Raw genomic sequence first — 56,117 nt, forward strand, 5'->3', positions numbered from 1 at the left:
GGCCGCCCACCTGGCGAACAACCCGCACGTCACCTTCTCCTACTGGAACCCCACCCAGAACACGGCCTCCGTCGACGCCACCGCCGCCTGGACCGGGCGTGGAGAGCACCCGAGCCGGAGGCGGTGGCCGATGACTCCGCGGGATGCCCGTCCGGGGTAGGTGCCACTCGGCGGGGCGCCGTCGTCGGGCCCGGGGAGTGTCCGTGCCGGAGGCGGTGGCCGGTGCCGCCCGCGGCGGGGCCGTCCTACGGCCGGCCGGTGCCGTCCGCGGCGGGGCCGTCCTACGGCCGGCCGGTGCCCCCGGGCGCCGGACACGGCCGACCGGGGACACGGTCAGGGCTACCAGGAGCGGCGGCCGAGGTGGGCGAGGAGGCGGGTCTGCTCGTCGGCGTCGGCCGGCGGGGTGAGCTCGGTGCCGCAGACGCCCTCGGAGCGCAGGGAGTCGCCGAAGAACTCGGTCGCCCGGCGGGCCCAGCGCACGTCGTCGGGGTCGATGGCCTCGTCCAGGCCGGTGGCGCGGGCCAGGTCCCAGCGGTGCACGATCAGGTCGAAGCCGATGAACCGGTCCACGGCCTGGGCGAACGTCGTGCGGCCGAAGAACCCGTCGAACTCGGCCCCCGCCCGCTCGGGGTCGGTCAGGTCGGCCAGGACGACGGCGCGGGCGGCGTCCCAGGCGGCGGCCGGGTCGTCGGCGGCCTTGGGGATGTCCCCCAACTCACGGCCGACCAGGCCCAGGAACATGCCCTGGGTGTCCACGACGTGCCCCACCACGTCCCGGGCCGTCCAGCCCTCGCAGGGGGAGGGCGACGCCCAGCGCTCCTCGGGGACCTGTGCCACCAGGTCGGCGAAGGCGTCGGACAGGCGGCTGTAGCGTGCGGCGATCTCGTTCACGGCGTGCTCCTTCTCGTGTTCGCCTCCGAGCATGGCGCACCGGCCCCACCCCGGTCTTGAAGGAACGCGACACCGCGCCCGGGGAGTGTCCGCGCCCCCGGGCACACTGGTGGCATGGACGTGCGACCCGTGGCAGAGGACGCGCGCGGCATCATCGACCCGGACCGCGGGCTCACCCGGTTCCGGCTGGACCGCGCCGCCCCCGCGCCCGGGCTGGCCCGCTTCGTGGACCGCCACTGGACCGCGTCGTGGGAGCTGCGGGAGCCGTACACCCAGCGGGTGCTGGCCCACCCGGTGGTGAACCTCGTGTTCACCGCGGGCACCGCGGTCGTGCACGGGCCCACCACACGGATCGGCCGGCGGTACCTCGACGGCCGCGGCTGGGCGCTGGGTGTGATGTTCCGCCCCGCGGGCTTCCGCCCCTTCACCGACCGGCCCCTGAGCGACCTGGTCGACCTCTCCCTTCCGGCGGGGGAGATCCTGCCCGGGGCCGCGGAGCTGGAGCGGGAGGCCCGCCGCCTCGATCCCGCCGACCCCGCCTCGGCGGTCCCGCTGACGGCCCTGGTGGAGGAGTTCCTGGCCGGCCTGGCACCCGCCGGGCGGCACCCGGCCGAGGACACCCGCGACATCGCCGAGCGGGTGGCCGCCGACCCGTCGGTCACCTCGGTCGCGGAGCTGGCCGAGCGCGAGGGCCTAGGCGTGCGGCGGCTGCAGCGCCGGTTCTCCGACCACCTGGGCCTGTCGCCCAAGACGGTGATCCGCCGGTACCGCTTCTACGAGGCGGCCGAGCGCGCCCGGCTGGGGGAGCGGCCCGACTGGGGGCGGCTGGCCGCGGACCTGGGGTTCAGCGACCAGTCCCACCTGACCCGGGAGTTCACCTCGGTCATCGGGGTCCCGCCGGGCCGCTACTCCGAGGCGACACGAGCCGCGCGATGATCCGGTGCACCTCCTCGACCCCGGGCGGCGGGTCCTCCAGGCAGCCGCGCAGGAACAGCCCGTCGACGGCGGCGGCCGCGGCCGCCCGGTCGACCGGGTCGTCCAGGTGGGGGGCGAGGAACGCGTCCACGGCCCGGCTCCAGCGCTCGGCCTCCGGACGCAGCACGGGGCGGCGCGCCGCCATCAGGAACAGCTCGCACTCGGCCCGCAGGTGCTCGCGGTCCGGTGCGGCGACGAGCTCGGCCAGCCCGCGCGGGGCCGTCCGCGGATCCCGCGCCAGCTCCTCCAGCGCGGCGACGTAGGAGTCGTTGACCCGGGTGAGGGCCGCCAGCAGCAGGTCGTCGACGGAGGCGTAGTGGTACATGACGGCGCTGGGCGGCACGCCCGCCTCCGCCGCCACCCGCCGCTGGCTGACCGCGGCCACGCCCTCGCGCCCGACGACCCTCAGCACGGCGTCGACGAGCAGCCGCCTGCGCCGCTCGCCCTTGAGCCGGCGCCCGTCGGTGGGCGGGGCCGAGCCCGCGCCCCCGCTCAATGGCGGCCGCCCATCTCCAGGGCCATCACCCCGCCGATGATGAGCGCGATGCCGCCGATCTGGACCCAGGTGAGCGACTCGGAGAAGAGCACGACCCCGATGACCGCCACCAGGGCGATCCCCACCGCGGCCCAGACCCCGTAGGCGACGCCCAGGTCCATGCCCCGGCTGAGCGCCCGGCTCAGCATGTAGAAGGCCCCGACGTAGCCGACCACGACCACGATCGAGGGAACAAGGCGGGTGAAGCCCTCGGAGAGCTTGAGGGACGTGGTCGCGATCACCTCCGAGACGATCGCTCCGGCCAACCACAGCCACGGCATCGGGCCTCCTGAAAACCTGAGCAAGTGCTCAGGATTCTAGGCGGCGGACCCCCGCGTGTACAGGGTGGTTTACGGGTGGCCCTAATCTCGTATCGGACGGCTTCGGTCCGGTACCCCCAGGGTGTATCGTCGTCGGTTCCGGCCCCTCATCCCCCTGTCGGATAACCGTCCCGTACCGATGTGTGGGATTTCAGAACCTTTTCCGCACATGCGCGTCTTAGGTGGCGTAGACACATGGCGTTCGAGGTGAAACATGGAGGTCCAGACGTGACGGGCAGGACCCACCCGTCGGCGTTCAGCCGATTCGGCATCGGTCTGGCGGTGCTCGCGCTCGCGGCGACCGCCTGTACTTCCGGTGGCGCCGAGACGCAGAGCAACAACACCGACCCGGCCGCCGACGCGGAGCCCGCGACCCTCGCCATCGCCCCCGAGGACGGTGCCGAGACGGTCGCGCCCAACACCCCCATCACGGTGACCGCCGAGAACGGCACGATCTCCGAGGTCAAGGTCGACCAGGTGGTGCCGGACGAGGCCGCCGCCGAGGGCGGGGAGGAGGAAGACCCCTCCCTGTACGAGATGACCGGCACCCTCAACGGTGACGGCACCGAGTGGATCAGCGACTGGAACCTGCGCCCGGGCGCCACGGTCACGGTCACGGCCACCGCCGAGAACGAGGCCGGCGAGAGCACCGAGCTGGTCCAGGAGTTCACCACCGAGGCGGCCGTCCCCGGTCAGCGCCTGGAGCTGGACCCCTACGGCACCTACCCGGCGAACGGCCAGACCGTGGGCGTCGGCATGCCGATCGTCCTGGCCTTCGACCTGCCGGTCACCAACAAGGCCCAGGTCGAGAACTCCATCAGGATCACCTCCGAGCAGGGTGTCGCCGGGTCGTGGCGCTGGCTCGACGACAAGCGGGTCGCCTTCCGCCCCGAGGAGCACTGGGACCCGTACCAGCAGGTCTCCGTCGAGGCGCACCTGGCCGGGGTCGAGGCCTCCGAGGGCGTCTACGGCGTCCGCAACACCAAGATCGACTTCGAGATCGGCCGCGAGCTGATCGTCACCATGAACGTGCCCGACCACGAGGCCGTCGTGACGGTCGACGGCGAGCACGAGCGCACCATCCCGGTGAGCAACGGCAAGGCCAGCCGCAACTTCGACACCACCAGCAGCGGCATCCACGTGCTCATGGAGCGCTACGAGCACCTGACCATGGACTCCAGCACCGTGGGCATCCCCGAGGGCAGCCCGGGCTCCTACAAGGTCGACGTCCAGTACGCGGTGCGGACCTCCACCAGCGGCGAGTTCTTCCACGAGGCGTCCTACAACGGCAACATCGGCAGCGCGAACACCTCCAACGGGTGCACGAACATGCGGATGGACGACGCCAGGTGGTTCTTCGACAACACCCTCATGGGCGACGTCGTGGAGACCACCGGGACCGAGCGCATCAAGGAGTGGAACAACGGCTGGGGCTTCTGGCAGCTGAGCTGGGAGGAGTGGCAGTCCGAGAGCGTCACCGGCGAGCCGTACGTCACCGACGGCTCCATCCCGCCGGGTTCCGTCCACGGCGAGCAGTAGGCCCCGCGGACTCCACCGCTTCGAACGCCCGGGGGCGCTGGGGACCGCACGGTCCCCGGCGCCCCCGTCGTTGTGCGGGAACGGCCCGTTCCGGACATCCGGAACGGGCCGTTCTCCGTCACCGCCCCGGGGTCACTCCCACCCCGGGCCGGATCACTCGCCCCGGGCCAGCCGGGCCACGAGGGCGTCGATGACCGTCTCCGTCACCAGGGCCATGTCGACCGCCTCGGGGTCCAGCAGCCACTGCACCTGGAGGCCGTCCATGACGGCGATGACGGCGGCCGCCGCGGCCCCGGCCGGCGAGTGCCCCCCGGGGCCCGGGGCGCCCGCGGGGCCGCGCTGCTCGGGGCCCAGCCGGTCCAGGATCGCGCCCTCGATGTCCCGGCGCAGCACCGTGTAGCGCTCCCGGAACCAGCCCTGGGCCGGATGGTCCTCGGTGGCGCTCTCGGCCGACAGCACCGCGTACAGCTGGGTGGTGCCGGGACGCTCGGAGTTGCGCTTGGCGGTGGTCACCAGGTGGTCCAGCATCGGGCTGCCCCCGGGTGCCGGTTCGGTGTCGTCGCGCAGCTCCAGCACCGCCGTGAGCAGGCCCGTCTTGGAACCGAAATGGTGCAGGACCCCGGCCGGGGTGATGTCCAGCATCGTCGCGATGTCGGCCAGCGAGGTGTTGTGGAACCCCTGGGTGGCGAACACGTCGGCGGCCGCGCGCAGGATCTGCTCGCGCCGGTTGACCCGCCGCCGCGGCGGCGGTGGCCCGCCGTCGGGTCTGCTCTCGTCGGGTTCGGGGGGTGTCTCGCTCATGGCTGTTCTCCACTTCTCGTACCCGTGCCGGGCGGCCGCGGCCGGGGGGCGGGGCGTGCCGTCAACGTTAGCGACAACCCCCGGGCCCCTTCCGCCCGCCGAATACCGGGCGGGCGGCCCTCCCGCACACCGGGCACGGGGCGCCGTCCGTAGGGGCGTAAGGCTCGGCCCCGCGTTGTCGCCCGTCCGCCGCGCGCGGCCCCGGGCCCGCGTCATCCCCGTGCCGTGCGGGGAACCGCGAGCGAGGCCGCCACCAGGGCCGCCGCCGGCTGCAGGAGCAGGACCAGCGGGATCTCGGCGGCCGTGGCCACCAGGAGCCCGAGGACCGCGTCGTCGGCGAGGACCGGCGCGAGCGTGGTCGGCAGGGCGTTCAGCGGAAGCGCCGCCAGGGAGAGCAGCAGCACCAGGAGGGAGCGGATCCGCCGCCCCTTCGCCATCCTCCAGGCGTCCCGGATCCCCACGCCCAGGGGGAGACCGTGCAGCACGGCGGTCGGCAGTGACAGGTACACGGCCGCCAGGACGGGCAGGCAGAGCAGGACCAGGACCGCGGAGACCGCGCTCCCCGGCAGCGAGAAGCCGGTCAGCAGGGCGGGCGCGGCGGCCGCGAGGAGCAGCACGGCCGGTACGGCGCCGCACAGCAGCACCCACATGAACAGGGCGGGGAGGCGGCGGAGCACACCGAGCAGGGCTCCGCCGAACCCGACCGGACGGTCCACCCGGTGGCCGAAGCCGAGCAGGGCGGACAGTGCCAGGAACACCGGGAACCCGGCCGTCTGGCACAGCGCCGCGACCAGGTTGAGGCCGTCCAGCGGACCCACCGCTCCGGGGTCCGGGGGGTGGAGCTCCTCGCCGATGAGCACGGCGCTCAGCAGGAGCCACCAGGGCAGGAAGAACAGGGCCGCGGCCGCCACCAGGGACCCGCCGCCCCTCTGGAGGCCCTCGCGGACCAGGGCGAACGTGCGCGGCGGCGCGGGGGAGCGGTCCTCCGGGGGCGCGGGAGACGGGAGAGGCTGGAGAGGTGGGGGAGACGGCAGGGACACGGGGTGCTCCGGGGGATGGGGAGGGCGAACAGGGTGATGACGCCGACGGTCGTTCCCCGGTTGTCCCGCGGGGAGGCCCGGGGGTGCTCGCACCGGCTCGTTCTCGCCGGTGGGAGGCGGGGCGCCGTCCGTGCGGTGCCGTTCGCGGTTGCGCGTCGTTCCCGGCGCGCCCCGACATGGGACACGGGGCGGTGCCGACCGCCGCTCCCGGTTCGCCCCCGGGGCGTTTCTGCCGTGGGAGCGGGTGGGGCGGCTGGGGCAGGCGTGGGGTGTGCGGCTCGGAGGAGTGCGGAAGGGATCGGCTTCGCTGCCGGGGCGTTCCCGCCGGGGGAACGGGGTCAGGCGCGGGGTGTGCAGCCCGGGGGAGTGCAGGAGGGGTCGGCCGCGCCGGTGGCCGGGGCGGGGGTGCTCCGGCCGGTGACGGCGTCGGCGGGGGGCAGGGGATCGGGGTCCGCGTCGCCGGGCCCGCTCTCGGGCGCGCCGCCCGAGCCGGTGTCCGGGCAGCCGGTCTCCGCGCAGGTGAGCAGGACCAGCCGCATCGACTCGGGCCCGGTGGCGGTCACGTCCAGTGCCCGCGGGGCGCCGTCCTCGCAGGACTCCGTCACCGGGCACACCCGCAGGTACAGGGTGGGCGCCCCCTCGGCCGGGCCGCTCCGCCAGAAGGCGTCCACCTGGTGGTCGCCGATCCGGGCGTCCGCCCGGGAGCCTTCGTCGGGGACCGCCAGGTCCACCGAGAAACGGCGCTCGACCCCGTCGGACGCCTCGATGTGCACGGTCTCCGGGCCGTCCGGGGCCTGCGCGCCCGGGCCCGCGGCGCCCCACGCGGCACCGGACACCACGACCGTTCCCAGCAGCAGCGCCACCGGGACGGGTGCGGCGATCGACGGCCGGTCAGCCGTGCGCCCGGGGTCCGGGATCGCGGAGCGCAGCCCGCCGAGCAGCGCGCGCAGTCCGCGCGGGGTCAGGGTGGCGGGCAGTACCCGGTGCAGCGGCCGGCCGGTCACCACGGAGACCGGGACCGCCAGCAGCAGGGCGGGCAGCAGCGGGAGCAGCACGGCGGCCGCCGCGACCAGGTGCCACGGCGCCGGGTCCAGGAACAGGAGGGCCGCGGCCGGTGCCGCGAGGAGCACCGCCCACAGCAGGACGGCCGGGGCGGCGCGCACCGCGCGGCGACGGACCCCGGCCGGGTCCGCGCGGCGGCCCAGCACTGCGGCCGCGCCCACCAGCAGCACGGCGGCGACCGAGACCGGGGCGCCCGCCACCAGGGCGACCAGCGCGAGGACGGGCAGGACCGGCGACACCGGGGTCCCCGTCGCCGCCTCCGCCGACAGGGCGGCGCAGGCCGCGGCGGCGGACAGTCCGGCGGGCAGCAGCGGCGGCACCGCGGCGCGCGCGAGGTCGCCGAGCACGGCCGACGGCCGCAGACGACCGTTCCCGGTGCGACCGTCCATGGCGTTCCCCTCACTCGTGACCCGAAGGCAGATTACACATGCTCTCCGTGATCACGACAGCGCCCGAGGTCACACGGTCCCGGCCGAACGGCGTACCACCTCCGGCGCCGGGACCTCCACCACGTCCCCCGGGCCGCACGGGGCCCGGCCCGGCCGGAGGACGGGCGTCCCGTCGGGGCTCGGCGGGGCCTGCCCGGCCAGCCGCAGCAGCGCCCGCTCGGTGTCCGATCCCGGCTCGGGGCAGTACAGCATCACCCGCTGGTCCCCGTCCGGCACGTGGAGCACCTGGCACTCGAACTCCAGCGGCCCCACCGCCGGATGGTCCATCCGCTTGGTGAACCCGCGCCGCTGGCGCACCACCTGTGACTCCCACATCTCCCGGAACCGGGGCGAGGCCCCCAGCAGCGAGGTGACCAGCCGGGTGATGCCGGGGTCCCCCGGGTACCGGGCGTAGGCGGTGCGCAGGTCCGCCACCGAGTAGCGGGCGAAGCAGTCGGTGTTCTCGTCCTCCCAGTGCGGGTCCGGCTCGGGCCGGGCGAACATCCACTCGATGATGTTGCGCCGCTCCCGCGGCAGCGCCCCCATGTCGCCGATGAAGTGGACGGCCATCGCGTTCCAGGCCAGCACCTCGTACCCCGCGTCCAGCACGTAGGCGGGCGTGGTCGGCAGCCCGTCGATGAGGTACCGCACGGCGGTGGACACCTCGCGGTTCGGGGTCCGGGCGGCGGGGGCCTCCGCGTCGGCCAGGCGGAACAGGTAGGCGCGCTCGTCGGTGTCCAGCATCAGGGCGCGGGACAGGGCCGACAGCACCTGCCGGGACGGGTGCGGGCCCCGGGCCTGCTCCAACCGCACGTAGTACTCCACCGAGATGCCGGCCAGCTGGGCGACCTCCTGCCGGCGCAGCCCCGACACCCGGCGCCGCCCGGTGTCGGGCAGCCCCGCGTCGGCGGGGGTCAGCCCGGCGCGGCGGGCGCGCAGGAAGGCCGCCAGTCCGGTGCGGTCCATGATGTCTCCTCCCCCTCGCGTCCAGCCTGCCCGATCCCGGACCGGATGACAGTGGTACCGCCGGTACCACGCTGCGCGGTGCCCTTATGCCCGGGCCGCGGCCGGGCGCACGATGGCGGCATGAGCGAGACGAACACGAGGATCGCCCTGGTCACCGGGGCGAACAGGGGTATCGGATTCCAGACCGCGCGACTACTGGGGCTGGAGGGCATGACCGTGCTGGTGGGATCCAGGGACGCCGGGCGCGGTGCCGAGGCGGTGCGCGCGCTGGAGAAGGAGGGGGTGACCGCGCACCCGCTGGAGATCGACGTCACCGACGCGGCCGGCGTCGCGGCGGCCGCGGAGCGGGTGGCGCACGAGCACGGGCGGCTCGACGTGCTCGTCAACAACGCGGGCGTGGCCCTGGGCTGGGGCGCGGCCGGGGCGACCGACCTCGCCGCCTTCCGCGAGGTGCTGGAGGTGAACCTGCTGGGCCCGGTGGCGGTGACCGACGCCTTCCTGGGCCTGCTGCGCCGCTCGCCCGCGCCCCGCGTGGTCAACGTGTCCAGCGAGATCGGCTCGATCGGCACGCTGACCGATCCGGAGAGCCCGTTCTTCGGGATCAGCGGCGGCCTCCCCTACCCGGCCTCCAAGGCGGCCCTGAACATGGCGACCGCCCTGTACGCCAAGGAGCTGGCCGGCGCCGGGGCGAAGGTCAACGCCGCCAACCCCGGGTACTGCGCCACCGACCTCAACGGGTACGCGGGGACCCGCACCGCCGAGCAGGGGGCACGGGTGGTCCTGCACCTGGCGACCCTGCCCGAGGACGGCCCCAACGGTGTGCTGTGGGGGCACCTGGCCGGCGCGTCCGATCCGGACGCCCACGGGGTCCTGCCCTGGTAGGGGTGTCCCGCGGGGCCCGGGCGGCCGGGCCCCGCCGGGTCACCAGGCCCGGACGCCGCCGATCGGAGCGGGCAGCCGCTCGTTGAGCCAGGTCCAGGTCCCGTCGTTCTCGGTGAAGCGGCGCTGCACCCGCGCCACGTCGGTCAGCGGGTTGGCGAACACCTCGCGCCAGTTCCCCGCGGTGCGCTCCTCCAGGTAGAGGCTGCGGGCGTCCGTGCGCAGGCGCACCGCCTGCACCGTGTGGGAGGAGCCGTCGCTCAGCTGAATACGGTAATAGGCCATCGGAATTCCCCGATTGTGGTTCGTCCTCGTCGAAAAGGAAGAACGGTGCTTCCCGGAAACGGCGCGACATCCGCCGTATCGGTGATCGGTCTCCCGGAGTCGGCGGGCGCCACGACGGGCGGGCGTCGGCATGTGCGTGCCGGGACCCGAAGCGCTCCGGGGAACGGGACCAGGGTGCCGGGGGCACCGTACTGTCCGCTTTTCGGACTCTACTCCTCCATGATCCGGCCCGTGGCCGGAAATCGGACAAGGAGGCGGTGAAATCCCCATGATCTTCGGGTGATCCCTTTCTCGATATCGGACTTAAGGGCGCATTGTCTCCAATCGGGTTGAACGACTCGGGGGTTCCGGGCGTCCAACGGGACGGACCCGACCCGACCCGAGCGGGCCACGCCGAACCGAGGACACCCATGCACCAGCCGGCACCCGACCTCACGCCCCTGCGGGCGTCCGACCCCCGCACGATCCCGCCGTTCACCGTGCACGGCAGACTCGGCGCCGGAGGCATGGGGGTGGTCTACGGGGCGACCGGCCCCGACGGCCGGTGGGCGGCGATCAAGGTCGTCCGCGACGAGTTCTCCGGGGAGCCCGAGTTCCGGGCCCGCTTCGCCGCCGAGGTCGAGCTGATGCTGCGGGTGCGGGCGCTGTGCGTCGCACCGGTCCTGGCCCACGACTCCCACGCCGAGCACCCCTGGTACGCGACCGCCTACCTGCCCGGGCCCACGCTGGCCCGGCGGGTGCGCGTCGGCGGCCCCCTGCCCGCCGGGCAGGCCCGGGTGGTGGCCGCGGGCATCGCCGAGGCGGTCGCCGCCATCCACGCGGCCGGGGTCGTCCACCGCGACCTCAAGCCCGCCAACGTCATCCTGGCGCCGGACGGCCCCAAGGTGCTGGACTTCGGGATCGCCCGCGCCGCGGACCTCACCTCGCACACCCGGACCGGCGGCCTCATCGGCTCGCCCGCGTGGATGAGCCCCGAGCGCTACCGCGGCGACAGCGGCCCCGAGGCCGACGTGTTCGCCTGGGGCGCGGTCGCCGCCTACACCGCCACCGGGCGCTCCCCGTTCGGGGAGGGCGGCGCGGAGACCCTGATGTACCGCATCCTCCACGAGGAGCCCGACCTGGCCGGACTGCCGGCGGAGCTGGCGGAGCCGGTGCGCCGGGCCCTGGCCAAGGACCCGGCGCTGCGGCCCCGGGCCTCGGAGCTGGTGCACGCCGTGGCGGGAGCCCCCCGGGAGCAGGACGACACAACGATCGTCACCGGGCTCATCCGCGCCCACTGGGACCAGGGGGACACCGCTCCCGGCGGACGGTCCACGGGGGCTTCGCCGGGAGCCCCGACCCCGCCGCCGGGGAACGGCCCGTCACCGGTCCCGGGCGGGCCGCCGCCCCACGGGCCCGTACCGCCGGGGGGCCTGCGGCCCGCGGGGGCGGCGCCCCCTCCCCGCCGCAGGCGGGTGTGGCCGCTGGCCCTGGGCGCCGGGGCCCTGGCGGTGACCCTCGTCGGCGGGGTCGGCGTGACCGCCCTGCTGCTCGACGGCCTGAGGGGAGTGGAGGGCGACGGCGGGACCGGGGACTTCGACGCGGCGGTGGCACCGAGCGCGGAGCCCTCCACGCTGAGCGGGGTGGTCACGGGCAGCGGCTCCACCTTCCTGGGGCCGACCCTGGAGGCATGGGCCGCGCAGTACGGGGAGCGGCAGCCCGGGGCGGAAATCTCCTACCAGCCGGTCGGATCCGGGGCCGGAGCGCAGGAGTTCGTCGACGGAGCCACCGACTTCGGTTCCTCCGAAGCCCCTCTCACCGCCGACCAGGCGGCCGCCGCCGAGGAGGCCCGAGGCTGTCCCGTGGTGCAGTTCCCCGTGCTGACCGGTTCCGTCGCCATCATCCACAACATCGAGGATGGCGAGGAGGTGACGTTGTCGGCGCAGGCGCTGGCCGACATCTTCAGCGGTCGGGTCACAGACTACGGGGACCTGGCCGACAGCGAGTTCACCGGGCCGGACGGCTACTCGGGGCCCATCACCGCCGTCCGCCACGACGACGGCGCCTCCACGGCGCAGGTGTTCGAGCGCTACCTGGAGACGGAGGCGGAGTGGACCCCCGGCGGCTGGGGCGAGTCCGTGCGGGTCGCGTCCGGGGACGAGGGCGTGGCCGAGATGGTGGCCCAGACGCCGGGGGCCATCGGTTTCGCGAACGTCGCCCGCGCCCAGGAGATGGGCCTGTACGTCGCGTCCCTCTACGGGCCCGAGCAGCAGGTCCTCTTCCCGGAGGGGGAGGCGGCCCGGGCCGCCGCCGAGCAGATCGACCTGACCGGCGGCGACTTCTCCCTGACCGGCCGTGTGACGGGGGACGGCTACCCCATCATGCGGGTCAACCACGTGTTCGCCTACGAGTGCGGCTACGACGACGGGGCGGGGGAGGTCATGCGCGACTTCTGGACCTACTCCCTGGGCCAGGAGGGGGCGGACCTCGCGGAGGGGACCGGCAACATCCCGCTCCCCCCGGAGGTCGCGGAAGGCGTCCTCGAACGGGTGGCCCTCATCGGATCGTCCTCCTGACGGCGGCCCGGGACCGGAAATCCCCTTGCGCCGCACCGGCGCCCGGGGCAGGGTGCGGAGCGGACCGCCCCCTGGAGAAAGCGACCCCGACATGCCCGCTTCCGACATGCCCGCCCCCGGCACACCCGGCACCGCCCGCACCGCGGTCGTCTCCGGAGGGGGCACCGGTGTCGGCCTGGCCACCGCCCGCGCCCTGGCCGCCCGCGGCTACCGCGTCGGGCTGACCGGCCGTCGTGAGGGCCCCTTGGACGAGGCCGTCGGTGAGCTGCGCTCCCGCTACGGCGACGACGCCGCGCACCGCGCCGCCCTCGACCTGGCCGACCCGGCCGCCGTCGGCGAGCACCTGCCCGCCCTGGCCGAGCGCCTGGGCGGGGTGGACGTCGTCGTCAACAACGCCGGGGGACTGCGGCCGGCCCCCGACGACACCCTGGCCGGGATCGCGCGGGGCTGGTCGGACGACTGGGCGGCCAACGTCCTCACCGCCGTCCTGTCGACCGAGGCGCTCCTGCCGTACCTGCGCGAGGGCGGCGCCCGGGTCGTCAACGTCGGCTCCATCGCGGCGGTGCGCGGCGGCGGGGGCTCCTACTCCGCCACCAAGGCCGCCCTGCACGGCTGGACCTTCGACCTGGCCGCCCGGCTGGGGCCGACCGGGTGCACGGTGAACATCGTGGTGCCCGGCTATATCTCCCGGACCGGGTTCTTCGGCGGGGGGATGACACAGGCCCGGCACGACCGGCTGGTCTCCCAGACCGTCACCGGCCGGGCCGGGCTGCCCGAGGACGTGGCCGAGACGATCGCCTGGCTGGCCTCGCCCGGGGCCGGGCACGTCACCGGCCAGGTGATCCAGGTCAACGGCGGCGCCGTCATGGGCCGTTGAGCCCGACGCGGGCCTCCCGCACCGCCACGGGGAGGGAGGCCCGCCTCCGGGTCAGGCGTTGATGCCGCCGTCGACGGGGAGCACCGCGCCGGTGATGAACCGGCCGCCCGGGCCGACCAGATGGGCGACCGTCTCGGCGATCTCCGCGGGGCGGGCGAACCGGCCCAGCGGCACCAGGGAGCGGATGCCGTCGGCGTTCGGGCCGTCCGCCGGATTGGTGTCGGTGTCGGTGGGGCCCGGGTCGACCTGGGCGACCGTGATGCCGCGCGGGCCCAGGTCGCGGGCCAGCCCGCGGGTCATGCCGGCCAGCGCCGACTTGCTCAGGGTGTACAGGGTGAGGCCGCCGAAGGGCACCCGGGTCGCCACGTTGCTGCCCACGGTGACGATCCGGCCGTCGCCGTCCATGTGGCGGGCCGCCGCCCGGGACGCCAGGAAGGGCGCCCGGACGTTGACCGCCAGCACCCGGTCGATCTCCTCGACGGTGTGACCGTCGTGGGGACCGACGGGGAAGACCGCGGCGTTGTTGACCAGGACGTCCAGCCTCCCGAACTCGGCGGCCGCCCGGTCGACCGCCCCGGTGACGGCGTCGGCGTCGGAGGCGTCGGCCCGCAGGGCCAGCCCGCGCCGTCCGTGCTTCTCGATCAGGGAGACGACCTCGGCGGCGGCCCGTTCGTCGCGTTCGTAGGTGAGGGCGACGTCGAAGCCCGCCTCGGCCAGCCGGACGGCGATCGCGGCCCCGATCCCCCGGCCGCCGCCGGTGACGAGCGCGGCCTCGGCGGTGTGGTGCGTGTTCTCGTTCATGGGAACGATCCTGGCCGCTGCGGGCTCGCGAGTCCGGCGGGAATCGGACGCGTCGTTCCGGCCGTATCCGGGCCCCGGGCCGTGCCGGATCCGACCCGGTCGGCCCGGCGCCGCCAGGCGGGTCAGGCCGCGGCGGCCAGCCGGGCGCGGGTCTCCATCAGGGCGAAGCCCAGCAGGTTGTGCCCGCGCCAGAGCGCCGGGTTCTCGGCGTTCTCGTGCGAGGCGGACATCCCGATGCCCCAGATCCGGTCCCGGGGGCTGGCCTCCACCAGCACCCGCCGCCCGGTGCCGAGCAGGAAGTCCCGCAGGTCGGCGTTCTGCCCGAACTTGGCGACACCGCCGTCCACCACGATGCCGAACCGGGCCGCCTCCCAGGCCTCCTGGTCGAACCCGCGGACCTTGCGGCCCAGCACCTTGGCCTCGCGCGGGTGCTCGCAGGCGAGGATCTCCCCGAGGACCTCGTCGTCGCCGAAGAGCCGTGCCTTGCCCGCCATCATGTAGTGCTCGGCGGTGCGGTAGAGGACCCCGTCCACGGTGAAGTCGGCGGGCCACCACTGCGACAGGCAGCTCGCCGAGACCTCGCCGGAGGGGTGGGGGTGGTGGCCCCAGAAGTGCAGGTACTTGATCCGGCCCTGGACCCTGACCAGGTCCGCCACGGAGCGCGCGTTCTCAGGGGTGTCCGACATGGGACGAGTCTCCCGGACACCGCGGACACTCCGCCACGCGTTTTCGGCGGTCCGGCGGGTCCTAGTCGAACTGGAAGGAGCGCTTGGCCAGCCCGTGCCAGAACCCGTCCACGGTCGACGCGGACCCGCGGTGGTCCGCGAGCCCGGCGCCCAGCGCGACGAACAGCGGCGCGAAGTGGTCGCTGCGCGGGTGGGCGATCGCGGCCGCCGGCGCCTTGTGCTCGAAGTCCAGCAGGGCGTCGACGTCGTGGTCGGCCACCGCGCGCCTCACCCAGTCGTCGAACTCCACCGACCAGGCCGGGGCGGTGCCGTGCGCGCTGCGGGACATCTCGCGCAGGTTGTGGGTGGTGAACCCGCTGCCGACGATCAGCACGCCCTCGTCGCGCAGCGGGGCCAGGCGCTCGCCCAGCCCCAGCAGCTCGACGGGGTCCAGGGACGGCATGGAGACCTGGAGCACCGGGATGTCGGCCCCGGGGTACATCTCCTTCAGCGGGACGTAGGCGCCGTGGTCCAGGCCCCGGGCGGGGTCCTGGCGGACCGGGCCGCCGACCAGGCCGCGCACCTTCTCCGCCAGCGCGGGCGCTCCGGGAGCCGTGTACGTGACGTCGTAGTAGCGTTGCGGGAAGCCCCAGAAGTCATAGGTGAGGGGGACCCCGTCGGCGGTCGCGCCGAGGGTGAGCGGGGCGTCCTCCCAGTGCGCGGAGACCACCAGGATCGCGGTGGGGCGGGCGATGCGGCCGGACCAGTCGGCGAGCTGCCGGGTCCATTCGGCGTCGTCGGCGAGCGGCGGTGCTCCGTGGCTGAGGTAGAGGGTCGGCATGCGCGCCGCTGTCGTCTCCATGTCGTCCTTCCGGGGTCGGGCCGGTCGACGACGAGAACAAGGTTGAGATTTCAAGTATTCCGGGGGTGCAAGGGTGGCCGAAGTCGTGTGGCTGGACGACGGGCAGCAGCGGACCTGGCGGACCTTCCTGGCCGCCGTCCATCTCCTCGACGCCTCCCTGGACCGCCAGCTGCGGCGGGACTCCGGTCTCCCGCACACCTACTACCAGGCGCTGGCGATGCTGTCGGAGGCCCCCGAGCGGTCGCTGACCATGACCGAGCTGGCCAGGCTGCTGCGCTCCTCGCCCAGCCGCCTGTCGCACGCCGCCGCCAAGCTGGAGGACGACGGCCTCATCCGCCGCTTCCGCCGCCCCGGCGACCGGCGCACCACGTTCGTGGAGCTCACCGAAAAGGGCGAGCGGGTTCTGGAGGCCGCCGCCCCGGGCCACGTGGCCGAGGTGCGCCGGGTCCTGTTCGACGTGCTCGAACCGGAACAGGTCGGGCAGCTGCGGGCCATCGCCGAGGCGATGCTCGGCGTCCTGGACCCCGAGGGGGCCGAACCCCGGTACACCGACCCGGGGGGCACCCGGGCCCGGAACTGAACCCCGTTCTGTCAGGGGTTTTGAGCAGGGGGTATCCGAAAGTCCGCGTTCTTTCGCAGGTTGCACTCTATGTGTCCGGCCGACTGCGGGTTACCATCCGACCACCCGGTAAAGACCGCGGTCTCAACGGTGCGACGCGGTACCTCCGGGTGACCCGCTCACAGAACACGGAGTTCCCATGACCCGAGCACCGCATCGGAGATCCATCCTCCCGCCCGCCGTCGGAGACGCCGCCGCCCTCATCGCACGGGTCGCCGTCGGCGTCGTCTTCGTCGCCCACGGCCTCCCCAAGGCCGCCGACCTGGAGGGGACCGCACAGGGCTTCGCCTCCCTGGGCATCCCCTTCCCGGCCTTCTCCGCCCTGCTGGGGGCGGTCATCGAGGTCGGCGGCGGCCTGGCGCTCATCGTCGGCCTCGCCCTGCCCCTGGCAGGGCTGGCCCTGGCGTTCATGATGGCGAACGCCTACTACTTCGCCCACCTGGGCGACCCCCTCGTCGGCGGCTACGAGTTCCTGCTGGTCCTGGGCGCGACCTCGCTCGCCCTGGGCTTCGCGGGCGGACGCTACTCCCTCGACAGCCTCCTCCCCTGGGGCCGTCGCGGGCGATCCCGTGCCGCCGAGGCGGTCACCGCCTGACCGAAGGGTGACCGGGACGCGCTCCCGGTGACCGGGCCGTCCGTGGCCGGAGACGGACGGCTCGGGATCGCGCACCACGGTGTTCCCCAGCGCACTCGCGCACCGCAGGGAACACTTTTCTCATTTCCGGGGACGCGGGTCGGGCGCGTTCTGCCGTTCTGTGTGGGATTCGGTTGTTCCACGGGTAATGAATAGGAACATCTCGATTCCGGATCATGGATCGGATCATCGGATGCCCTGACGACGCGTCCTTTCGCTTTTCGCGACCCCCGGCCGAACGGAGCGCAGTGACGACCACGCCCCCCACCCCCGACTGGCAGTTCCGCATTCTCGCGGAGAAGGCGAACGGAACCGTTCCCCAGGGGGCCGCCTGCCTCGTCTCGCCCCGCCACGTGCTCACCTGCGCCCACGTCGTGCGCAACGCTGTGGCACCGGGGCCGGCCGGACCGGGGAGCCGGGTGACACTGGACGCGCCCCGGGCCGATCCGGCCTGGCACTCCACGGCCACCGTGGTCGACGGCGGCTGGTGGTCCGGTGATGCCAGCCCGTGGGACATCGCGGTCCTGGTACTGGACGCGCGTGCTCCAGCGGAACCCGCACCCCGTGGAGCCCCCTGGCGGCCGGGGCGGCGGATCCGGATCGTGGGAGGGCCCGCCTCGGACGCCGGCCGGTGGCTGCACGGTGTCCTGCGCGGCTCCGGCGGGAGGTACGCCGAGTTCGCGCAACTCGATGTGGACACGGGTGCGGCACTGGGTGTCGTGCGGGGGTACAGCGGCAGCGGTGTCCGAGATGAGGAGGAGGACACCCTGCTCGGGGTGGTCACCGAGCAGGCGGCGGAAGGACGGGTCGGCTGGATGATCCCCCTCGACGTGATCCCGCGCATCTGGGATCCGGAGCCCGGGGCGGCCCCGCCCGCCGTGCCGCTCGACGCGAGGGACGAACGCCGGCTGCTGCGCGGGCTCGCCCTGAAGGTGTCCCGACTGCACACGGTCCTCCTGCCGGACAGCCGGGCCTCCTTCGCCCTGGGGCTCGACGAGCGCCTGCGCTCCTGGGTGCGCCTGGACCAGGACGCCTTCTCCTTCTCGCACCGGGTGGTCGAGGCGGCCCACCGGGAGTACGGGGTCCTGGAGGACGTGCTGGGGGATCTGGAGGCCCGGGAACAGGGGAGCGCGGGGATGCGCGAGGTGTGGTCCGCGGCGGCGCCGCTCCTGGGCCGGGCATGAGAGGTTCCGTTCCCCTCCTGGCCGAAGTGCTGATCGGCCTGTCGGTGGTCACGGATCCGGCCAAGCGGGACGTCCTGCGCTACTACATCGACGAATGGTGTTTCGAGGACCTCACCGGGGACGCGCGCATCGCCGCGAGCCGCCTGGCCGCGGCGGCCCTGCGGGAGAAGAGGGTCGCCCATCTGTTCCGGGCGCTCGGGTTCCTGGAAGGCTACGGACGCTCCTGGACCCGGGCGCGTGCCCGTGTCGAGCCGCTGATCCGGGCGGAGGAGGGGGAGTTCCTGCTGACCATGGCCGACCGGACGCGCGAGGAGGAGGCGGCCCTCCTGGTGGACCGGCTGAGGGAGGCGCTGACAGGCGAGCACCCGGTCGAGCGGCCCTGGGGGTACGGCGGCGCCACGGGAACCGGGTCGCCGGTTCCGGTGGTCGACCTGTGGGAGCTGTTCCTGGACCTGTCGGACCTCCCGGTCCGGGGCGGCCGGATCCCGCTGGCGGAATTCGTGGAGAAGGGCGCGGGCGACCTCGGGGAGAGGGCCGTTGAGCTGCTGCGGCGCTGGCTGGCCCTGTGCGGGCTGGCGTCCCCCGAACCGGAGGAGGGCTTCGCCGCCGACGCGGTGAGGGTCCGCACCACGGGGCCCGTTCCCGCCCGGTTGCTGGTCCGGATCGCACACGACCGCGGAGGCCGGTACCGGCTGGAGTGGTGGGCGGTGCTCAGCCGCAGCGTGGACGCCGAACCCGAGATCGGCCCGCGCCACATCCATCCGCGTCCGGTCGGGGCCGAGGAGTTCGGCGCCGTGGTGCACGGACTGTTCGTCCACCTCGACAACCGCTCGGAACGCGGGAACCACGACCGGGTCCGGATCGAACTGGTCGTTCCGTTGCGCATGCTCGCGGAGCTGGACGCCCCGCAGTGGGAGTCCCGGGTCGAGCCGGGGGGCGAACCGGTGCGGTTGGGGGCGAGGGCCGAGGTCGTCTACCGGGTGGAGGAGTTCTGTGCCGGGGACAGTGAGGATTATTTATCCGCAAGGGTTCAAGCGAGAAGGAAGTGGCATGAACTTCTCAGAACAGGAGCATCATTGATTTTCGACGTGGAGAGTGACCATCTTCCCCACGGGGTAAATGTTCCTGAGTACCTGTCCGGCGACGATCACGTGTTCTTTTCAGCGGGACACTATGAACGGGAGAGGTGGTTTCGTACCATGTCCAGTGCGGTCCTTTCCGGTGTGCCCGTCATCGCGTGGCGGAGAGGGGACCGGGACGTCGGCGATTTCCGCAGCGTGCTCGTGAGGGGAGAGGGAACGACGGTGACGCTCGACGTGATCGGCGCCCTGCCGCACCGCCTGCACCGGCAACGGCGCGGACGCCCTCCCGAGCCGGGGGAGAAGCCGATCCCCGACTGCTACAACGTCGGCCTCGTCTACCACGACGACCTCCCCCACCCCCTGGAACCGTTCATCCCGCTCTTCCCCGATTCCCCCTGGCGCCCCGATGAGAGCGGTGGCATCGCATCATGAACACACTCGGACCGCACGAAGGCGCGCAGGTCCGGGAGCCCCCGCCGGGCTGGTGGATCTTCCACGGGACCGGTCTCCCGGACCCCGAGGCCCGCTTCCCCGACCCCCCTCCCTGGCGCGAGTACGGTGGCGGACCGCCGCTCCCCGACCCCCCGGAGGGGGACGAGGGGGACCGCGTCCTGGGCGCGGTGCCCACGGCCCCGGAGTGGGGGGCCGGTGCCGACCCGGAGCGGGAGGACCTCCTCGACAAGGTCAACGCCGCACTGCTGCTGCGCCGGCCCCTCCTCGTCTCCGGACCGCCGGGCGTCGGCAAGACCACCCTGGCCTACCAGATCGCCCGGGAACTCGGGCTGGGACGGGTTCTGGCCTGGAACATCAACAGTGCCAGCACCGTGCGCTCGGGGCTGTACAGCTACGACCCGATCAGCCAGATCCACGACCTCAACCTGGAGAACAGCGCCCGAGGGGGAACGGGGCACCAGGCCACCGAGGAGGAGATCCTGCGGGACAGCGCCCGCCGGATCGGCCGCTACCTCAGGCTCGGCCCCCTGGGCACCGCCTTCCTCCCCTACCGGCGCCCCCGCGTCCTGCTGATCGACGACTTCGACCTGGGTGACTTCGACCTGTCCGGAGACCTGCTCAACCTGTTCGAGACCGGTGGCTACACCGTGCCCGAGCTGGAGCGCCTGTCCGAGGTCATGGCCGGGGAGGCCGTCCCCGTCGGCACCGACGACCCCGGCGCACGGGCTCCCGTCGTCCGGGGGCGGGTGCTGTGCTCGGCCTTCCCCGTCGTGGTGATCACCTGCAACTCGGAGAAGGAGCTGTCCCCCGCCTTCCTGCGCAGGACCATCCCCCTGCGGATCGGGCTGCCCTCGCAGGAACGGCTCATGAGGATGGTGGCCCACCACTTCCGCTTCCACGGCGGCCCCCCGCATGTCGTCACCCAGCTCGTCGACGAGTTCACCCGCCGCGGCGCCGACGGAGGCCTGGCGATCGACCAGCTCCTCAACGCCATCCGCCTGGTCTCCACGGCGGCCCCCGGCAGCGAGTCCCTGGAACCGGACCAGCTGCGACACCTGACCGACATCCTCTGGCACCGGCTCACGGAATCCCCGGGATGAGCGGGCCGCCCCCCGATGGTGCGGCTTCGGACAAGGGAACCTCCGCGGAGCCGGCCGCCGGTGTGCGGACGTACGGATTGACCGGCGTCGAGCTGGCCGACGCCCTCTACCTCGCGGCCCTGTGGGCCCGGGCCGGGCACGGCACGGGCCCACAGGAGCCCGAGGACGGCACCGGCACCGACGCGGCCGAGGCCAAACAGGACGCCGATCCACCACCGCGTGAGCGGGTGGACGACGGCGATCCCCGACCGGCGGACCCCGAACGTGGGTCGGATCCGGGGCCCGCGCCGAGGACTTCCGGCTCCGGCCCCCGGGACGAGGACACACGGCCGCCGGACGGACCGGAGGAGGAGCCCGCACCGCGGAACCCGTCCCCCGGGGCCTCCCCCGTCACGGTCGAGGCGGCCCCCGACGGCTTCGGTGACCCCGACCCCGAGCCGGTGGGGGTCTTCCCCGCGGGCGAGACGTCCCTGCCCGCCTCCGCCTTTCTCGCGAGCCAGGCCCTGACCACCGCGCTGCGGCCCTTCCACCGCACCCGGCGGTGCGGACCGGGCCTCGAAATGGACATGGAGGAGACCGCACGGCGCTACGCGCGGGCCGTGCTGGCCTCCCGGGGCGGCCGCGTACCTGCTGTTCCGCCCGTGCTCCACCCGCCCGCCGCGCGTACGACCGTGGCCACGGTCGCCATCGACGCCGGCGCCTCGATGTCCCTGCACCAGGACGTGGCGGCCTCCCTGCTCTCCGTGCTGCGCGCCAGCGGGGCGTTCCGCGAGGTGCGCGACTACTACTTCGACTCCGGCGGCACGGACGCCTCCCCTCCCGTGCTCCGCGATCCCACGGGGGCGCCCGCCGGTCCGCTCCGCCGCCGGGAGGAGACGCATATCGGCCTGGTCGTCACGGACGGTATCGGGGCCCGCTGGCACGGCGGCGCCCTGCGCTCCTGGCTGGCCGAGACCGTGGCCCCGACACGACTCGCCATCGTCCACATGCTGCACCCCCACCAGTGGCACCGCACGGGGACCCGTACCGTCCCCGCGATCCTGACCGCCGGGCCGACCGCGGACGGCCGTGGCCCGCGCGCCTTCGCGGCCCCCGACGCCCCCGAACTCGCGACGGACGACCGCGACCTGGGATCGGTGATCCCCGTGCTGTCGCTGCATGCCGAGGCCGTCCACGACTGGGCGATGTTCGTGATGGGACGCGGTGCGGGACGCCTGGCCGTTCCGGTCCTGCCCGTCGACCCGGCCGTCCTGCCGTCCCGCCCGCCGGCGGCTCCCGACCGCGTCCGGCCGCGGGACGCCGCGGGGATGGTGAAGCAGTTCGCCCAGGAGGCATCGGACACCACGCTCCGACTGGCGGTCGCGTTGGCCGCCGTACCGGCGCACCCCCGGGTCGTGGACCGGGTGGCCCGGCGGGTCCTGGGCGGTCCGGGGCGTGCGGAGCTGGCGGAGATCTTCTTCGGCGGGCTGGTGCGGGCGTTCCGGAGCGGGCAGGGACCATCCGGGCCCCCCGGACCGGAGCACGGGGGGAAACGGCCCGCGTGGGACTTCCGTGAGGGGGTCCGCCAGGAGCTGCTGGCTCTCGGGCGGGTCTCCAAGATCCGTTCCCTCGTACTGATGGCGGCCCGGGAACTCAAGGCGGAGGACCCGCTCTTCGCGACCCTCGACAGGGCCCTGCGGGGGCGGGGCCGCCGGCCGGAGCGCGGTCGCGACTCGGATCTGTGGTGGGGTCAGGTGGAACCCGCCCTGACCTCCGCCCTCTTCACTGTCCGATTCCCGGAATTAGTGGATTTCTACCGCGGGAGCGGTCCTCGCGCGGGGAATCCCGGATCCGCTCGTGGGAATGTTGGTGAAGAATTCTTTGTCGGCGCCGCTCCTTCCGGTGGCGGCGCCGTTGAGCATCGGCCCCCCGACCGGAGGCGGCCGGAGACCCTTGAGGATGGATTGATGACCCGGTTCGATCAGAGAACTGAGAACCAGCAGGCCGGGGGCCTCAGGTCGGTGATGGGCCAGGGGCGCCCCGAAAGCGCGGCGTGGGTCCGGGTGCCGCATCGCAACCCGATGTTCGTGGGGCGTACCGGGCTTATAGGAATTCTTCGGGATAAAATCCTCAGCAACAGTCAGCAGGCCATCACGGCGCTCAATGGAATGTCGGGTGTCGGGAAAACGGAACTCGCCAAGGAGTACCTGCATCGCTATGCTGGCGAATACGATCTGATCTGCTGGATCCCGTCGTCGCACGACAACCAGATCCGCCAGACCTTTTCCGAACTGGCCGAACAGCTGGGGCTGGGGTACGAGGGGGCCGCGACCGGCCACGTGGTCCGCGGAGTGCTGGAGGCGCTGCGCCAGGGCCAGCCGTTCAGGCGCTGGCTTTTGGTGTTCGACAACGCGGAGACCCGTGAATCTCTCAACGAGTACCTCCCGGTGGCCGGGAGTGGGCACGTGATCATCACGTCCAGGAACCAGAGCTGGTCGCGGGGGGCCGCGGAGGGCTTCCTGCCGGTGACGGTGTTCAGCCGGGACGAGAGCGTGCAACTGCTCAAGCGGCGCGGACCGCGGGAGCTGACCGACACCGACGCGGAGCGGCTGGCGGAGGAGCTCGGAGACCTCCCGTTGGCGTTGAACCAGGCCGCGGTCTGGCTCAACGAGGTCCGGATGGACATCCACGAGTACCTGGACCGGCTGGCCGAGAAGAAGCAGGACATGCTCCGGCTCCTCGAACCCGTCGACCCGGACTACCCGATCCCGGTGGCGGCCGCGTGGAACGTCTCCCTGGACCGGCTGATGCGCGGCAACAGGGCCGCGGGCCAGCTGCTCCAGCTCTGCTCCTTCCTGGACACCGTCCCCGTCCCGCGGGACCTGTTCAAGTTCGGGCGCAGCATCGACGCGCCCCCGGAGCTGCTCCGGGCCCTGGGCGACCCGGCGCAGCTCGGCATCGCGATCCGCGACATCGGCCGGTACAGCCTGGCCCAGATCGACTACCAGCAGGACACGATCTCCCTGCACCGGTTGGTGCAGGGCGCGGTACGGGCGACCATGTCGCCCGAGGAGCAGGAGAAGATGCGCCACTGCGCGCACCAGCTGCTCGCCGGCAACGACCCGCGCAGCGACTCCCCGGAGAGTGCGCGGCAGTACGCCTTCCTGGCCTCGCACGCCTGGGCTTCGAGGGCCTGGGACTGCGAGGACGCCTGGGTGCGCGACCTGGTCGTGCGCCTGGCCGACCACTTCGAGCGGCGCGGTGAGTACGACGAGGCGCTGCGGTGGGGGGAGACGGCACACGCGGAGTGGACCGAGCGGCTGGGGCCGGACGCCCGGGACACACTGCGGATCGAGATCTACATCGCCCGGTCCCTGCGCGGCAAGGGAGATCTCGGCCGGGCCGGCGACATGTGCGCGGACACCATGCGGCGCATCGGGTCGGTGCTCGGGGAGGAGTCCCCCGAGTACATGGTGATCGAGGCCGACCACATCCGTAACCTCCGTATCTCCGGCGACTTCCGCCAGTCCCTGGCGCTTACCAAGGAGAGCTGGGAACGGCGGATCCGGCTGTTCGGGGACGACGATCCGGACACGCTGAACGCGGCGCACTTCCAGGCCTTCGACCTTCAGCTGGTCGGTCGGCTCGCCGACTCCCTGGAGCTGTACGCCGATGTCTGGGCCCGTAAGGAGCAGGTGCTCGGCGCAGAGCACGGGATGACCCGAGCCAGCATCGACGGCTATGCCGGTGTGCTCATGGAGACAGGTGAGTACCGCAAAGCCAGGGAGGTCCAGCAGCACCTGGTCGAACGGTCCGCCGTCCTGTTGGGGGAACGGCACAAGGCGGTTTTGTCGCTGCGGGCGACCCTGGCCGTGATGGTCCGGCGCGTCGGGCGGCTCAAGGAGGCCGCCGAGATCTCCGAGCAGGTGCTACGGCTCTGCCGATCGCAGCTGGGCGAGGAGAACAACAACACCCTGAGCGCCGCGCTGGTGCACTCGCTGTCCCTGTACTCGACGGAACGCTACACCGAGGCTCTGGAACTGGCGGAGAGCGCGGGGGAGCGGTACGCCAAGCTCCTGGGCGCCGAGCACACCAACGTGGCCTCCGCCGACGTGAACCGGGCCATCATCCTGCGCCGCCTGGACCGCCTGGTGGAGGCGCGTGAGCTGGACGAGCGGTCGATGCTGCTGTTCCGCGACAAGCTCGGCGTACATCACCCCACCACCCTGTCCTGTGCCATCAACCTGGCCAACGACCGGTTCCGGGCCGGAGATGTCGAGGGTGCGCTGGCGAGCGATGAGGAGACCCTGAGCGCGTGCCGGGAGGTGCTGGGTGAGCGGCACCCGCTGAGCATCCTGGCCTGGCGCAACCTGGTGGTGGGGCGGCAGGCCGGTCGGGGCGCCGACCGTACGGAGATCGACGAGGTGGAGCAGGCCTACCGGGAGGTCATGGGGCCGGACCACCCGGCGACCCTGAGCATCGGCAACCTCGTCCGCGGTGACTCCGACATCTTCATCAACATGCTGTGAGGCGTGCTTCCGGTGGCCTCCCCGAGCAGGAGGCCACCGGAAGGTCAGGGGGTTTCCGTTCGCGCTGCAACGACCAGCGGCGGCCATGCCTCCAGGGGGAGGGAGACCCGCGTACTCTCAGGGTGCTGGGAATCCCGTACCTGGACAGGGTGACCCGGCGCGAACCTGACTTCGACGCAATTGCTGTTGCCACCCTCCGAGTGCGAGGACTTCACCCATGCGCCGGGGTTCCGTGCCAGACCCTTCACCGATCGCCTCGCAGAGAGCTTTTCACCTGCTTCACACCGGGCATCATCGCCCACTTTCTTCCCGATCTCATCAGAGGTCGCTCCTGTTCTCCTCGCGGCCCTGACGGCGTGGCCCGCGTGCGGTATGCCCATATTGTGATGCTTTCGGGTCAGCCCTGTACATGCCCGCTGGGGTAGTGATCATGTAGTCCGTTGCGGAATTTGGACGAAAGGATCTATATGGCCAGGCTCGTACGGTTTCAGGTGGACGAAACCGACTCCGTGGTGGTGGAAGTCGATGATGGTGACGCCAGTTCGCAGGTGGGATCGAGCGACATCATCGAAGACGCCGCCGACGATTTCTCCGCCAAGCTCGGATCGGTGCGGAAAGCCGTTGAGGTCGCCCTTCGAGAACTGGGTGAAACCCTGAACCCGGAAACGATCAAGGTGAGCTTCGGCGTCAAACTCAACGCCCAGGCCGGGGCCGTGATCGCCAAGACCTCGGTGGAGGGAAATCTCCAGGTGGAAATGGAGTGGAAGCCGAAATCCACCGGTCCCGTGCCGGACTGACCCCGCTGCGGGGCGAGAGCGCTACCGCCGCGCCGCCTCCCGCTGCCGCCGCGCCGCCGTCACCGCGGCGCGGCCGCTCCGGCCGCTGCTTAACATGCTGGACATGCGCATTCTCGTGGTGGAGGACGACGACCGGGTCGCCCGCGGGCTGGTGACGGCACTGCGGTCGGCCTCCTTCGAGGTCCAGCGGGTCGCCACCGCGGAGCGGGCGCTGGCGGCGCCGCCCGCCGACGTGGTCCTGCTCGACCTGGGGCTGCCCGACGCCGACGGGATCGACCTGCTGCGGCGGCTGCGCGAGCGTCCGCAGACGGCGATCATCGCCGTCACGGCCCGGGCCGAGGAACGCGACCGGGTGCGCGGGCTGCGGGCCGGGGCCGACGACTACGTCGTCAAGCCCTTCGGGGTGGCCGAGCTGCTGGCCCGCATCGACGCGGTGCTCCGGCGCACCCGCAGCGCCCGTTCCGAGGTGGAGCCCGAGGAGCCGCCGGTCACCGTCGGGGCCCTCACCCTGGACGCCGCCTCGCGCACGGCCGCCGTCGGCGGCGAACCGGTGCGGCTCGCCCGCAAGGAGTTCGACCTGCTCCTGCTGCTGGCCTCCCGGTCGCCCTCGGTGGTGGCCCGCGACCAGATCCTCGACCAGGTGTGGGGCACCGCCTGGGAGACGTCCTCGCGCACCCTCGACACCCACATCGCCTCGTTGCGCGCCAAGGTGGGCCACGCGGTGCGGATACGCACCGTCCGCGGGGTCGGCTACCTGCTCGACGAGGCCTGACGTGCTGCGGCGCCTGCTCCTCATCCTGGTGCCGACCGCGTTCGTGCTGGTCGCCGCGGTCCTCGTCCCGTTGGGCACGGTCGTGGCGGGGCAGCTCACCCAGGAGATGTACGTGGACCGGCTCGGCGACGCCGGGAGGTTCACCGCGCTGGCCCGCACCGCGCTCGACACCGGGCGGGTGGACCCGCTGGCCCGGGAGATGGAGCGCTACGAGGAGCTGTACGGGATCCCCGCCGTCGTGGTCGCCCCCGACGGGGCGGTGGTCACCGGGTCGGGCGACCGCGCCCGGATGCGCGAGCTGCTGGACGCCGCGCAGGCCCGGCCCATCGTCACCGCGGCGATGGCGGGGGAGCGGCCCGCGCCGCCGGCCACGGTCTGGCCGTGGAGCGGGGAGCCGCTGGTGGTGGCCGAGCCGATCGGCCGCGACAGCGAGGTGGCGGGCGCGGTCGTGGTCGTGTCGCCCACCGACCGGCTGGGGGCGGAGATCCTCGGTTCGTGGGCGCTGCTCGCGCTGTTCAGCGTGCTGCCGCTGACCCTGCTGGTGTCGGCGGTGGTGCCGCTGTCCCGGTGGGTGCTGCGGCCCATCAACCGGCTCGACGCGGCCACCACCGCGGTCTCCTCCGGCGACCTGGAGGTGCACGTGGACGCCGCGGGCGGGCCGCCGGAGCTGCGCAGGCTCACCGACTCCTTCAACACGATGGTGGGTGTGGTGAGCCGGGCGCTGGACCGCCAGCGCGCGTTCGTCTCGGAGGCCTCGCACCAGCTGCGCAACCCGTTGGCGAGCCTGCGGCTGGCGGTGGAGAACCTCGCGCCGTACCTGGAGTCGGAGGAGGCGCGGGAGGCGCACGCGGTGGCGATCGACGAGACCACGGTGATGCACCGGATGCTGAACTCGCTGCTGGCCGCCACCCGGCTGGAGAGCCTCACCGGCACGGAGCCGGTGGAGGCCGCCGAGGTGCTGCGCAGCCGCGAGGAGCGGTGGCGGGCGCTGGGGGAGGGCCGGGGGATCGCCGTCGAGACGGACGTCCCGGCGGGCCTGTGGGTGCTGGCCCCGGCGGGCGGGCTGGGCAGCATCCTGGACGAGCTGGTCAGCAACGCCCTGAGGCTGTCGGGCGGTACCCGGGTGGTGGTGCGGGCCGACCCGGGCGACCCGGTGCGCCTGCGGGTCCTCGACGACGGGGAGGGGCTGCCGGAGGCGGAGTACGCCCTGGCCCTGGACCGGTTCTGGCGCTCCCCGCGCCACCAGAACACCGAGGGCACCGGGCTCGGCCTGGCCATCGTCGCCGACCTGATGGGGGAGGCGGGCGGGCGGCTGGTCCTGGGCACGGGGCTGCCCGGCACCGGCCGGCGCGGTTTCGGGGTCACCCTGGAGCTCCCCGCGGCCGACCCCGCCCCCGACCGCCGGGACGCCGACTAGGACCCGCCCTCCGAACGCCCTCCGGTGCCGCCGGAGGGTTCGCGAGGCGTCCGGCGGGTTTCCGGAGGCCCGGAGGAGGCGGCTCAGGAGGGCTTGTTCTCCCGGTACCACCGCTCGGCGCCGGGGTGCAGCGGGACCAGGCCCGTGGAGATGCCGGTGCGCACGTTGATCTGGGCGGCCTCGGGCCGCTGGGCGGCCAGCCGGGCCGCTCCCCGGTACACGGTGTCGGTCACCTCGAACACCAGGTCGTCCGGCAGGTCGGAGCGGCACAGCAGCAGGTTGGGCGTGGACATCGTGGGGCAGGCGGGCACCCCGTGGTAGGTGGTCGCGGGGATGGTCGCCTGGAAGTACGACTCGGGGTAGGCGTCGGCCATGACCCCCGCCGTGCCGCTCAGATCGATGAAGCGGACGTCCCGCTCCCGGGCCAGGCCGGCGATGGCGGGGGTGGGCAGCCCGGTCAGGGAGAACATGGCGTCGATCCCCCCGGAGGCCAGGGCCTCGGCGGAGGCGGCCTGGTCCATCAGCACGGTCTCGGCGGACAGCCCGGTCTCGCGCAGGATCCGCTGGGCGGTGAACTCCGTGCCGGAGTCCTTGGAGCCCACCGACACCCGCAGCCCCGCCAGGTCGTCCAGGCCGCGGATCGCCGACTCCTCGGGCACCACCAGGTGGACGAAGCTGTCGTAGAGGCGGCCGACCGCGCTGAGCCTCCCGCCCTCGGAGATCTCCGACTCGTGGTCGAGCGTGGAGTCCAGGCTCGACAGCCCCAGGTGCGCGTTGCCGTCCTCCAGCAGGTACAGGTTGTCGTGCGAGGCGTTGGTGTCCACCGTGACCACCTCGGTGCCGGGCAGCCGCTCCCGCATCAGGACGGCGATCTCGGCGCCGATCTCCCGGAACACGGCGCCGGGCGGGCCGGTGGCGATGACGAGTTCGGGCACGCGCACACCGGACTCGCGCGCGCACCCGGCGAGCACGGCGCCCGCGGCCGCGCCGAGCACCCCCAGCAGCACACTCCTGCGATCCGGTCCCATGACAGCAGGGTAGGCGGCGCGGCACGGGACCCGCCCCGGCGGCCCGGGCTCCAGGGGCGGGGCCGCTCCCGGTCCGCTCCGGCGGGCGCCGAAACACGGCGAAACACGGCCGGGCACCGGGAAACACAGGCTTCACCGACGGACAGGACCGCCGAAACACGCCGTTCCTAGCGTCTGGGGCCATGGACACACCGCTGTATACACGCCCGGCCGGGCCCGCCGCCGACCCGGCCGGCTCCCGCCGGGACCGGGTCTACGCCCTGCTGCGGGAAGAGGTCCTCAGCGGCCGCATCGCCCCGCACACCCGGCTGGGCGAGGTGCGCCTGGCCGAGCGCTTCGGGGTGTCGCGCACGCCGGTCCGCGAGGCCCTGGCCCGGCTGTACTCCGACGGCCTGGTCGAGCGGCGTGAGAACGGCTTCCACATCACCGTCCCCGACCTCGCCGAACTGCGCGACCTCTACGAGCTGCGGGTCACCCTCGAACTGCGCGGCATCGCCCGCGCCATCGAGGACCCCGCCCTGCGGCACGACCCCGCGATCCTCCGCGCCCAGCGCGAACGCTGGGAGGCCATCGGGGCCGACCCGCCCGCCCCGGACGCCTCCTTCGTGCTGCTGGACGAGGACTTCCACACCGACCTCTCCCGGGCCTGCGGCAACCGGGCCCTCACCGACTCCCTGGTCTCGGTCAACCGGCGCATCCGGCGGGTGCGCATGTACGACTTCCTCACCGAGGACCGGATCGCCTCCACCATCACCGAGCACCTCGCCATCGTCGGCCACCTCCTCGACGGCGAACCGGACGCCGCCTACCGCGCCCTCCACGAGCACGTGGGGGGCTCCATGGAGGTCGTCCTGGAGCGCGCCCGGCGCGCCCTCACGCAGATGGCCCTGCACTCCGGCGCGTTCTGACCCCGCCCGTACAGGGCGCCCGCCCGGCGCCGCCGACCGGCCCACCGAACCCGGACCAAGGAGAGCCAGCGTGTTCGATTCCGTGCTCGTCGCCAACCGCGGCGAGATCGCCTGCCGCATCATCCGATCCGCCCGTGCCCTGGGGCTGCGCACCGTCGCCGTGTACTCCGACGCCGACGCCGGCGCCGCGCACACCCGGCTGGCCGACGAGGCGGTCCGGCTGGGGCCCGCCCCGGCCTCCCAGAGCTACCTCGACGCCGAACGCGTCCTGAGGGCGGCCGCCGACACCGGGGCCGGGGCGATCCACCCCGGCTACGGGTTCCTGTCCGAGAACGCCGCCTTCGCCCGCGCGGTGGAGGAGGCGGGCCTGGTCTTCGTCGGCCCGTCCCCGGACCACCTGGAGCGGTTCGGCGACAAGCACACCGCCCGCAAGGCCGCCGCCGCGGCCGGACTGCCCATGGTCGCGGGCAGCGACACCCTGCCCGACGCCGACGCCGCGGTGGCCGCCGCCGAACGGATCGGCTACCCGGTCATCCTCAAGGCCACCTCCGGGGGCGGCGGCATCGGCCTGCGGCCGTGCTACGACGAGGCCGGGCTGCGCGCCGCCTTCGAGCAGGTGGAGCGGACGGCCCGCACCCACTTCGGCGGGGGCGGGGTGTTCCTGGAGCGGTTCGTCTCCCGGGCCCGGCACATCGAGGTCCAGGTGTTCGGAGACGGGCACGGCCGCGTGGTCACCCTGGGGGACCGCGACTGCACCCTCCAGCGCCGCAACCAGAAGGTCGTGGAGGAGGCGCCCGCCCCCGGCCTGACCGACCGCGTCCGCGACGAGCTGCACCGCACCGCCCGCGAGCTGTGCGCGGGGGTGTCCTACCGCAGCGCCGGGACCGTGGAGTTCGTCTACGACGTCGACCGCGGCGAGGCGTCCTTCCTGGAGGTCAACACCCGGCTCCAGGTGGAGCACCCGATCACCGAGGAGATCACCGGCACCGACCTGGTGGCGTGGATGCTGCGCCAGGCCCGCGGCGAGGACGTGCTGGCCGGAGTCCCCGACGAGGGCCCGGCCCGCACCGGGCACGCCGTCGAGGCGCGCGTGTACGCGGAGGACCCCGCCCACGACTTCCGTCCCAGCCCGGGCCTGCTCACGCGGGTGGAGTTCCCCGAGGGCGTCCGCGTGGACGGCTGGGCCGCCACCGGGCGCCGGGTGACCGGCGACTACGACCCGCTGCTGGCCAAGGTCATCGTGCGCGGCGGTGACCGGCGGCAGGCCTGGGACCGGCTGGCCGCCGCTCTGGCGGACACCCGAGTGGACGGGGTCCAGACCAACCTGGGACTGCTGCGCGCCCTGGCCGCCCACCCGGACGTGCGCGCGGTCGGCCACACCACCGCGACCTGCGCGGGGGTGGGCGACCCCGAGCCGCGGATCGAGGTGGAGCGCGCCGGGACCCTCACCACCGTCCAGGACTTCCCCGGCCGCACCGGCTACTGGCAGGTGGGCGTCCCCCCGTCGGGCGCCATGGACGACCTCGCCCTGCGGCTGGGCAACCGCGCCCTGGGCAACCCCGAGGGCGCGCCCGGCCTGGAGTGCACCATCGAGGGCCCGGCCCTGCGGTTCTCGCACGCCGCCACCGTCTGCGTCACGGGCGCACCCGCCGAGGTCACCGTGGACGGGGTCCCGGCCGCCCAGTGGGAGCCGGTGGAGGTCCCGGCGGGCGGCCTGCTCGACATCGGCCCCGCCCGCGGCCCGGGCATGCGCACCTACGTGCTGGTGCGCGGCGGCCTGGACGTGCCCGAGTACCTGGGCAGCGCCTCCACGTTCACGACCGGCGGCTACGGCGGCCACAGCGGCCGCGCGCTCCTGCCGGGCGACGTGCTGCGTCCCGCACCGGTCGCGGAGGGAGCCCCGGAGCCCGCCCCCGTCCCCGCGGCGGAGCGGCCCGTCCCGCCCGTCCCCACCGAGGGCGGGGCGCACTGGGACATCGAGGTGTCCGAGGGGCCGCACGCCGCCCCCGAGTTCCTCACCCGGGAGGGCATGGACGCGTTCTACGCCACCGCCTGGCGGGTCCACCCCCAGTCGGCGCGCAACGGCGTGCGCCTGTCCGGCCCCAAACAGGGCTGGGCCCGGCTGGACGGCGGCGAGGCGGGCCTGCACCCCTCCAACGTGCACGACACCGCCTACTCCGTCGGCGCCGTCAACCTGTCCGGCGACACCCCGGTGCTGCTCGGACCGGACGGCCCCAGCCTGGGCGGGTTCGTCTGCCCGGTCACCGTGGTCTCCGGCTCCCGGTGGAAGGTCGGCCAGCTCCGCCCCGGCGACACCGTCCGGTTCCACCCGGTCACCGAGGCCGCCGCCGAGCGCCTGCACACCGAGCCCGCCGCGGCGCCGCTGCTGCGCGGGGGCGGAGGCGACGGCGACGACGGCGTCCTGGGCCGCATCCCCGCCGGGGCGGACTCCCCGGAGGTCGTCTACCGGCGCGGCGGACACGACAACATCCTCGTCGAGTACGGGCCGATGGTCCTCGACCTGGGGCTGCGCATGCGCGTCCACGCCCTGATGACCGCCCTGGAGGAGGCGGGGACCGACGGCATCGTCGACATCACCCCGGGCGTACGCTCCCTGCACCTGCACACCGACCCCGAGCGCCTGCCGCTGCGCACCCTGCTGGGCCTGCTGCGGGAGGTCGAGCGGGACCTGCCGTCCGCCGCCGACCTGAGGGTGCCCAGCCGCACCCTGAACCTGCCGCTGTCCTTCGACGACCCGTCCATCCACGAGGCCATCGCCCGCTACGGCACCGCCGTGCGCGACGACGCCCCCTGGAACCCCGACAACATCGAGTTCATCCGCCGCATCAACGGCCTGGACTCGGTCGACCGGGTGCGCGACATCGTCTTCGACGCCTCCTACCTGGTGCTCGGCCTGGGCGACGTCTACCTGGGCGCGCCCGCGGCCACCCCGCTGGACCCCCGCCACCGGCTGGTCACCACCAAGTACAACCCGGCCCGCACCTGGACCCCCGAGGCCGGGGTCGGCATCGGCGGCGCCTACCTGTGCGTGTACGGCATGGAGAGCCCCGGCGGCTACCAGCTGATCGGCCGCACCGTCCCCATCTGGTCGGGGCTGGGCCAGTACGGGCCGTTCGAGCCGGGCGTGCCCTGGCTGCTGCGGTTCTTCGACCGGATCCGGTGGTACCCGGTCGGCCACGAGGAGCTGCTGGACCTGCGGGCCGACCTGCTCGCCGGGAGCCGCGGGCTCGAGATCGAGGACGGGGAGTTCGTCCTCGCCGACCACGAGCGCTTCCTGGCCGACAACGCCGGCTCCATCGCCGCCTTCCGGGCCCGCCAGGCCGCCGCGTTCGAGGCCGAGCGCCTGGCCTGGGAGGCGGCCGGGGAGTTCGACGACCGCCCCGAACCCGAGCCGGTCGCCCCCCTGGCGCTGGAGACGCCGCCGGGCGCCGCCGTGGTGGAGGCGCCGCTGGCCGCCTCCGTGTGGAAGGTGGACGTCCGTCCGGGCGACACCGTCGAGGAGGGCCAGCCGGTCGTCCGCCTGGAGGCGATGAAGCTGGAGGTCGTGGTGCGCGCGCCCAGAGCGGGAACGATCTCCGACATCCTCGTCACCCCGGGCCAGCACCTCGACCCGGGGAGCGCCCTGGCCGTCATCACGCAAGGAGAGACCGCCTGATGCACCGACCCACCGACCGCGTCCGCGCCGCCTACCGGCGGATCGCCGAGGCCGACCGCCCCGAGGTCTGGATCTCCCTGCGCCCCGAACCCGAGGTGCTGGCCGACGCCGCGCTCCTGGAGGAGCGGCTGGCGGCGGGGGAGGACCTCCCCCTGGCCGGGCTGCTGCTGGCGGTCAAGGACAACATCGACGCGGCCGGGCTGCCCACCACGGCGGCCCACCCGGGGTTCGCGTACACACCGGAGGAGAGCGCGCCCGCGGTGCGGAGGCTGGCCGGGGCCGGGGCCCTGGTCCTGGGCAAGACCAACCTCGACCAGTTCGCCACCGGCCTGGTGGGCACCCGCAGCCCCTACGGCGCGGTGCGCGGGGCCGCCGACCCGGAGCGGATCTCGGGCGGCTCCAGCTCGGGTTCGGCGGTGGCGGTCGCCCTGGGGATCGCGGACCTCGCCCTGGGCACGGACACCGCCGGCTCGGGGCGGGTGCCCGCCGCCCTCAACGGCATCGTCGGGATCAAGCCCACCCTGGGCCTGGTCCCGGCCTCGGGGGTGGTCCCGGCGGCCCGGCCCTACGACTGCGTCACCGTGTTCGCCCGCGACCTGGGCACCGCCCGGGCGGCGGTGGCGGTGATGTCGTCCCCGGCGGAGGACGACCCCTACTCCCGGCCGGTGCCCGCCGACGTGCGCCTGGCCCCGCGCGGGGCGGGCCGGGTGGCGGTGCCGTCCCCGGAGGGCCTGGAACCGCTGCCGGAGGCGGAGCGGGCGGCCTTCGCGGCGGCCGCGGCCGTGCTGGAGAAGACCGGCGCGGAGGTCGCCGAGGTGGACGTCGCCCCGCTGCTGGAGGCGGCCCGGCTGCTCTACGACGGCGCGCTGGTCGCCGAGCGGTACGCGGCCGTCGGGGACTTCCTCAAGGCGCACCCGGAGGGGGCCGACCCCACCGTGGCGGGCATCATCCTGGCCGCGGAGGACCTCCCCGCGCACCGGCTGGCCGCGGACCAGCAGCGCCTGGCCGCCTACCGGGCGACGGCGGCGGGGATCCTCGACGGGTTCGACGCCCTGCTGCTGCCGACCACGGTCGGGCACCCCACCCTGGCGGAGGTGGCCGCGGACCCGGTGGGGGTGAACTCCCGGCTGGGCACCTACACCAACTTCGTCAACCTGCTGGACCTGGCGGCGGTCGCGGTCCCGGCCGGGGAGGCGGAGGGCCGCCCGTTCGGCGTGAGCCTCATCGCCCGGGCGTTCGAGGACCAGGTGGCCCTGGACCTGGCCGGAGCGCTCACCGGGCAGGACCCGGGGGAGCTGCACCCGGGCGCGGGCGTGGAACTGGCGGTGTTCGGCGCCCACCTGCGCGGACAGCCGCTGCACCACCAGCTCACCGGGGCGGGCGCCCGGTTCGTGGAGGCCACCGCGACCGTGCCGGAGTACCGGATGGTCGCCCTGCCCACGGCCCCGCCCAAGCCGGGGCTGCAACGGGTCGCCTCCGGCGGGACCGCGGTGGCCTGCGAGGTGTGGAAGCTGTCCCCGGCGGAGCTGGGGGCCTTCCTGGCGGCGCTGCCCGCGCCGATGGCCCTGGGCGCGGTCACCCTCGCCGACGGGCGCTCGGTGGTGGGGTTCGGCTGCGAGGCGGTCGCGGCCGAGGGGGCGCGGGACATCAGCGGGTACGGCGGCTGGCGCGCCTACCTGGAGGCGTCCCGGGACTGAGGCGGGGCGGCGCCGCACGCGGCCCCCGCGGGCCGGGCCAGGTGCTCCCGCCGGCCGCCGGGAAAAGGGGATGGGCGGCCGCGGAGCCGTTCCCACCGCCCCTCCGGGCCGGACTCGGGGCGGCCCCTGGGCACGGCACGGCCTCCGAACAGGGGGCGGCCCTGGAGATGGAACGGGCCCGGACACGGGACGACCCTTGGGCACGGAACGGCCCCCGAACACGGAACGGGCCCCGCGACATGGTCGCGGGGCCCGTTCGGGTCATGATCAGCGGCGCGGGCGTCGCCGCCCGCGCGGGGCCCGGTCGCGCCGCGGCTCGCGGGGCTCCGGGGACCGCACCGTGACCGGGACACCCGAGGGCTCGCGGGCCCCGGTCACCTCGGCCAGGTCGGCGGCGTTCGCGCCCCCGCCCAGGGTGCGCGGCTCGATCCGCGCCCGGCCCATCAGCCGGGTCATGTCGCGGCGCTGGCCGGGCAGCACGAGCGTGACCACGTTGCCGCGCTCCCCGGCCCGGGCGGTGCGCCCGCCCCGGTGCAGGTAGTCCTTGTGGTCGGTGGGCGGGTCGATGTTGACCACCAGGTCCAGGCCGTCCACGTGGATGCCGCGCGCCGCGACGTTGGTCGCGATCAGCGCGGTGACGTCGCCCCGCTTGAACTGGTCGAGGGTGCGCGTCCGCTGCGGCTGGCTGCGCCCGCCGTGCAGGGGCGCGGCCAGCACCCCGTTGGCCAGCAGGTGGTCGGCCATCCGGTCCACCGCGCGCTTGGTGTCCAGGAACATGATCACCCGGCCCTCGCGGGCGGCGATCCTGGTCACGACGTCCTTCTTCTCCGTGGGCGACACGTGCACGACGTGGTGCTCCATGGTGGAGACGGCGCCCTCGGACAGGTCGACCGAGTGGACCACCGGGTCGTTCAGGAAGCGGCGGACCAGGGTGTCGACGTTGCGGTCCAGGGTGGCGGAGAACAGCATGCGCCGCCCGTCGGCCGGGACCTCCTGGAGGATGGCGGTGACCTGCGGCATGAAGCCCATGTCGGTCATCTGGTCGGCCTCGTCCAGGACCGCCGACTCCACCTTGTCCAGCACGCAGTCGCCGCGCTCCATCAGGTCGCGCAGCCGCCCCGGGGTGGCGACGACCAGGTGGACGCCCTGGCGCAGGGCGCGGGCCTGGCGGTGGATCGGCATGCCGCCCACGACGATGGCCGAGCGCACCCCCACCGAACGCGCGTAGGGGTCCAGGGAGTCGGCGACCTGCTGGGCCAGCTCCCGGGTCGGGGCCAGGACGACCGCCAGGGGGCGCCGGGGCTCGGCGGTGCGCCCGTCCAGGCCGGCGAGCAGGGCCAGGCCGAAGGCCAGGGTCTTGCCGGACCCGGTCCGGCTCCGGCCCAGGACATCGCGTCCGGCCAGGGAGTCGGGCAGGGTCGCCGCCTGGATCTCGGACGGGGTGGTCAGGCCCTGCCGGGCCAGGGTCCGCTTCAGGGCCGCGGGCATGTCCAGGGCCTCGAAGGACTCCGCCGGCGGCAGCGCCGGGGTGACGGTGACGGGGAGGGCGAACTCCCCGGAGGGCCCGCCGCCGCCGGTGCGGGGGCGGGCGGCGGCGCGGGGGCGCTGCCGGCCGTACCCCCGGGCGGGGCGGCTGCGGGTGTTCGTACCGGTGCGGTACGGATGACTCATGTGTGGCCTTTCGCCGACGGCGTTCGCCGGGCGGGAGGCCTTGCGGCCTCGCAGGGGGAAACCGGGGTACGCCGGATGAATGAGACTGCCGAATGAAAATCGTGGGCGCTCGTCCGGCGGATGTGCCGGGGCGCGGGGCCGGACGGGGCACGAAGCCCGGAGAGCCGGCCGGAGAAAACCTGGGAAAAAGAAGAGCGACGGGGTCCGGCGCCCGAAGGGCGGACCCCGTCGCGGGAGGAGCTCGCGCTCCTGAGGATCAGACTAGATCAGGGTGATGTTCTCGGCCTGGGGGCCCTTGGCCCCGGCGACGGCGTCGAACTGCACGGCCTGGCCCTCGGCCAGCTCACGGAAGCCCGTGGCCTGGATGTTCGAGTAGTGGGCGAAGACGTCGGGGCCGCCGCCGTCCTGCTCGATGAAGCCGAAGCCCTTTTCAGCGTTGAACCACTTGACCGTACCGGTCGCCATATGGATGCCTCTCGTTCGAAGAAATGAAGAAAACCGCGTGTGACGATTTTCCCGTCACCGCGGTGATCTCCCGAAGAGATGGATCCATCGGGGGTCACGACTGCAACTTCTTAGAACGTAGCACACGGAAATCATCCTGTCCCGGTGATTCCGGTGTGTCACATGGCACCGGCGGATGTGGTATCGAAACCGCCGGAAATGTGTTGGGCCCCGGCGGAGGACCGCCGGAGCCCGGACACGGTGGGATCTCCGTCCCGGGGCCTCAGCCCCGGTCGCCGCGCTCCTGCTCGGCCAGGGCGTTCATCATGCCCTTGTAGTGCCGCGACCTCGCCCCCAGGATGACCGCGGCCAGCGCGGTGGCGATCAGCGAGGCGGCCAGCACACCGGTCTTGGCGTGCGCCAGGTGCTCGGGGGAGCCCGCGAAGGACAGTTCGCTGATCAGCAGCGACACGGTGAACCCGATCCCGGCCAGCTGGGACATGCCGACGATGTCGATCCACTTCAGGCTCGGGTTCAGCTCGGCCCGGGTCACCTTGGTGGTGATCCACGAGCCGCCCGCGATACCGACGGCCTTGCCGACGACCAGGCCCAGGATGATGCCGAGGGAGGCCGGGTCGCTGACGATCGCGCCCATCCCGTCGATCACCACGCCGGCGGAGAAGAACGCGAAGATCGGCAGGGCCAGGCCCGCCGACCAGGGCCGCAGGATCTGCTCCACGCCGTGGCTGGGGTCGTGCGCCTCACCGGGCAGCGCCTTGGTCCGCATCAGCAGGCCCATGGCCACGCCGGCGATGGTGGCGTGGACCCCGCTCTCGTGCATCAGAACCCAGATCAGTGCCGCCAGCGGCACGTACACCACCCAGTTGGGCAGCCGCGAGGCGTTCAGCGCGGCGGCCAGGCCCTTGCCGCGCTGGAGGTACCCGAAGACCGCCAGGCCGACCAGGGCGGCGGCCAGCATGAGCAGGTCGATGCCCGAGGTGTAGAACACCGCGATCACGATGATGGCGCCCAGGTCGTCGACGATCGCCAGGGTCAGCAGGAAGGTCCGCAGCGCGGGGGGCAGGTTGCGCCCCACGACCGCGAGGATGGCCACCGCGAAGGCGATGTCGGTGGCCATCGGGATGCCCCACCCGTGGACGGTGTCCGGGGAGGAGAAGTTGATCGCCGCGTAGATCGCGGCGGGCACGATCATGCCGCAGACCGCGGCGATGATCGGCAGCATGGCGCGGCGCGGGTTGCGCAGCTCGCCGTTCACGAACTCCTGCTTGAGCTCGTTGCCCACGACGAAGAAGAAGACGGCGAGCAGGGCGTCCGCCGCCCAGGTCTCCAACGAGAGGTTCAGGTGCAGGGACTCGGGTCCCACGGTCACCGATCGCAGGTTCTCGTAGACCCCGCCGAAGGGCGAGTTGATCCAGATGATCGCGACCAGCGCCGCACCGATCAGGAGGAAGCCCCCGACGGTGTCGCTGCGCAGTGCTTCGGCGAGTCGTGCGAGGGGCGTCCGGGACGTGGAGTGTGCCAGCGGGTCGATGCTCATAGGCGGCTTTCTGGAGTCGGCTGTCGGACCGCCGACCAGTCTTCCCGGCACACCTAGGACCCACGGTCCACGCCCCGTGCTCTGCGGGGACGATGGGAAAGTCCGATGCAGAGCATATACGCCCGTTTTTCATGAACGGTGTCCGGGGCGTCATGTACGCTTGTCGGCCGGTGTGCCGGGAAGACTGGTCGGCGGTGGCACAACTCTTATCCGGAAACGAGCAGGTGTCCGATGCCCGACACACACCTCCACGGTACGCACGTCTACCGCTCCGAGACCGGCGCCCGCGAGATCCGGACCTGGTGCGAGGAGCGGCTCGCCGCTTGGCCCGCGCTCACCGCGCTGCCCCCGCTCAGTACCGGCCTGGGCACCACCCGCGCCTTCACCGCCCCGGGCGGGGACGCCCCGCCGGTCGTCTTCCTCGGCGGGACCAACTTCAACTCCGCCACCTCGGTGGACCTGGCCAGGGTCCTGGCCCGCGACCGCGCGGTCACCCTGGTCGACCTGCCCGGGCAGCCCGGCCTCAGCGAGGGGCTGCGCCCCCGCTCGGGCCGGGCGTCCGCCTACGGCGCCTGGTTCGACGAGGTCCTGCCGATGCTCACCGGCCGCCCGGCGACCGTGCTCGCCCACTCGCTGGGCGCCGCCGTGGCGCTTTCCGCCAAACCCTCCGAGCTGGTCCGCGCCGTCGTGATGGTCGGCCCGGCGGGCCTGACGGCGGCGCCGGTGAACTCGGACCTGATGCGGGTCACCCTGCCGTGGATGATCGGGCCGCGCGACGACAAGAGCACCCGCCTGCTCGACTACATGAGCGGGCCCGGGTACACGTCCAGGGCGCGGGGGACGGCGGTGCACCCGCTGGCGCCGTGGATGACCCTGGTCGGACGCCACTGCCGGACCAGCCTGGCCCCCGGGCCGCTGCCGATGGAGTGCCTGCGCCCCTGGGAGGACACCCCGGTGGTCGTGGCCACCGGTTCCGAGGACGCCTTCTACTCGCCCGCCCGACTGCACGGCCCCGCCCGGCGGCTGCTGGACTCCGAGGTCACCGTGCTGGAGGGGGCGGGGCACCTGGCCCCCTACGAGGTCCCCGAGGAGATCGCCGGCCTCGTGCGCTCCCTGGACTGAGCGCGCCGCCGCCCCGGGTCCGTCCGGCCCGGGGCGGCGGGGAGGGCCCCGGAGGGCCCTGAGGGGGTCAGTCGCCGGCCGGCGCGGCCTCGTGCCGCTCGGCGCGGGAGGCCTTGCGGGCCAGCGACACGGCGACGATCGAGATGACCGCGGTGAACACCAGGTACCCGGCGATCGGCACCCACGAGTCGTCGTACCTCGACAGCAGCCAGGTGGCGATCAGCGGGGCGGTGCCGCCGGCCAGGGCGGCGCCGATCTGGTACCCGAGGGTGACGCCGGTGTAGCGGACCTGGGTGGAGAAGATCTCCGAGCACAGGGTGCCGATGGTGGCGGTCACCGGCGGCCAGAACACGCCCAGGCCCAGGACGGTGGCCAGGACCAGCAGGGCGGTGCTGCCCGTCCCCAGCATCAGGAAGTACGGGGCGATGAACAGGGCCAGCAGGACGGCGCCGGCCAGGTAGACGCGCTGGCGCCCCCAGCGGTCCGACAGGGCGCCCGAGACCGGGATCAGCACGCTGGCGACGATCGCGCCGATGGTGACCGCGTTCAGGGCCTCGGTGTTCTCGAAGTCCAGGGTGCCCGTGGCGTAGCTCACCACGAAGGTGCCGAAGATGTAGAAGGGGGCGGTCTCCACGACCTTGGCGCCCACGGCCACCAGCACCGCGCGCCAGTGGTAGCGGAAGGTCTCCACGACGGGCAGCTTGGCGACGGTGCCCTCCTCCTTGGCCTTCTGGAAGGAGGGGGTCTCGTCGATCCCGGCGCGGATCCACAGGCCGAGCAGCACCAGCAGGATGCTCGCCACGAACGGCACCCGCCAGCCCCAGGCCTCGAACTGGGCGTCGGGCAGCAGGGACATCAGGGTCAGGGCCAGGCTGGCCAGCAGCATGCCCAGGGTGATGCCCATCTGCGGGACGCTGCCGAACAGGCCGCGCTTGTTCGCCGGCGCGTACTCGTAGGCCAGCAGCAGCGCGCCGCCCCACTCGCCGCCGATCCCCAGGCCCTGGACGATGCGCAGGAGGATGAGCAGGATCGGCGCGAGGATGCCGATGGTCTCGTAGGTCGGCAGCAGGCCGATGAGCATCGTGGCCCCGCCCATCAGGGACAGGGTGATGACCAGGGTCTTCTTGCGGCCGATCTTGTCCCCGATGTGGGAGAACACCACGCCGCCCAGAGGGCGGATGAAGAACGTCAGCGAGAACGTCAGGTACGACAGCATCAGCGAGACGAGCGGGTCGTCCGACGGGAAGAAGAACTTGTTGAAGATGAGGGCCGAGGCGGTCCCGTAGAGGAAGAAGTCGAACCACTCGATGGTGCTTCCGGTCAGACTCGCGACGAGGACTTTCGTCCTGGGCGGCCCGGGCCGCGCGGTCTCCGTGCTCATGTCCGATCACTCCTGGTCAGATGGGGTTCCGCGGCCCGGGGAGAACCGCGAGTACGCCGGAGCCTAGAACGCGGTGGCACGGATCACCGTTGTGCGGACGGACGATATGAGGGCCCCGGCGGTGTCGGGAACGACAATCGGGGCCCCGCGGGGCGTCCGGCCGCCCGCCCCGTGACCGGTCGGAGATCCGGCGGTGGCCGGATCTCCACCTCACCTGCGGGCGCGCAGCGTCAGGGACGCCAGCAGCCGCTGGTCGGCGTCGTCCAGGTCCAGCCCGGTCAGGGTACGGATGCGGCGGATGCGGTGGCGCAGCGTGTTGGGGTGGACGTGCAGCAGCTCGGCGGCTCGGCTGACGTCGCCGAAGGTGTCCAGGTACACCGCCAGGGAGCGGCACTGCTCCTCGTCGAGGCCGTCCAGCCGGACGTCGCGCAGGTGCGGGCGCTCGGCGAGGTCGTCGATGAGCTCGCGCAGCACGACCGAGGAGCGGACCTCCTCGAAGGACGTGACGGTCAGCTCCGGCCGGTCCCGGACCACGTCCAGGGTGCGGCTGGCGACCTTCTTCAGGGAGGGCACGGCGCTCATCCGCGGGGCGACCCCGGCCAGGGCGGCCTGCACGGGGGTGCCCAGGTTCTGCCGCAGGGCCGTGACCAGGTCGCGGACCCACGAGGCGGGGGCCGGGTTCCCCGACGGCGCGGGCATGAGCAGGTACAGCAGCCCGCAGGCCGGGATGACCAGGGCGTCGCTGCGGTAGGAGGCGGCGTACACCGAAGCGGTCTCCGTCGCCCGGTCCAGCAGCCAGCCCCCCTGCCCGGCCTCCTCGCGCAGGGCCAGGGCGATCACGGACACCGGGGTCCCGGGGTCGGCGCCCAGGTGGCGGGCGAGGGCGTCGGTGTCGAACGCGCCGGTGAGCAGCCCGACCGCCAGCTCCGCGGGGTCGCCGCCGGAGCGGGCGCCGTGGGTGCGCATCAGGTGGGTCGCCGCCAGCCGGGCGGCGCCGAGCAGGACACGGGTGGTCGCGGCGGGCCGGGGCGCGTCGCCGATCTGCACCCAGATGCCGCCCAGCATCCGGCCCCCGGCCAGGACGCCCACCACCAGGCGGCGTTCGGCCCCCAGGTCGGGGCGCTCGGCCACCTCCACCACCTCTCCGGCGGCCAGGCGCTCGTTGACCCCCCACGCCCGCAGGTGCGCCAGGAACGACTCCGGGCAGCCGCGCCCCAGGATGGTCCGCCTCCGGAGCTCGTCGGCCCCCTCGTCCGCGGCGGAGTAGGCCAGGACCGCCCCGGCGGAGTCCTCGATGCTGACCAGGCCGCCGGTGAGCGTGGCCACCGTCTGCGCCAGGGAGAACAGGTCGCGGTGCCGGGGCTCGTCGCCGGGCGTCTCCAGGACCGCGCGGACCAGGTCGGCGAACTCCTTGCCGGTCAGCCGGGGGTCGACGGACAGCACGGGCAGCCCCAGGGCCCGCAGCCGCTCCGCGCCCCCGTCCGGGACGCCGGTGACGGCCACGGCCGCGACGCCCTCGGGGTTCCGGTCGGCCAGGGCGTCGGCCCCCTCGCCGGGGACGACCGCCAGCGTGCCGACGGGCAGCGGTCCGTCGTCGTCGACGACCGTGACCGAGCGCACCACCGCGCCCAGACCGCGCGGGGCCGCCATGAGGCCGTGCACGGACTCGTCGAGGGCGTCCAGCAGGGACTTGAGGGTGCGTCCGGGTTCAGCCATGGTCCACCTCCGCGGTGTCCTCCTCCAGGACGACCTGGTCCAGGGTATGCGCGCCGATCGCCGCCAGTGTCGGGGCGTCGTCGGAGTGGGCGGACAGCAGGACGCCGAAGAGCAGCGCCCAGGCGCGGGCCCGGTCCCACACGTGCGCGTCGACGGTGCCCGCCGCGTCCACCCGGGCGCGGAACGCGGCCCGGCCCGCGGGGCCGAACAGCATCCAGGCGACGGCCAGGTCGGTGGCCGGGTCGCCTGCGGTCAGGTCGCCGAAGTCGAGGACCGCGGCCAGTCCGTCCTCGTCCGGGGAGACCAGGAGGTTGGCGGGGTGCAGGTCGCCGTGCAGCCACAGCGGCGGGCCGGACCACGCGGGCGCGGCGGCCAGGCCGTCCCAGAGCCCGGCCAGGAGCTCCCGGCGGGGCGGGTCCGCGGCCTCCAGCCGCCGGTGGAACCCGGCGGACCGGGCGGCCAGCGGCACGCCCCGGAACGGGTTGGCGGGTGCCTCCGCGGGCGCGGGCACGTGCAGCCGGACGACGAAGTCGGCCAGCGGCGCGGCCAGCACGTCCCGCCCGGCGACGGGGACCTCGGCGGCCGTGCGCCCCTCGAACCAGGGGACGACCGACCAGTGCCAGGGGTAGTCCCGCCCGGAGGCGCCGACGCGCACGGGCGCGGGCACCGGGGTGCCCAGGCGCGCGGCGATCGCCCCGAGCCACCGCTGCTCGTTGCGGGCGAGCGCGGCGGCCCGCTCCCGGCGCGGCAGGCGCACGGCCAGCGCGTCGCCCAGCCGCAGGATCGTGTTGTCCCACCCGTTGGCGACCGGTGTGAGGGGGAGGCCGGCCAGGTCCGGGTGCTGGTCGGCCAGCAGCCGCCGGACCAGCCCGGGGGTGATGTCCACCTCGGCCTCGGGGATGTTCATCCCCCCATCCTCCGCCACCCCCAGGAGTGGACCCTCCCCCGGGGGCGGGTCCGCCGGTCGTCCATGTGGGGCACTGCCGGACGGCGGGCGGCCGGGACCCGGTGGCGGAGCCCGGCCGCGGTGTTCAGCGCTGCGGGCGCTCCTGGGCGCGGGCGGACTCGGTGTGCGAGCCCGGCTCGGTCTCGGGCAGCGGGACCGCCCGCAGGACCTCCTCCGCTTCGTAGAAGTCGGCGGGCGGCATCGCCCGCAGCGCGCTCACGACCTCCTCGTCGCCGCCCGCCTCCAGTGCGGCGGCCACGATGCGGTCCTTGTCCGCCGGAAAGTCGACGCCCTCCAGGATCCGGCGCAGGCCTGCCAGGCCGCGTTCGACCCCCATGGTCCCTCCCCCGTGCGCCGCGGGCCCCTCCCGCAGCGCACGGGGTGACTACCCGGGGCCCGGGAGCGTCAACCCCCGGCCCGCCACAGCCCGGTGACGGCGTCGACCGTGGCCACCACCGCGGCGTGCCGGGCCAGCCCCTCCAGCGCCGCGTCCTGCCGGGCCTGCTCGTAGGTGCCGACGGCGTCGGCCGCCACCACCACCCGGAACCCGTGCTGGAAGGCGTCCCGGGCGGTGGCGTCGACGCAGCAGTCCGTGGTGAGCCCGCACACCACCAGCCAGGAGACCCCGGCGGAGTAGAGCATGCGGACCAGGTCGGTGCCGTGGAACGCCGAGTAGCGGCGCTTGTCCACCACCTCCTCGCCGTCGAGCGGTGCAGCCCCGAACCACTCCGGGCCCGGGGTGCCCGCCAGGCACGGCTCCTCGGCGGCCGCCCGCTCCGGCGGGAGGTCCGCCAGCCCGCGCAGCCACCGCGAGGAGTCCCAGGGCTCGTCCGGGTCCTGCACGAGGCGGGTCCACACCACGGGGACCCCCGCCGCGCGGGCCCGGTCGACCAGCAGCCGGGTCCCGGCCAGGGCGGCGTCGATCCGCTCCCGGGCGCCCGCGTCCGACCGGGGCGGCCGCTCCGGGGCGGCGAAGTCCCGCTGCGTGTCCACGACGAGCACGGCCGCCTCCCCGGCCGGTCCGGGCGCCGGGCGGCGGTGTCCCGCGGTGTCGACGAGGGAGGCGGCGGTCACCCCTCCCCCCGGGCGCCGGCCGGGCGCAGGAGCGGCATCACCCGCTCTCCGAAGTCCGCCAGGTCCGCGTGGTAGTCGGGGAAGATCAGCATCAGGCCGTCCAGCCCGGCGAACTCGACGATCTCCCGGATGCGCTCCGCCACGGTCTGCGGGGAGCCGGTGACGAACGGGGTCTGGAACGCCTCGTCCTCGGGCCGCTCGGCGGTCAGCGACAGCGCCTTGTCCTGCGGCAGCCCCCAGGACACCTTCATGTTGACCAGCGCCTCGACATCCGCGCCGCGCCCGTACTCCAGCCTGCGGGCCTCGGCCTCCTCGTCGGTGTCGGCCATGACGACCGTCAGCATCGAGTAGGTGCGGATGCTCCGGCCCTGCTTCTCGGCGCGCAGCTTGACGTCCCGGCAGGCGTCGCGCAGGCCCGGCAGGTCCTGGGCGGTGAGGAACGAGCCATCGCAGTGCCGGGACTGGAAGTCCAGGCCCGCCTCGGAGCGGCCCGCGGCGATCAGCGTCGGCCGGGTCGCGGGGTGCGGCAGCGACCGGCAGTCGTCCAGGCGGAAGTACTCGCCGTCGTGGTCAACCGCCTGCTCCGACCACAGCCGCTCCAGCACCGAGGTCCACTCCTCGGTCCAGCGGTAGCGGTCGCCGTGGGCCAGGGACTCGTCCCACAGGCCCATCTGGGCGAACTCCTTGGCGTAGGCGCCCACGACGATGTTCATCCCGGCGCGGCCGCCCGCGATCTCCTGAAGGGTGGTGAACATCTTCGCGGCGATCGCCGGGTGGAACAGGTTGGTGTGGACGGTCGCCCACACCTTGACCCGCTCGGTGGCCTCGGCCAGGCCCGCCATCATCGTGATGGACTCCAGGGTCCGGCCCCAGTGGTCGGTGGCGCCGCCGTAGCCGCGCCACTTGCCCATGGACATGATGAAGTCCAGCCCGTACTGCTCGGCCAGGACCGCGGCCCGGCGGTTGTAGGCGTAGGTCGCCTCCGGGTGCGGTGCGGTCTCGGAGACGATCCACCCGCCGCTGCCGATGGGCAGGAAGATCCCGTACTCGGTGTCGGCGGCCGGTGTTCCGCCAGATTCTGACAACTCGGTTCCCTCGCTCTGAATGAAATAGGGGGGCACCGGGGCCGTCGCCCCGGTGCCCGTGGCCGTTCCCCGTGGTGTGGGGGGTACTGCTCGGGAGCGCTGCTCCTACTCCTCCTCGGCGGGCCAGCTCACGTTCCCGGCGACGTACACGGCCTCCAGGTAGTGCGGCTCGAAGAGGGGCTCCAGGTCGGGCATGTCATCGAGCACGCCGTTGTCGACCAGGTTCTGCGTCTCGGCCTCGGTCAGGTTCAGGTCGATGTAGCCGACGGCGGTCTCGTCGGGGGTGGAGGCGCGCACCAGCTCGCTCTCGGAGGCCCAGACCTGGAGGTTGTGGTCGACGTCGAACTCGCCGGTCGGGTCCAGCGCGGCCGCGTACTCCACGCACTCCCGCTCGTTCCCCTCCTGCCCGCAGTACTCGAACGCCTTGCCGATCGCCCGCAGGAAGTCCTCGACGACGGTCCGGTTCTGTGCCGCCCACTCCGGGTTGGTGGCCATCACGCCGAAGGAGCCGACCACGCCGAAGTCCTCGGGCAGCCACTCCCGGTACTCCTCGCCCATGGCGTCGAGCTGGTGGGGCTCGTTGGAGCGGAAGGCCGTCAGCGCCTGCACCTGGTCCCGGGGCAGGACGCTCGGGTCGTACCCGGACTCGACCTGCTCGATGGACTCCACGTCGACCCCGGCGGCGTTCAGCATCGCCTCCAGCGGGGCGGCCAGCATGCCGGGCCGGCCCATGGTCTGGCCCTCCAGCTCTTTGAGGTCTTCGACCTCGGGGCCGGTCAGGAGGGAGGCGATCGGCACGTGCCCGTAGGTGGCGATGCCGATGACGTCGTGGTCCTCCTGGTTGGCCTGGACGACCTCGGCCTCGTTGGCGATCGGCGTGAAGTGGGCGGTGCCCGCCGACACCAGCTGCGAGTTGGCCATGATGTCGCCGACGCCGCCCTGGATCTCCACGTCCAGGCAGACGGCGTCGAAGAAGCCCAGGCTCTCGGCGGCGAACACCTCCAGCTGGCTCACCGAGGCCTGGTAGAAGTAGCCGGAGATGTAGGTGATGGTGCCGGCGTCCCGGTTGGTGGAGCACCGCTCCTCGTTGATGGCGAGCTCGGACTCGGCGGGGGGCTCGGCCGCGGCCTCGGAGCCGCCGCAGGCGGCGGTCGCCAGCACGGACGCCGCCAGGGCCGCGGCACCGAGGTACCGGGTCAGGGGTGTGGTGGGGGTGGTCATCTGGGGGGCTCTTCCGTTCGTTGTGCGACGTGGGATCTACGGGGACGGGAAGTGTCGGTGCGCTGGGGGGCGCGGGTGCGGCGGGAGGCGCGGGTGCGCTGCGACTCGTGCCAGAAGAGCACGCGGCGCTCGACGGCCGAGACCAGCGCCAGCATGAGCACGCCCATGGTGGCCAGGCAGGCGATCGCGGCGTAGACGGAGTCGAGCTGCGCCGAGGAGGCGGAGGTGCGGATCAGGGTGCCGAGCCCGCCGCTGCTGCCCGCGGCCACGAACTCGGCGACCACGGCGCCCACGATGGACAGCGGCATGACCACGCGCAGCGCGGCCAGGGTGTAGGGCAGGCCGTAGGGGATGCGCAGCCGCCACAGCACCTCCAGGCGGGAGGCGTCCAGGGTCCGGAACACGTGCAGGACGGGCTCGGGGACCGCGCGCAGCCCGGTGGCGACGTTGATCAGCACGGGGAAGAACGTGATGATCGCGGTGACGATGACCTTGGGGGCCAGGCCGAACCCGAACGCCACCACCAGCCCGGGCGCCAGCGCGACCACCGGGGTCACGTTGAGGACGACGGCCAGCGGCATGAGGGCGCGCCGCACCACCGGGATCTCGGACATGAGCAGGGCCAGGACGAACGCGGTGCCCGCCCCGCAGGCCACCCCGATCAGGGCGATGGACAGGGTGCTCCAGGCGTTGGCGAGGAAGATCTCGGGCCGGTCCGCCAGGGTGGCCCCCACATCGGCGAGCCGGGGCAGGATGTAGGGGTGCTCGGCGGCCACCGCCGACCAGCCCGTGCCCAGCAGCACCACGACGAAGGCCGTGGGCGCCCAGGTGGCCGGGTGCAGGGGGCCGCGCGGCCGGGGCCGGCGCCGGGTGGGAGCGGGACCCGGGCCGGGCGTCGGCCCGGGGCGGTCGGGGGCGTGGCGCAGGGGGGCGGTCGCGGTCATCTCGGTGCTCTCGCTCATAGCCGGACGAGGTCGTCGGGGGCGGCTCCGCTCTCCCAGGCGGACTGAAGGGAGGCGCGGACGCGGTCCTCCAGGGCGTGCATGCGCGGCCCGGTCACGACCTCGGCGTCCCGGGGGCGGGGCAGGTCGATCGGCAGCACCTCGTGCACGCGGCCGGGCCGGGCGGACATGACGACGACCTCGTCGGAGAGGGTGACCGCCTCGCGCACCGAGTGGGTGACGAAGACGACCGTCGTCGCGCGGCGCTGCCACAGGCCCAGGAGCTGCAACCGCAGGGCCTCGCGGGTGAACTCGTCCAGGGCCGAGAAGGGCTCGTCCATGAGCAGCAGCCGGGGGCGCAGGCCGAAGGCGCGGGCGATGGCCACCCGCTGGCGCTGGCCGCCGGAGAGCTCGTGCGGGTACCGGTGGGCCACGTCGGACAGGCCCACCGCCCGCAGCAGGTCGTCGGGGTCCTCGCCGTCGGCCCCGGCGCGGCGGTTGACCCGGCGGGGCAGGACGATGTTGCGGCGCACGGTCTGCCAGGGCAGCAGGGCCGGGGTCTGCGGGACCAGGCCCACCCCCTTGGCGGCGCACAGGGCGCTGGGGGTGGAGCCGAAGAGCGAGACCTCCCCGGAGTCGTGGTCCTCCAGCCCGGCGATCACCCGCAGCAGGGTGGACTTGCCGCAGCCGCTGGGGCCGATGAGGCTGACGAAGCGGCGGACCCCGATGTCCAGGTCCACCGACTGCAGGGCCGGGTGGGCGGGGTCGCCGCCGTCGTAGGTCTTGGTGAGGCCGCGGATGCGGATGCCGAGACCGTCCGAGAGAGGTGTCATGACGGCTCCCCGTCCTGGGTGCGCACGTGCGGGCACGGGGCGGTGGCCCGGGCCCGGGGCGTGTCGGAGACGCGCACGGCGGCTCAGTCCGCGTCGGGGAGTGGGGGGCCGGACGGCGGCCCGGCTGTCACGGTCGAGAAGTCCACGGGGGCACCCTCCTGTCGCTCCCCGGGTACGGCGAACCGGGGGCTGGCGGTTGGAGAGCGGGTGGAAGATCGGGGATCGACGGCCCGCGGGGGTCGTGTGACGGGTTGAGACGTTGACGTTAGGGAGCCGGCATTAACTCTGTATGAAGGCTCCGTCACGTACCGATATCGAGGACGCGTACTCGTAGGTCCGCGTCCAGCAGGGCGACGGTGATCCGGTGGGTGGCGAAGGCGCTGGGCAGCCAGGCGCCCCGGCCGAACAGCCGGGCCATGGGTTCGCCCAGCACCAGCAGTACCCGCGCCTCGGGGAAGTGCGCGTCCCGGATCCAGGACAGTTTGAAGGCGTCGGCGATGACCTTGTTCCGCTGGGACGACTTCACCTGGCCGGCGAAGGGCGAGCACTGCACCAGCAGGCTCGGCGGGTCTCCGTCGGCGCAGTCGACGCCGACCCGGACGCCGTCGGCGAGCGTGAACTCGCGAGGTGCCAGGTCAAGGCCGAGTTGGGCGGACAGGGCCCGGGCCAGTTCGGTGTTGTCGGGTCGCCGGGCGAGGGTGTCCGCGGGGTCGCGTACCGCTGTTTCCCTCATGGGAAGAAGACTTTAGTGCACAAGGGTCCCATCGGTCTCCGCCATTAGTCCTTTGTCCGCTGTGTTCAGGGGTGGGTCCGGTGTGGCCACCTGGGGTTTTCTCGGGGGCAAATTGTGATGTGTTTCACATATTTGGGAAATGGGCGGGGTTCTCGCGGATCCCCGTACTGGTGGGGGTTCTGGTGGAGGGGTTGGCGGGGGAGGGGTGTGCGGGGCCGCGGGGGTGGAGGTGCCTCATTCCTTTCGGGAATGAAGAAGTTGAAAGGTGAACCATAATCACGGGGCCGGTTGTCGTGGTGGGGTCGGGTCTTCGGGGGTGGATCTGGGCTTTTCGTGTATATGGGTAGCAAATGGACATATAAGGCAATCGAATGCCATCGTCGGGTGGGGCGGGGACGGCGGTCCGATCCGGGTGTCCGCCCTGGTGGAGCCCGGCGCCCTCGGCCGGCGTCCGGGCACGGTGGCGGGAGCCCTGGGGGAGTACCGCCCCAGGGCGGGTGCCGTGCACGGCGAGCGCCCGGCCGCCCGGTCGCCGGCGCGCGGGGCGGCGGAGCGACGACCGGGGCGGCCGGGTGGGGGTGGTGGGGGCGGGGCAGGGCGGAAGGTGTGCCGTTCCGCCGGCCGTGCGTGTTCTCCCGCGGGCCGTAAGCGGCCGAGGCCCCGGGGTCGAATCCGCGGACGGGCTGAGGAGGCCCCGGCCGGCCCTACGGCTTCGCGGAGGAGGCCGCCCGCAGCAGCCGCAACTGACCCAGTTCGGCGGCGTTCTTCATCAGCTCGGCGTTGACCCACGCCGCCGTGTCCGCCACCGTCATCCCCGAGCCCTCGGGCCACGGGAAGGGGGCGGGCGCGTCGAGGGACACGGTCGGCAGTACGGCGACCCACTCGCCGCGCAGCGCGGACAGCCACTCCACCACACCGTCGGGGCCGGGCCAGGCCACCGCCTCCCGGTCCCGGGGGACCCGTCCGGACAGGTGGTCCAGGGTGACGCCCCACCACCAGCCGATGTGCCAGGTCACCCAGCCGATGGTGGGGACGGGGATCGGGTCGGGCTCGGAGTCGGCCCAGTCGGGGACCCAGCCGTCCCCGGAGCGGTGCATCGTCCAGCAGAGGGGCGCGGGCTCCCACAGGACTTCCTCGGGGACCAGGCGGTCCAGGTGGTACTCCAGCAGACCCCAGGTGAGGTCGAACTGGCGCTGCAACAGGTCGGTACGGGCGTCGTTCATGCCCGGCAGCCTCGCACACCGGACCTGCGCCGACCATCGGTTTTCCCGGCGGCGGCCCGGCGGCCCGGCGCGGCGCCGCCGCGCCGGACGGCCGTAGGGCGCGCTGGGCCGCCACCGGCCACGCCTTTCGGATACGCCCTACGGTGCCCGGCGCACCGGCTGCACCAGGTCGGTCACCCACTCCTCCTGCGGGCGGTCACCGGGGGTCCAGTACACCTCCCGGCAGACCCCGGCCAGCTCCAGGCCCTGCTCGCGCACCCAGTCGACCAGCGCCGCCCAGGTCTCCCCGATGCCGGCGACCTCGCCCCGGTGGGTGGTGACGGCGGCCTCGCCGCCGGGCAGCTCGGACACCTCCAGCCCGGACACCCCCTCCACCCGGGAGGGGAGCACGAAGCCCGCGGTGACCGTGATGCCGTCCCCGGCGGACTCGTCGTAGCCGTAGAACGCGACCCCGGGGCCGTGGTCGCCGACCCCGGCGGCCGCCAGGGCGCCGGCGGCCTCGGGGAACATCGGGCCGACCACGGGGCCGACGTTCTCCGGCCCGTGGCCGGGGGCCGTGCGGGTCAGTGTGGCGATCCGCTGCGGCTCCACCCGGCGCAGCTCGGCGGTGATGGTGTCGGACGTGGACATGGCGGGGATCCCTTCCCTGCGCCGGAGGTAGGCCTCGACCCTCGCCAGCCGGGCGCGGCGTTCGGCGATCTCCCGCCGGATGCCCTCCCCGGCCGCCTCCAGGATCTCCCGCTCCAGCCGGGGATCGGGGTCACCGCACACGATCCGCGCGATGTCCTCCAACCCCAGGCCGAAGCCGCGCAGCTGCACGATGCGGCTCAGCCGCGTCAGCTGCCCGACCTCGTAGAACCGGTACCCGGTCACGGGGTCGACCCGGGCCGGGGCGAGCAGGCCGATCCGGTCGTAGTGCCGGAGCATCCGCACGCTCACCCGCCCGATCGAGGCGAACTCTCCGATGGTGAACATGACACCTCCACGTTCGGGGCTGACACGGTGTCAGGGTCAAGGGGGACGGGAGCCCCCTTCCCGCCGGGCGCGCGGGGGAATACTCGGCTGTGTGCCCCCGGTGGTATCCGGTAGACTCAGCCCTCGGTGGTGAACCCCCTGGTCAGGCGGGTCATGCCACGGGCCTCTAGCTCAATTGGCAGAGCAACGGACTTTTAATCCGTGGGTTCAGGGTTCGAGCCCCTGGGGGCCTACCCACAAAACCCCAGGCCAGAGGCCCTTTTCAAGGTCCCCGACCTGGGTTCTTCTCGTCTCCGGCGACCGCCGATCGCTCCGAACGTGCTCCGTTGTCTTCGCCGTGTCTCCCACCTCGCCGAGCAACCCGGAGCAACACCCCTGTTCGGTGCCTTCCGCACCCGGATGGTTCGGGAGCTTTCGCCCCGCGCCTCCGGAAATCCGTTGGTTAGTGTCCAGCTCCAACGGACGCATAATCCGTTACTCCATCCCCGCAGGTCAGAGGTATCAGGGTCATCCTCGTGCTGGGTGGCTGAGGATAAGGGACGGACGCTGGACGGCCCCACGCCGCTGTCCTCGGTGTAGGGCCGGTTGTACCTGCTTGTGTCCTTTAGCGGACGACCGCCTGGACCAGGGCGGCCCACTCGGCGGACGACACGGAGAGGAGTCCCAGGTCCCTGTGCTGGGTGTCTCGGACGCGAGTCTCCGGGCCCTCCGAGACTTCCACGCACTCGCCCGTGTTACCGCTGTAGCTGGACTTGTGCCACGGGTGCTGAGGGAAGTTCATGACGGTTCCTTTTCCGCGAGTGATCGGATCATCTGTGCACTCTCGTCCGGGTCCAGCGCGAAGGACCTGAGCGCCCCGAACCGGTGCATGTTCACCGCGACGATCTCTGACTCGGTGTAGATGTTGCCACGGCCGGCGGTCTCGCCATATGCCAGGTACTCCACCGGCGTCATGCCGAGCAGGGTGAAGGTACCTTTCAGCGCTGCCCGGGCGCCCTTCCTCGGTTGCCTGTACACCGACTGACCGCCCGGTGCCCGTCGTGAGGTGCTCCTGCAACACCCGTGATGCTCCTTCCGTGCCCTTTAAGCTCCTGAGTATGAGCAATAGCGCCGAAGACAGGCCGTCAACGCCGCTGCACTCGGTGTCGGTCGCCGGAGCCGTCATTGACGAGGACGGCCGGTTCCTGGTGATCCGCCGTGCTGACAACGGCCGTTGGGAACTCCCTGGTGGTGTCCTGGAACTTTCTGAGACCCCGGAGGACGGTGTGTGCCGTGAGGTCTGGGAGGAGACCGGCATCCATGTCGAGGTGGACCGGCTCACCGGCGTCTACAAGAACACCGCCCGGGGTGTCGTCGCCCTGGTCTTCCGCTGCAAACCCTCCGGCGGTACCGAACGCCCTTCCCCGGAATCGACCGAAGTTGCCTGGCTCGCCCCCGCCGAGGTGTCCGAGCGCATGGGCGAGGTCTACGCGATCCGCCTCCTCGACGCCCTGGAGCCGAACACCCCCCATGTTCGCAGCCACGACGGCCACCACCTGACCTCGATCAGATGATCCTTCGAGGTCTGCGACTCTATGCCTGGTGAAGGCCCCCGGCCTGGGGCGTGATGCCTCCTGTGATGCTCATGAAGGGATTCAGTCGGTGATCGGGGCCGAGATGAAGGCGCGGGTGGTCGACTATCACTGGCATTATGTCCTTGATTCATCGGGCAGGGGGTGGCCATGGATCGGATAATCGGTGCGGGAATATGCCTCGTCTTCGGATTCATGCGTTAACGAATCTCGGATGGGGTGGAACGATTGTCCGAATATTTTTTGGGGGTAATCCATGAAACCAAAAGTGAAAAATAGGCTTCTCATGCTGCGCGGCCTGGTTTCTGCCCGCGTCGACTCGGGGGATCCGAGTTATCTTTCTTGGATTTTTGTTCAGGTTCTGAACGATGATAGGTTGAGGATCTCAAAAGTATCTGTTCCGAAATCTTTGGTGGATGGCTGCTTTGGGGAGGCCGATATTTCCAGGGAGGTGATCGGTGTTGTCTCTGAAATATCCGAAGTGGACTCCTTGCTTTCTTCTCTTGGTGTGGATCCAGACAGCCTGGAGGAGCCCTGGAAGAATGAGTTCCCTCTTTAGTATCGGTTTGTCGGGGGGCTGATGTGCTCTTCTGATCCGACGCTTCGCCCGTGACCTTCCTGATCGGGTCGGGAAAAGGCCCTCGCATGACACTGCGGTGTGCGCTGGGCTTCACAAGCCCGGAGACCGCGTGTTCTCTTCTCTCTGCTGATCGTCGGATCAGGGCCCGATCCCCAGGCCCGCGTTCCGCGTAATTCAGCGGGCTGGAGTGCAGAATCTGGGCCCTGGCCTGGGAGAATATGGATGTGGTCGCCTAGAGGGCGTTTCTCTGGGCAGTGGTGTTGCCGCTGGTCAGCGAGGTGCGGGCTGAAGGTCCAGGACCTGCTTGGGGTGGGGGCGCCAAGCTTGGCCAGCAGATCGACCTGGGGCTTGGCCAGGTCAGTGACCTGCAAGAGCGTTCCGGCCGGTCCGGTGAAGGTCCCCACATGCAGGCATGGGAGTTCGCGGCGGGCCCGGGTCCAGGTCACATCCGCCTGCGTTTCGATGATGCGGAGGAGCGGCAGCGCCAGCCAGCACGGCGCGACGTGGGAACGGACGCGCTCCTCCAACCGGTGGTAGACGGGCCGCAGGTGTATCGTGCCGGGGCATGTGGCCTGATTCATTGGGGCAGGCCGGTAACGGCCGTGGAGTTCTGTTGATCCGCTGACGCTGCAGTGGCGCCGGAGGACTGGCCGATGGCGGCGCGGGAGGATGCCGGTGACTGGAAGCTTCTGTTGATGTCAGCTTCGGGCCCCTTCCGTACCCTGACGTCACCTTCGAGGACTTCACCATCGCGGACCTGGTGGACCCTCCGTTCTTCACACCGTACGAGACATAGTTCCGGGCTTCGGCTGGTACGGCGGTCGCGTTCGCACTTCACTCTGGTTCGAAGGGGGACGCGATGGATGTGGAGTTGATCATCAGCCCACGTAGCGAGCGTGTGCACCAGGAGCCGGCGGACGCAGCGGGATGGACGTCGTATGCGGTGGAACTGCGCCAAGTGCTCGAAGCGGTGATCGGCGAGACCGGTGTCGACTCTTTGGAGGTCGGTGACTTGCTCGTCGCAGAGCCCCCGCCCGACAGGTACCTGAAGCTCTACAACGGTGCGGAGGTGTCGCTCTCACAAACAATCGACTTGGCCATCGGAATGGCGGCCGGTCGTGGTCCCTATTGCCAGATCTCCATCCCGGGGCGACTTCGGATCGAATCTGGATGGGAAGGGGCCGTGCATCTCTACACGACACGAACGGTTGCCGCTGACCTGGAAGAACATCAGTTTCAGAGCTCGGTTCTTCGATGGTGCGATGCGGCACCAGAACCTTCGATGTCCCTGAACCCCGTTGACGCCGTAGCGGACGAGGGTTTCTGGACGACAGTGGCTCGGCGCTCCGACCGCTTGACCTTGTTGTGCGAGCGCTGGGCGTACGGCGCCTACGGGTGCCTGTGGTTCCGAGTGACTCGGGGCAACGCAGCCGAGGTGGCCCGGCTCATGCGGCCGCGCTCGCTGATCTGTGTGGTCGGCGATCCGGAGTTGCGGCCCAGGGCTGAGCTATTGGAGGACGACTTCACCGCCTTCATGTCCCCGCTGTTGCCCGGCGAGTTGGTCTACCGTGCCTACCCTGGTGGCGCCGATACGCTCTCCGAGGTCACGGGGGAGGGCTTCTCGCACATGTTGGCGGACAGGGTGATGAGCGATTGGTGTGCCGTGGTGCCAGACCCGGACGGAGTG

51 protein-coding genes and 1 tRNA gene (1 of these 52 running past the window's edge) are annotated in these 56,117 nt (G+C 73.0%); 22 read left to right on the top strand and 30 right to left on the bottom strand.

What is annotated here, in order from left to right; genetic code table 11:
- Positions 1-339: 339 nt before the first annotated feature.
- Positions 340-891 (bottom strand): TIGR03086 family metal-binding protein, encoded by a 552-nt coding sequence (locus tag ABZ249_RS24335; protein ID WP_355267016.1) that lies wholly within the window; start codon positions 889-891, stop codon positions 340-342.
- Between the two features lie 114 nt (positions 892-1,005).
- Between ABZ249_RS24335 and ABZ249_RS24340 the strand changes: the two genes are divergently transcribed.
- Complete coding sequence (locus ABZ249_RS24340; protein ID WP_355267019.1) at positions 1,006-1,827, top strand: helix-turn-helix transcriptional regulator; 822 nt, start codon at positions 1,006-1,008, stop codon at positions 1,825-1,827.
- Here ABZ249_RS24340 and ABZ249_RS24345 read toward each other — a convergent pair.
- Both ABZ249_RS24345 and ABZ249_RS24350 read right to left on the bottom strand, forming a co-directional pair.
- Entirely contained in the window at positions 1,775-2,362 is a 588-nt protein-coding gene (locus ABZ249_RS24345; RefSeq protein WP_355267022.1) for a TetR family transcriptional regulator, read from the bottom strand. The genes ABZ249_RS24340 and ABZ249_RS24345 overlap by 53 nt on opposite strands.
- Positions 2,359-2,682 (bottom strand): multidrug efflux SMR transporter, encoded by a 324-nt coding sequence (locus ABZ249_RS24350; protein WP_220563768.1) that lies wholly within the window; start codon positions 2,680-2,682, stop codon positions 2,359-2,361. The genes ABZ249_RS24345 and ABZ249_RS24350 overlap by 4 nt, the downstream gene beginning before the upstream one ends.
- A 267-nt stretch (positions 2,683-2,949) precedes the next feature.
- Here ABZ249_RS24350 and ABZ249_RS24355 point away from each other — a divergent pair, with 267 nt between their 5' ends.
- A complete protein-coding gene (locus tag ABZ249_RS24355) occupies positions 2,950-4,260 on the top strand; it encodes an Ig-like domain-containing protein (protein ID WP_355267026.1) in 1,311 nt (436 codons plus the stop codon).
- A 153-nt stretch (positions 4,261-4,413) separates the two neighbouring features.
- Here the strand turns inward: ABZ249_RS24355 and ABZ249_RS24360 are convergent, their stop codons facing one another.
- The 4 genes from ABZ249_RS24360 to ABZ249_RS24375 all read right to left on the bottom strand — a co-directional run bounded on the left by ABZ249_RS24360 (position 4,414) and on the right by ABZ249_RS24375 (position 8,557).
- A complete protein-coding gene (locus ABZ249_RS24360) occupies positions 4,414-5,061 on the bottom strand; it encodes a helix-turn-helix domain-containing protein (RefSeq protein WP_355267029.1) in 648 nt (215 codons plus the stop codon).
- A 212-nt stretch (positions 5,062-5,273) separates the two neighbouring features.
- Positions 5,274-6,101, bottom strand: a complete 828-nt coding sequence (locus tag ABZ249_RS24365) for a hypothetical protein (RefSeq protein WP_355267032.1) — start codon at positions 6,099-6,101, stop codon at positions 5,274-5,276.
- A gap of 338 nt (positions 6,102-6,439) precedes the next feature.
- A complete protein-coding gene (locus ABZ249_RS24370) occupies positions 6,440-7,552 on the bottom strand; it encodes a hypothetical protein (protein WP_355267035.1) in 1,113 nt (370 codons plus the stop codon).
- Positions 7,553-7,621: 69 nt separating this feature from the next.
- Positions 7,622-8,557, bottom strand: a complete 936-nt coding sequence (locus ABZ249_RS24375; protein WP_355267038.1) for a helix-turn-helix transcriptional regulator — start codon at positions 8,555-8,557, stop codon at positions 7,622-7,624.
- 120 nt (positions 8,558-8,677) lie between these two features.
- Here ABZ249_RS24375 and ABZ249_RS24380 point away from each other — a divergent pair, with 120 nt between their 5' ends.
- Positions 8,678-9,439: an SDR family NAD(P)-dependent oxidoreductase gene (locus ABZ249_RS24380; RefSeq protein ID WP_355267041.1), complete on the top strand. Its 762-nt coding sequence runs from the start codon at positions 8,678-8,680 to the stop codon at positions 9,437-9,439.
- A gap of 39 nt (positions 9,440-9,478) precedes the next feature.
- On the opposite strand, the gene ABZ249_RS24385 is transcribed toward ABZ249_RS24380, so the two are convergent.
- Positions 9,479-9,721: a hypothetical protein gene (locus tag ABZ249_RS24385; RefSeq protein ID WP_220563761.1), complete on the bottom strand. Its 243-nt coding sequence runs from the start codon at positions 9,719-9,721 to the stop codon at positions 9,479-9,481.
- A 410-nt stretch (positions 9,722-10,131) separates the two neighbouring features.
- Here ABZ249_RS24385 and ABZ249_RS24390 point away from each other — a divergent pair, with 410 nt between their 5' ends.
- Both ABZ249_RS24390 and ABZ249_RS24395 read left to right on the top strand, forming a co-directional pair.
- Positions 10,132-12,276, top strand: coding sequence for a serine/threonine-protein kinase (locus ABZ249_RS24390; protein ID WP_355267044.1), 2,145 nt, complete (start codon positions 10,132-10,134; stop codon positions 12,274-12,276).
- 91 nt (positions 12,277-12,367) lie between these two features.
- Positions 12,368-13,153, top strand: a complete 786-nt coding sequence (locus ABZ249_RS24395) for an SDR family oxidoreductase (protein ID WP_355267047.1) — start codon at positions 12,368-12,370, stop codon at positions 13,151-13,153.
- A gap of 51 nt (positions 13,154-13,204) precedes the next feature.
- Here ABZ249_RS24395 and ABZ249_RS24400 read toward each other — a convergent pair whose 3' ends face one another.
- From ABZ249_RS24400 to ABZ249_RS24410, 3 genes are all read right to left on the bottom strand, one after another.
- Positions 13,205-13,954: an SDR family oxidoreductase gene (locus ABZ249_RS24400; RefSeq protein ID WP_355267050.1), complete on the bottom strand. Its 750-nt coding sequence runs from the start codon at positions 13,952-13,954 to the stop codon at positions 13,205-13,207.
- A 122-nt stretch (positions 13,955-14,076) separates the two neighbouring features.
- Entirely contained in the window at positions 14,077-14,640 is a 564-nt protein-coding gene (locus ABZ249_RS24405; RefSeq protein WP_355267053.1) for an NADAR family protein, read from the bottom strand.
- Positions 14,641-14,701: 61 nt separating this feature from the next.
- The gene (locus tag ABZ249_RS24410; RefSeq protein WP_355267055.1) at positions 14,702-15,481 is read right to left on the bottom strand and encodes a class III extradiol ring-cleavage dioxygenase; all 780 of its coding nucleotides are present in this window, start codon (positions 15,479-15,481) and stop codon (positions 14,702-14,704) included.
- A gap of 73 nt (positions 15,482-15,554) precedes the next feature.
- Here ABZ249_RS24410 and ABZ249_RS24415 point away from each other — a divergent pair, with 73 nt between their 5' ends.
- From ABZ249_RS24415 to fxsT, 6 genes are all read left to right on the top strand, one after another.
- On the top strand, positions 15,555-16,061 hold the full coding sequence (locus ABZ249_RS24415) for a MarR family transcriptional regulator (protein ID WP_355267058.1): 507 nt from the start codon (positions 15,555-15,557) through the stop codon (positions 16,059-16,061).
- 178 nt (positions 16,062-16,239) lie between these two features.
- Positions 16,240-16,695: a DoxX family protein gene (locus ABZ249_RS24420; protein ID WP_355267061.1), complete on the top strand. Its 456-nt coding sequence runs from the start codon at positions 16,240-16,242 to the stop codon at positions 16,693-16,695.
- 287 nt (positions 16,696-16,982) lie between these two features.
- Positions 16,983-17,918 (top strand): trypsin-like peptidase domain-containing protein, encoded by a 936-nt coding sequence (locus ABZ249_RS24425; protein ID WP_355267064.1) that lies wholly within the window; start codon positions 16,983-16,985, stop codon positions 17,916-17,918.
- Positions 17,915-19,432, top strand: coding sequence for a hypothetical protein (locus ABZ249_RS24430; RefSeq protein ID WP_355267067.1), 1,518 nt, complete (start codon positions 17,915-17,917; stop codon positions 19,430-19,432). Before ABZ249_RS24425 ends, ABZ249_RS24430 begins: the two co-directional genes overlap by 4 nt.
- The gene (locus ABZ249_RS24435) at positions 19,429-20,553 is read left to right on the top strand and encodes an AAA family ATPase (RefSeq protein ID WP_355267070.1); all 1,125 of its coding nucleotides are present in this window, start codon (positions 19,429-19,431) and stop codon (positions 20,551-20,553) included. The genes ABZ249_RS24430 and ABZ249_RS24435 overlap by 4 nt, the downstream gene beginning before the upstream one ends.
- A gap of 77 nt (positions 20,554-20,630) precedes the next feature.
- Positions 20,631-25,061 (top strand): FxSxx-COOH system tetratricopeptide repeat protein, encoded by a 4,431-nt coding sequence (gene fxsT / locus ABZ249_RS24440; protein WP_355267073.1) that lies wholly within the window; start codon positions 20,631-20,633, stop codon positions 25,059-25,061.
- A 44-nt stretch (positions 25,062-25,105) separates the two neighbouring features.
- Here the strand turns inward: fxsT and ABZ249_RS24445 are convergent, their stop codons facing one another.
- Positions 25,106-25,441 (bottom strand): DUF397 domain-containing protein, encoded by a 336-nt coding sequence (locus ABZ249_RS24445; RefSeq protein ID WP_355267076.1) that lies wholly within the window; start codon positions 25,439-25,441, stop codon positions 25,106-25,108.
- 111 nt (positions 25,442-25,552) lie between these two features.
- Here ABZ249_RS24445 and ABZ249_RS24450 point away from each other — a divergent pair, with 111 nt between their 5' ends.
- The 3 genes from ABZ249_RS24450 to ABZ249_RS24460 all read left to right on the top strand — a co-directional run bounded on the left by ABZ249_RS24450 (position 25,553) and on the right by ABZ249_RS24460 (position 28,047).
- Entirely contained in the window at positions 25,553-25,858 is a 306-nt protein-coding gene (locus ABZ249_RS24450; protein WP_355267079.1) for a CU044_2847 family protein, read from the top strand.
- Positions 25,859-25,952: 94 nt separating this feature from the next.
- On the top strand, positions 25,953-26,630 hold the full coding sequence (locus ABZ249_RS24455; RefSeq protein ID WP_355267082.1) for a response regulator transcription factor: 678 nt from the start codon (positions 25,953-25,955) through the stop codon (positions 26,628-26,630).
- A gap of 1 nt (position 26,631) precedes the next feature.
- Entirely contained in the window at positions 26,632-28,047 is a 1,416-nt protein-coding gene (locus tag ABZ249_RS24460) for a HAMP domain-containing sensor histidine kinase (protein WP_220563754.1), read from the top strand.
- A gap of 83 nt (positions 28,048-28,130) precedes the next feature.
- Here ABZ249_RS24460 and ABZ249_RS24465 read toward each other — a convergent pair whose 3' ends face one another.
- Positions 28,131-29,075, bottom strand: coding sequence for a TAXI family TRAP transporter solute-binding subunit (locus ABZ249_RS24465; protein WP_355267085.1), 945 nt, complete (start codon positions 29,073-29,075; stop codon positions 28,131-28,133).
- A 182-nt stretch (positions 29,076-29,257) separates the two neighbouring features.
- Here ABZ249_RS24465 and ABZ249_RS24470 point away from each other — a divergent pair, with 182 nt between their 5' ends.
- The 3 genes from ABZ249_RS24470 (at position 29,258) to atzF (ending at position 35,356) form a co-directional block, all read left to right on the top strand.
- A complete protein-coding gene (locus ABZ249_RS24470; protein ID WP_355267088.1) occupies positions 29,258-29,983 on the top strand; it encodes a GntR family transcriptional regulator in 726 nt (241 codons plus the stop codon).
- Positions 29,984-30,053: 70 nt separating this feature from the next.
- On the top strand, positions 30,054-33,659 hold the full coding sequence (uca, locus tag ABZ249_RS24475) for an urea carboxylase (protein WP_355267091.1): 3,606 nt from the start codon (positions 30,054-30,056) through the stop codon (positions 33,657-33,659).
- Positions 33,659-35,356, top strand: coding sequence for an allophanate hydrolase (atzF, locus tag ABZ249_RS24480; protein ID WP_355267094.1), 1,698 nt, complete (start codon positions 33,659-33,661; stop codon positions 35,354-35,356). Before uca ends, atzF begins: the two co-directional genes overlap by 1 nt.
- 267 nt (positions 35,357-35,623) lie before the next feature.
- Here the strand turns inward: atzF and ABZ249_RS24485 are convergent, their stop codons facing one another.
- The 3 genes from ABZ249_RS24485 to nhaA form a co-directional block, all read right to left on the bottom strand.
- Complete coding sequence (locus ABZ249_RS24485; RefSeq protein WP_355267097.1) at positions 35,624-37,027, bottom strand: DEAD/DEAH box helicase; 1,404 nt, start codon at positions 37,025-37,027, stop codon at positions 35,624-35,626.
- Positions 37,028-37,288: 261 nt separating this feature from the next.
- Complete coding sequence (locus tag ABZ249_RS24490; RefSeq protein ID WP_355267100.1) at positions 37,289-37,492, bottom strand: cold-shock protein; 204 nt, start codon at positions 37,490-37,492, stop codon at positions 37,289-37,291.
- A gap of 262 nt (positions 37,493-37,754) precedes the next feature.
- Entirely contained in the window at positions 37,755-39,029 is a 1,275-nt protein-coding gene (nhaA, locus tag ABZ249_RS24495) for a Na+/H+ antiporter NhaA (protein WP_355267103.1), read from the bottom strand.
- A 231-nt stretch (positions 39,030-39,260) separates the two neighbouring features.
- Here nhaA and ABZ249_RS24500 point away from each other — a divergent pair, with 231 nt between their 5' ends.
- Positions 39,261-40,151 (top strand): alpha/beta hydrolase, encoded by an 891-nt coding sequence (locus ABZ249_RS24500; protein WP_355267106.1) that lies wholly within the window; start codon positions 39,261-39,263, stop codon positions 40,149-40,151.
- Positions 40,152-40,218: 67 nt separating this feature from the next.
- Here ABZ249_RS24500 and ABZ249_RS24505 read toward each other — a convergent pair whose 3' ends face one another.
- The 12 genes from ABZ249_RS24505 to ABZ249_RS24560 form a co-directional block, all read right to left on the bottom strand.
- Positions 40,219-41,532 carry an MFS transporter gene (locus ABZ249_RS24505; protein WP_355267109.1) on the bottom strand — a complete coding sequence of 438 codons (1,314 nt, stop codon included), beginning with the start codon at positions 41,530-41,532 and terminating at the stop codon, positions 40,219-40,221.
- A 210-nt stretch (positions 41,533-41,742) separates the two neighbouring features.
- Positions 41,743-43,248, bottom strand: a complete 1,506-nt coding sequence (locus ABZ249_RS24510) for a helix-turn-helix domain-containing protein (protein ID WP_355267112.1) — start codon at positions 43,246-43,248, stop codon at positions 41,743-41,745.
- A complete protein-coding gene (locus ABZ249_RS24515) occupies positions 43,241-44,155 on the bottom strand; it encodes an aminoglycoside phosphotransferase family protein (protein WP_355267115.1) in 915 nt (304 codons plus the stop codon). Before ABZ249_RS24515 ends, ABZ249_RS24510 begins: the two co-directional genes overlap by 8 nt.
- A 124-nt stretch (positions 44,156-44,279) precedes the next feature.
- Positions 44,280-44,531 carry a DUF2795 domain-containing protein gene (locus tag ABZ249_RS24520; protein WP_355267118.1) on the bottom strand — a complete coding sequence of 84 codons (252 nt, stop codon included), beginning with the start codon at positions 44,529-44,531 and terminating at the stop codon, positions 44,280-44,282.
- A 68-nt stretch (positions 44,532-44,599) separates the two neighbouring features.
- Complete coding sequence (locus tag ABZ249_RS24525; RefSeq protein WP_220563739.1) at positions 44,600-45,268, bottom strand: isochorismatase family cysteine hydrolase; 669 nt, start codon at positions 45,266-45,268, stop codon at positions 44,600-44,602.
- Positions 45,265-46,353 (bottom strand): LLM class flavin-dependent oxidoreductase, encoded by a 1,089-nt coding sequence (locus ABZ249_RS24530; RefSeq protein ID WP_355267121.1) that lies wholly within the window; start codon positions 46,351-46,353, stop codon positions 45,265-45,267. Before ABZ249_RS24530 ends, ABZ249_RS24525 begins: the two co-directional genes overlap by 4 nt.
- A gap of 105 nt (positions 46,354-46,458) precedes the next feature.
- On the bottom strand, positions 46,459-47,574 hold the full coding sequence (locus ABZ249_RS24535) for an ABC transporter substrate-binding protein (RefSeq protein WP_355267124.1): 1,116 nt from the start codon (positions 47,572-47,574) through the stop codon (positions 46,459-46,461).
- Positions 47,571-48,536: an ABC transporter permease gene (locus ABZ249_RS24540; protein ID WP_355267127.1), complete on the bottom strand. Its 966-nt coding sequence runs from the start codon at positions 48,534-48,536 to the stop codon at positions 47,571-47,573. The genes ABZ249_RS24535 and ABZ249_RS24540 overlap by 4 nt, the downstream gene beginning before the upstream one ends.
- Positions 48,533-49,348 carry an ABC transporter ATP-binding protein gene (locus ABZ249_RS24545; RefSeq protein ID WP_220563736.1) on the bottom strand — a complete coding sequence of 272 codons (816 nt, stop codon included), beginning with the start codon at positions 49,346-49,348 and terminating at the stop codon, positions 48,533-48,535. The genes ABZ249_RS24540 and ABZ249_RS24545 overlap by 4 nt, the downstream gene beginning before the upstream one ends.
- Before the next feature lie 301 nt (positions 49,349-49,649).
- Complete coding sequence (locus ABZ249_RS24550) at positions 49,650-50,081, bottom strand: hypothetical protein (protein ID WP_355267130.1); 432 nt, start codon at positions 50,079-50,081, stop codon at positions 49,650-49,652.
- A 704-nt stretch (positions 50,082-50,785) separates the two neighbouring features.
- Complete coding sequence (locus ABZ249_RS24555) at positions 50,786-51,304, bottom strand: DinB family protein (protein WP_355267133.1); 519 nt, start codon at positions 51,302-51,304, stop codon at positions 50,786-50,788.
- Between the two features lie 138 nt (positions 51,305-51,442).
- Positions 51,443-52,279, bottom strand: coding sequence for a MerR family transcriptional regulator (locus ABZ249_RS24560; RefSeq protein WP_355267135.1), 837 nt, complete (start codon positions 52,277-52,279; stop codon positions 51,443-51,445).
- A gap of 160 nt (positions 52,280-52,439) precedes the next feature.
- Here ABZ249_RS24560 and ABZ249_RS24565 point away from each other — a divergent pair.
- Positions 52,440-52,512, top strand: a tRNA-Lys gene (locus ABZ249_RS24565).
- Positions 52,513-52,883: 371 nt separating this feature from the next.
- Here the strand turns inward: ABZ249_RS24565 and ABZ249_RS24570 are convergent.
- Positions 52,884-53,060, bottom strand: a complete 177-nt coding sequence (locus ABZ249_RS24570) for a DUF397 domain-containing protein (RefSeq protein ID WP_355267138.1) — start codon at positions 53,058-53,060, stop codon at positions 52,884-52,886.
- On the bottom strand, positions 53,057-53,296 hold the full coding sequence (locus tag ABZ249_RS24575) for a Scr1 family TA system antitoxin-like transcriptional regulator (RefSeq protein WP_355267141.1): 240 nt from the start codon (positions 53,294-53,296) through the stop codon (positions 53,057-53,059). The genes ABZ249_RS24570 and ABZ249_RS24575 overlap by 4 nt, the downstream gene beginning before the upstream one ends.
- A gap of 80 nt (positions 53,297-53,376) precedes the next feature.
- On the opposite strand from ABZ249_RS24575, the gene ABZ249_RS24580 reads away from it, so the two are divergent.
- The 3 genes from ABZ249_RS24580 to ABZ249_RS24590 form a co-directional block, all read left to right on the top strand.
- Positions 53,377-53,832: an NUDIX domain-containing protein gene (locus ABZ249_RS24580; RefSeq protein ID WP_355267144.1), complete on the top strand. Its 456-nt coding sequence runs from the start codon at positions 53,377-53,379 to the stop codon at positions 53,830-53,832.
- A 304-nt stretch (positions 53,833-54,136) separates the two neighbouring features.
- The gene (locus ABZ249_RS24585) at positions 54,137-54,409 is read left to right on the top strand and encodes a hypothetical protein (RefSeq protein ID WP_355267147.1); all 273 of its coding nucleotides are present in this window, start codon (positions 54,137-54,139) and stop codon (positions 54,407-54,409) included.
- 880 nt (positions 54,410-55,289) lie between these two features.
- Positions 55,290-56,117: the 5' portion of a hypothetical protein gene (locus ABZ249_RS24590; protein ID WP_355267150.1), read on the top strand. 36 nt of this gene lie beyond the right edge of the window; 828 of the gene's 864 nt are visible here — the first part of the coding sequence; it begins with the start codon at positions 55,290-55,292; the stop codon falls past the right edge of the window.

It is taken from the genome of Nocardiopsis sp. NPDC006139, from assembly GCF_040614155.1.
Classification (GTDB): Bacteria; Actinomycetota; Actinomycetes; order Streptosporangiales; family Streptosporangiaceae; genus Nocardiopsis; species Nocardiopsis changdeensis.

Bases quoted from the DNA above. Each gene is read 5' to 3' on its own strand.
- ABZ249_RS24470 (WP_355267088.1), top strand. From the start codon at position 29,258: ATGGACACACCGCTGTATACACGCCCGGCCGGGCCCGCCGCCGACCCG.
- nhaA (WP_355267103.1), bottom strand. From the start codon at position 39,029: ATGAGCATCGACCCGCTGGCACACTCCACGTCCCGGACGCCCCTCGCA.
- ABZ249_RS24560 (WP_355267135.1), bottom strand. From the start codon at position 52,279: ATGTTCACCATCGGAGAGTTCGCCTCGATCGGGCGGGTGAGCGTGCGG.
- ABZ249_RS24585 (WP_355267147.1), top strand. From the start codon at position 54,137: ATGCTGCGCGGCCTGGTTTCTGCCCGCGTCGACTCGGGGGATCCGAGT.
- ABZ249_RS24350 (WP_220563768.1), bottom strand. From the start codon at position 2,682: ATGCCGTGGCTGTGGTTGGCCGGAGCGATCGTCTCGGAGGTGATCGCG.
- ABZ249_RS24370 (WP_355267035.1), bottom strand. From the start codon at position 7,552: ATGGACGGTCGCACCGGGAACGGTCGTCTGCGGCCGTCGGCCGTGCTC.
- ABZ249_RS24535 (WP_355267124.1), bottom strand. From the start codon at position 47,574: ATGACCACCCCCACCACACCCCTGACCCGGTACCTCGGTGCCGCGGCC.
- ABZ249_RS24390 (WP_355267044.1), top strand. From the start codon at position 10,132: ATGCACCAGCCGGCACCCGACCTCACGCCCCTGCGGGCGTCCGACCCC.
- ABZ249_RS24435 (WP_355267070.1), top strand. From the start codon at position 19,429: ATGAACACACTCGGACCGCACGAAGGCGCGCAGGTCCGGGAGCCCCCG.
- ABZ249_RS24445 (WP_355267076.1), bottom strand. From the start codon at position 25,441: ATGGGCATACCGCACGCGGGCCACGCCGTCAGGGCCGCGAGGAGAACA.
- ABZ249_RS24520 (WP_355267118.1), bottom strand. From the start codon at position 44,531: ATGGGGGTCGAACGCGGCCTGGCAGGCCTGCGCCGGATCCTGGAGGGC.
- ABZ249_RS24340 (WP_355267019.1), top strand. From the start codon at position 1,006: ATGGACGTGCGACCCGTGGCAGAGGACGCGCGCGGCATCATCGACCCG.
- ABZ249_RS24580 (WP_355267144.1), top strand. From the start codon at position 53,377: ATGAGCAATAGCGCCGAAGACAGGCCGTCAACGCCGCTGCACTCGGTG.
- ABZ249_RS24550 (WP_355267130.1), bottom strand. From the start codon at position 50,081: ATGAGGGAAACAGCGGTACGCGACCCCGCGGACACCCTCGCCCGGCGA.
- ABZ249_RS24540 (WP_355267127.1), bottom strand. From the start codon at position 48,536: ATGAGCGAGAGCACCGAGATGACCGCGACCGCCCCCCTGCGCCACGCC.
- ABZ249_RS24385 (WP_220563761.1), bottom strand. From the start codon at position 9,721: ATGGCCTATTACCGTATTCAGCTGAGCGACGGCTCCTCCCACACGGTG.
- ABZ249_RS24375 (WP_355267038.1), bottom strand. From the start codon at position 8,557: ATGGACCGCACCGGACTGGCGGCCTTCCTGCGCGCCCGCCGCGCCGGG.
- ABZ249_RS24485 (WP_355267097.1), bottom strand. From the start codon at position 37,027: ATGAGTCATCCGTACCGCACCGGTACGAACACCCGCAGCCGCCCCGCC.
- ABZ249_RS24410 (WP_355267055.1), bottom strand. From the start codon at position 15,481: ATGGAGACGACAGCGGCGCGCATGCCGACCCTCTACCTCAGCCACGGA.
- ABZ249_RS24510 (WP_355267112.1), bottom strand. From the start codon at position 43,248: ATGGCTGAACCCGGACGCACCCTCAAGTCCCTGCTGGACGCCCTCGAC.
- ABZ249_RS24500 (WP_355267106.1), top strand. From the start codon at position 39,261: ATGCCCGACACACACCTCCACGGTACGCACGTCTACCGCTCCGAGACC.
- ABZ249_RS24505 (WP_355267109.1), bottom strand. From the start codon at position 41,532: ATGAGCACGGAGACCGCGCGGCCCGGGCCGCCCAGGACGAAAGTCCTC.
- ABZ249_RS24515 (WP_355267115.1), bottom strand. From the start codon at position 44,155: ATGAACATCCCCGAGGCCGAGGTGGACATCACCCCCGGGCTGGTCCGG.
- ABZ249_RS24360 (WP_355267029.1), bottom strand. From the start codon at position 5,061: ATGAGCGAGACACCCCCCGAACCCGACGAGAGCAGACCCGACGGCGGG.
- ABZ249_RS24490 (WP_355267100.1), bottom strand. From the start codon at position 37,492: ATGGCGACCGGTACGGTCAAGTGGTTCAACGCTGAAAAGGGCTTCGGC.
- atzF (WP_355267094.1), top strand. From the start codon at position 33,659: ATGCACCGACCCACCGACCGCGTCCGCGCCGCCTACCGGCGGATCGCC.
- ABZ249_RS24400 (WP_355267050.1), bottom strand. From the start codon at position 13,954: ATGAACGAGAACACGCACCACACCGCCGAGGCCGCGCTCGTCACCGGC.
- ABZ249_RS24395 (WP_355267047.1), top strand. From the start codon at position 12,368: ATGCCCGCTTCCGACATGCCCGCCCCCGGCACACCCGGCACCGCCCGC.
- ABZ249_RS24430 (WP_355267067.1), top strand. From the start codon at position 17,915: ATGAGAGGTTCCGTTCCCCTCCTGGCCGAAGTGCTGATCGGCCTGTCG.
- ABZ249_RS24545 (WP_220563736.1), bottom strand. From the start codon at position 49,348: ATGACACCTCTCTCGGACGGTCTCGGCATCCGCATCCGCGGCCTCACC.
- ABZ249_RS24455 (WP_355267082.1), top strand. From the start codon at position 25,953: ATGCTGGACATGCGCATTCTCGTGGTGGAGGACGACGACCGGGTCGCC.
- ABZ249_RS24555 (WP_355267133.1), bottom strand. From the start codon at position 51,304: ATGAACGACGCCCGTACCGACCTGTTGCAGCGCCAGTTCGACCTCACC.
- ABZ249_RS24570 (WP_355267138.1), bottom strand. From the start codon at position 53,060: ATGAACTTCCCTCAGCACCCGTGGCACAAGTCCAGCTACAGCGGTAAC.
- ABZ249_RS24380 (WP_355267041.1), top strand. From the start codon at position 8,678: ATGAGCGAGACGAACACGAGGATCGCCCTGGTCACCGGGGCGAACAGG.
- ABZ249_RS24420 (WP_355267061.1), top strand. From the start codon at position 16,240: ATGACCCGAGCACCGCATCGGAGATCCATCCTCCCGCCCGCCGTCGGA.
- ABZ249_RS24405 (WP_355267053.1), bottom strand. From the start codon at position 14,640: ATGTCGGACACCCCTGAGAACGCGCGCTCCGTGGCGGACCTGGTCAGG.
- ABZ249_RS24465 (WP_355267085.1), bottom strand. From the start codon at position 29,075: ATGGGACCGGATCGCAGGAGTGTGCTGCTGGGGGTGCTCGGCGCGGCC.